Source organism: Brevibacillus nitrificans, assembly GCF_003710965.1.
GTDB classification, from domain to species: domain Bacteria; phylum Bacillota; class Bacilli; order Brevibacillales; family Brevibacillaceae; genus Brevibacillus; species Brevibacillus centrosporus.
Genome location: NZ_RHHU01000003.1, coordinates 922,060 through 979,730, shown reverse-complemented (window position 1 = coordinate 979,730; position 57,671 = coordinate 922,060). Strand labels below are relative to the sequence as shown.

General features: G+C 50.5%; 49 protein-coding genes (2 of these 49 only partly in view). 44 read left to right on the top strand and 5 right to left on the bottom strand.

Annotated elements, in window-relative coordinates; genetic code table 11:
* The 6 genes from EDM59_RS06465 to EDM59_RS06440 all read left to right on the top strand — a co-directional run.
* Positions 1 to 743, top strand: the 3' end of a protein-coding gene (locus EDM59_RS06465; RefSeq protein ID WP_122922845.1) for a sigma-54 interaction domain-containing protein. It extends 1,342 nt beyond the left edge of the window; the window shows 743 of its 2,085 coding nt (coding positions 1,343–2,085); its start codon lies beyond the left edge, outside the window; it ends in the stop codon at positions 741 to 743.
* Between the two features lie 156 nt (positions 744 to 899).
* Positions 900 to 2,006 carry a M20 family metallopeptidase gene (locus EDM59_RS06460; RefSeq protein ID WP_122922844.1) on the top strand — a complete coding sequence of 369 codons (1,107 nt, stop codon included), beginning with the start codon at positions 900 to 902 and terminating at the stop codon, positions 2,004 to 2,006.
* A complete protein-coding gene (locus EDM59_RS06455; RefSeq protein WP_122922843.1) occupies positions 1,990 to 2,751 on the top strand; it encodes an SDR family NAD(P)-dependent oxidoreductase in 762 nt (253 codons plus the stop codon). Before EDM59_RS06460 ends, EDM59_RS06455 begins: the two co-directional genes overlap by 17 nt.
* A gap of 36 nt (positions 2,752 to 2,787) precedes the next feature.
* Positions 2,788 to 4,146 (top strand): glutamine synthetase family protein, encoded by a 1,359-nt coding sequence (locus EDM59_RS06450; RefSeq protein ID WP_122922842.1) that lies wholly within the window; start codon positions 2,788 to 2,790, stop codon positions 4,144 to 4,146.
* A gap of 48 nt (positions 4,147 to 4,194) precedes the next feature.
* Positions 4,195 to 5,649, top strand: coding sequence for an NAD-dependent succinate-semialdehyde dehydrogenase (locus EDM59_RS06445; RefSeq protein ID WP_122922841.1), 1,455 nt, complete (start codon positions 4,195 to 4,197; stop codon positions 5,647 to 5,649).
* A gap of 54 nt (positions 5,650 to 5,703) precedes the next feature.
* On the top strand, positions 5,704 to 7,092 hold the full coding sequence (locus EDM59_RS06440) for an APC family permease (RefSeq protein WP_122922840.1): 1,389 nt from the start codon (positions 5,704 to 5,706) through the stop codon (positions 7,090 to 7,092).
* 84 nt (positions 7,093 to 7,176) lie between these two features.
* Here EDM59_RS06440 and EDM59_RS06435 read toward each other — a convergent pair whose 3' ends face one another.
* Entirely contained in the window at positions 7,177 to 8,502 is a 1,326-nt protein-coding gene (locus EDM59_RS06435) for an MFS transporter (protein WP_122922839.1), read from the bottom strand.
* Between the two features lie 68 nt (positions 8,503 to 8,570).
* Here EDM59_RS06435 and EDM59_RS06430 point away from each other — a divergent pair, with 68 nt between their 5' ends.
* The 25 genes from EDM59_RS06430 (at position 8,571) to accC (ending at position 40,364) form a co-directional block, all read left to right on the top strand.
* Positions 8,571 to 9,491, top strand: a complete 921-nt coding sequence (locus tag EDM59_RS06430) for an MsnO8 family LLM class oxidoreductase (protein WP_342769193.1) — start codon at positions 8,571 to 8,573, stop codon at positions 9,489 to 9,491.
* Between the two features lie 115 nt (positions 9,492 to 9,606).
* Entirely contained in the window at positions 9,607 to 10,518 is a 912-nt protein-coding gene (locus tag EDM59_RS06425; protein ID WP_122922838.1) for a DMT family transporter, read from the top strand.
* A 180-nt stretch (positions 10,519 to 10,698) separates the two neighbouring features.
* Positions 10,699 to 12,486, top strand: coding sequence for a S9 family peptidase (locus tag EDM59_RS06420; protein WP_122922837.1), 1,788 nt, complete (start codon positions 10,699 to 10,701; stop codon positions 12,484 to 12,486).
* A 6-nt stretch (positions 12,487 to 12,492) separates the two neighbouring features.
* A complete protein-coding gene (locus tag EDM59_RS06415; protein ID WP_122922836.1) occupies positions 12,493 to 14,514 on the top strand; it encodes a S9 family peptidase in 2,022 nt (673 codons plus the stop codon).
* Positions 14,515 to 14,751: 237 nt separating this feature from the next.
* On the top strand, positions 14,752 to 15,960 hold the full coding sequence (locus EDM59_RS06410) for a M20 family metallopeptidase (protein ID WP_122922835.1): 1,209 nt from the start codon (positions 14,752 to 14,754) through the stop codon (positions 15,958 to 15,960).
* Positions 15,961 to 15,998: 38 nt separating this feature from the next.
* Positions 15,999 to 17,021, top strand: a complete 1,023-nt coding sequence (locus EDM59_RS06405) for an ABC transporter ATP-binding protein (protein ID WP_122922834.1) — start codon at positions 15,999 to 16,001, stop codon at positions 17,019 to 17,021.
* Entirely contained in the window at positions 17,018 to 18,007 is a 990-nt protein-coding gene (locus EDM59_RS06400) for an ABC transporter ATP-binding protein (RefSeq protein ID WP_122922833.1), read from the top strand. The genes EDM59_RS06405 and EDM59_RS06400 overlap by 4 nt, the downstream gene beginning before the upstream one ends.
* 20 nt (positions 18,008 to 18,027) lie before the next feature.
* The gene (locus EDM59_RS06395) at positions 18,028 to 18,978 is read left to right on the top strand and encodes an ABC transporter permease (protein ID WP_122922832.1); all 951 of its coding nucleotides are present in this window, start codon (positions 18,028 to 18,030) and stop codon (positions 18,976 to 18,978) included.
* A gap of 28 nt (positions 18,979 to 19,006) precedes the next feature.
* On the top strand, positions 19,007 to 19,921 hold the full coding sequence (gene opp4C, locus EDM59_RS06390; RefSeq protein ID WP_122922831.1) for an oligopeptide ABC transporter permease: 915 nt from the start codon (positions 19,007 to 19,009) through the stop codon (positions 19,919 to 19,921).
* Between the two features lie 39 nt (positions 19,922 to 19,960).
* Positions 19,961 to 21,619: an ABC transporter substrate-binding protein gene (locus tag EDM59_RS06385; RefSeq protein ID WP_122922830.1), complete on the top strand. Its 1,659-nt coding sequence runs from the start codon at positions 19,961 to 19,963 to the stop codon at positions 21,617 to 21,619.
* Entirely contained in the window at positions 21,619 to 23,019 is a 1,401-nt protein-coding gene (locus tag EDM59_RS06380; RefSeq protein ID WP_122922829.1) for a M20/M25/M40 family metallo-hydrolase, read from the top strand. The genes EDM59_RS06385 and EDM59_RS06380 overlap by 1 nt, the downstream gene beginning before the upstream one ends.
* A gap of 25 nt (positions 23,020 to 23,044) precedes the next feature.
* Positions 23,045 to 24,259, top strand: coding sequence for a M20 metallopeptidase family protein (locus tag EDM59_RS06375; protein ID WP_122922828.1), 1,215 nt, complete (start codon positions 23,045 to 23,047; stop codon positions 24,257 to 24,259).
* A gap of 177 nt (positions 24,260 to 24,436) precedes the next feature.
* The gene (gene msrA, locus EDM59_RS06370) at positions 24,437 to 25,405 is read left to right on the top strand and encodes a peptide-methionine (S)-S-oxide reductase MsrA (RefSeq protein ID WP_122922827.1); all 969 of its coding nucleotides are present in this window, start codon (positions 24,437 to 24,439) and stop codon (positions 25,403 to 25,405) included.
* Between the two features lie 222 nt (positions 25,406 to 25,627).
* On the top strand, positions 25,628 to 26,557 hold the full coding sequence (locus EDM59_RS06365; RefSeq protein WP_122922826.1) for a bile acid:sodium symporter family protein: 930 nt from the start codon (positions 25,628 to 25,630) through the stop codon (positions 26,555 to 26,557).
* Between the two features lie 202 nt (positions 26,558 to 26,759).
* Entirely contained in the window at positions 26,760 to 27,698 is a 939-nt protein-coding gene (locus EDM59_RS06360) for a M15 family metallopeptidase (RefSeq protein WP_122922825.1), read from the top strand.
* Positions 27,699 to 27,903: 205 nt separating this feature from the next.
* A complete protein-coding gene (locus EDM59_RS06355; RefSeq protein WP_122922824.1) occupies positions 27,904 to 28,575 on the top strand; it encodes an AroM family protein in 672 nt (223 codons plus the stop codon).
* Between the two features lie 253 nt (positions 28,576 to 28,828).
* Positions 28,829 to 29,989, top strand: coding sequence for an MFS transporter (locus EDM59_RS06350; RefSeq protein WP_122922823.1), 1,161 nt, complete (start codon positions 28,829 to 28,831; stop codon positions 29,987 to 29,989).
* A 155-nt stretch (positions 29,990 to 30,144) separates the two neighbouring features.
* Entirely contained in the window at positions 30,145 to 30,792 is a 648-nt protein-coding gene (locus tag EDM59_RS06345; protein WP_183192829.1) for a TetR/AcrR family transcriptional regulator, read from the top strand.
* Between the two features lie 281 nt (positions 30,793 to 31,073).
* Positions 31,074 to 31,592 (top strand): acetyl-CoA carboxylase biotin carboxyl carrier protein, encoded by a 519-nt coding sequence (accB, locus tag EDM59_RS06340; protein WP_122922821.1) that lies wholly within the window; start codon positions 31,074 to 31,076, stop codon positions 31,590 to 31,592.
* Positions 31,593 to 31,629: 37 nt separating this feature from the next.
* On the top strand, positions 31,630 to 33,753 hold the full coding sequence (locus EDM59_RS06335) for a methylmalonyl-CoA mutase family protein (protein WP_122922820.1): 2,124 nt from the start codon (positions 31,630 to 31,632) through the stop codon (positions 33,751 to 33,753).
* The gene (gene scpA, locus EDM59_RS06330) at positions 33,750 to 35,924 is read left to right on the top strand and encodes a methylmalonyl-CoA mutase (RefSeq protein WP_122922819.1); all 2,175 of its coding nucleotides are present in this window, start codon (positions 33,750 to 33,752) and stop codon (positions 35,922 to 35,924) included. The genes EDM59_RS06335 and scpA overlap by 4 nt, the downstream gene beginning before the upstream one ends.
* A complete protein-coding gene (gene meaB, locus EDM59_RS06325; protein WP_122922818.1) occupies positions 35,921 to 36,964 on the top strand; it encodes a methylmalonyl Co-A mutase-associated GTPase MeaB in 1,044 nt (347 codons plus the stop codon). The genes scpA and meaB overlap by 4 nt, the downstream gene beginning before the upstream one ends.
* Before the next feature lie 24 nt (positions 36,965 to 36,988).
* Complete coding sequence (locus EDM59_RS06320; protein WP_122922817.1) at positions 36,989 to 38,539, top strand: acyl-CoA carboxylase subunit beta; 1,551 nt, start codon at positions 36,989 to 36,991, stop codon at positions 38,537 to 38,539.
* A 15-nt stretch (positions 38,540 to 38,554) separates the two neighbouring features.
* A complete protein-coding gene (locus EDM59_RS06315; RefSeq protein ID WP_122922816.1) occupies positions 38,555 to 39,004 on the top strand; it encodes an acetyl-CoA carboxylase biotin carboxyl carrier protein in 450 nt (149 codons plus the stop codon).
* Between the two features lie 13 nt (positions 39,005 to 39,017).
* Positions 39,018 to 40,364, top strand: a complete 1,347-nt coding sequence (gene accC, locus EDM59_RS06310; RefSeq protein WP_092270026.1) for an acetyl-CoA carboxylase biotin carboxylase subunit — start codon at positions 39,018 to 39,020, stop codon at positions 40,362 to 40,364.
* A gap of 75 nt (positions 40,365 to 40,439) precedes the next feature.
* On the opposite strand, the gene EDM59_RS06305 is transcribed toward accC, so the two are convergent.
* Complete coding sequence (locus tag EDM59_RS06305; RefSeq protein ID WP_122922815.1) at positions 40,440 to 40,904, bottom strand: hypothetical protein; 465 nt, start codon at positions 40,902 to 40,904, stop codon at positions 40,440 to 40,442.
* A gap of 152 nt (positions 40,905 to 41,056) precedes the next feature.
* Here EDM59_RS06305 and EDM59_RS06300 point away from each other — a divergent pair, with 152 nt between their 5' ends.
* The 5 genes from EDM59_RS06300 (at position 41,057) to EDM59_RS06280 (ending at position 46,661) form a co-directional block, all read left to right on the top strand.
* Positions 41,057 to 42,010 (top strand): MBL fold metallo-hydrolase, encoded by a 954-nt coding sequence (locus EDM59_RS06300; protein WP_122922814.1) that lies wholly within the window; start codon positions 41,057 to 41,059, stop codon positions 42,008 to 42,010.
* A 186-nt stretch (positions 42,011 to 42,196) separates the two neighbouring features.
* Positions 42,197 to 42,979 carry an enoyl-CoA hydratase/isomerase family protein gene (locus tag EDM59_RS06295; protein WP_122922813.1) on the top strand — a complete coding sequence of 261 codons (783 nt, stop codon included), beginning with the start codon at positions 42,197 to 42,199 and terminating at the stop codon, positions 42,977 to 42,979.
* 27 nt (positions 42,980 to 43,006) lie between these two features.
* Positions 43,007 to 44,164 (top strand): acyl-CoA dehydrogenase family protein, encoded by a 1,158-nt coding sequence (locus EDM59_RS06290; RefSeq protein WP_122922812.1) that lies wholly within the window; start codon positions 43,007 to 43,009, stop codon positions 44,162 to 44,164.
* A gap of 69 nt (positions 44,165 to 44,233) precedes the next feature.
* Positions 44,234 to 45,220 (top strand): NAD(P)H-dependent flavin oxidoreductase, encoded by a 987-nt coding sequence (locus tag EDM59_RS06285; RefSeq protein ID WP_122922811.1) that lies wholly within the window; start codon positions 44,234 to 44,236, stop codon positions 45,218 to 45,220.
* Between the two features lie 124 nt (positions 45,221 to 45,344).
* Positions 45,345 to 46,661 (top strand): acetamidase/formamidase family protein, encoded by a 1,317-nt coding sequence (locus EDM59_RS06280; RefSeq protein WP_122922810.1) that lies wholly within the window; start codon positions 45,345 to 45,347, stop codon positions 46,659 to 46,661.
* 255 nt (positions 46,662 to 46,916) lie between these two features.
* On the opposite strand, the gene EDM59_RS06275 is transcribed toward EDM59_RS06280, so the two are convergent.
* Complete coding sequence (locus EDM59_RS06275) at positions 46,917 to 48,158, bottom strand: cysteine desulfurase-like protein (RefSeq protein WP_122922809.1); 1,242 nt, start codon at positions 48,156 to 48,158, stop codon at positions 46,917 to 46,919.
* Positions 48,159 to 48,367: 209 nt separating this feature from the next.
* Between EDM59_RS06275 and EDM59_RS06270 the strand changes: the two genes are divergently transcribed.
* The gene (locus EDM59_RS06270) at positions 48,368 to 48,979 is read left to right on the top strand and encodes a DedA family protein (protein WP_122922808.1); all 612 of its coding nucleotides are present in this window, start codon (positions 48,368 to 48,370) and stop codon (positions 48,977 to 48,979) included.
* Positions 48,980 to 49,151: 172 nt separating this feature from the next.
* Positions 49,152 to 49,496 carry a potassium channel family protein gene (locus EDM59_RS06265; RefSeq protein WP_122922807.1) on the top strand — a complete coding sequence of 115 codons (345 nt, stop codon included), beginning with the start codon at positions 49,152 to 49,154 and terminating at the stop codon, positions 49,494 to 49,496.
* A gap of 125 nt (positions 49,497 to 49,621) precedes the next feature.
* Here EDM59_RS06265 and EDM59_RS06260 read toward each other — a convergent pair whose 3' ends face one another.
* A complete protein-coding gene (locus tag EDM59_RS06260; RefSeq protein WP_122922806.1) occupies positions 49,622 to 50,065 on the bottom strand; it encodes an RrF2 family transcriptional regulator in 444 nt (147 codons plus the stop codon).
* A gap of 140 nt (positions 50,066 to 50,205) precedes the next feature.
* Between EDM59_RS06260 and EDM59_RS06255 the strand changes: the two genes are divergently transcribed.
* The 6 genes from EDM59_RS06255 to EDM59_RS06230 all read left to right on the top strand — a co-directional run bounded on the left by EDM59_RS06255 (position 50,206) and on the right by EDM59_RS06230 (position 56,573).
* Positions 50,206 to 51,147, top strand: a complete 942-nt coding sequence (locus EDM59_RS06255) for an alpha/beta hydrolase (RefSeq protein WP_122922805.1) — start codon at positions 50,206 to 50,208, stop codon at positions 51,145 to 51,147.
* An 88-nt stretch (positions 51,148 to 51,235) separates the two neighbouring features.
* Positions 51,236 to 52,012 carry an IclR family transcriptional regulator gene (locus EDM59_RS06250; RefSeq protein WP_122922804.1) on the top strand — a complete coding sequence of 259 codons (777 nt, stop codon included), beginning with the start codon at positions 51,236 to 51,238 and terminating at the stop codon, positions 52,010 to 52,012.
* 222 nt (positions 52,013 to 52,234) lie between these two features.
* Positions 52,235 to 53,389: an acyl-CoA dehydrogenase family protein gene (locus tag EDM59_RS06245; protein WP_183192828.1), complete on the top strand. Its 1,155-nt coding sequence runs from the start codon at positions 52,235 to 52,237 to the stop codon at positions 53,387 to 53,389.
* A complete protein-coding gene (locus EDM59_RS06240) occupies positions 53,386 to 54,465 on the top strand; it encodes an acyl-CoA dehydrogenase family protein (RefSeq protein ID WP_122922803.1) in 1,080 nt (359 codons plus the stop codon). Before EDM59_RS06245 ends, EDM59_RS06240 begins: the two co-directional genes overlap by 4 nt.
* A 49-nt stretch (positions 54,466 to 54,514) precedes the next feature.
* Positions 54,515 to 55,330, top strand: a complete 816-nt coding sequence (locus tag EDM59_RS06235; protein WP_122922802.1) for an enoyl-CoA hydratase/isomerase family protein — start codon at positions 54,515 to 54,517, stop codon at positions 55,328 to 55,330.
* A 49-nt stretch (positions 55,331 to 55,379) separates the two neighbouring features.
* Positions 55,380 to 56,573 carry a CaiB/BaiF CoA transferase family protein gene (locus EDM59_RS06230; RefSeq protein WP_183192827.1) on the top strand — a complete coding sequence of 398 codons (1,194 nt, stop codon included), beginning with the start codon at positions 55,380 to 55,382 and terminating at the stop codon, positions 56,571 to 56,573.
* Positions 56,574 to 56,628: 55 nt separating this feature from the next.
* Here EDM59_RS06230 and EDM59_RS06225 read toward each other — a convergent pair whose 3' ends face one another.
* On the bottom strand, positions 56,629 to 57,671 hold the 3' portion of the coding sequence (locus EDM59_RS06225; protein ID WP_122922800.1) for an oxalate decarboxylase family bicupin. Its footprint extends 124 nt past the window's final position; 1,043 of the gene's 1,167 nt are visible here — the last part of the coding sequence; its start codon lies off the right edge, out of view — the gene reads right to left on this strand; it ends in the stop codon at positions 56,629 to 56,631.

Sequence of the window (57,671 nt, the reverse complement as noted above, 5' to 3'; positions counted from 1 at the left end):
ATATGCAAAGCCGGCTTCTGCGTGTCCTGCAGCAAAAGGAAGTATTGAAAGTGGGCGGGACCCGTTTGCTTCCTGTCGATGTTCGAGTGATTGCGGCAACTAACCGCGATTTGGCCAGGATGGTAAACGACGGGGCTTTTCGTGCCGATTTGTACTACCGGTTAAAAGTTCTCCAGCTGCTGATTCCGCCCCTTCGAGAACGCAAAGAGGATATTCCGCTGCTGTCTGCTCATTTTTTGCGCAGACGAGGAGCAGACGAACAGCTAGTAGAGCCGCTGCTGGCCTCTTTGTTCAGACATGACTGGCATGGAAATGTGCGTGAGCTGGAAAATGCGATGGAGTACGTTGCTTTCATGAACGATCCCAACCTGTCTGCCAGTGATATACCCGGATTAGACGAGGGAGACGAAAGGGAGTTAGCAGAGACCTCACCCAATGAGGTACCGCTACAGCTGTATCACTCTGCTCCCAATAACGAGCGATTCATCCTGAACCTGATTTATCAAGCCAAGACAAGCGGAAGGAATGCTGGCAGGCGTTCCTTGGTCGAACAGGCACGTCAAAATGGTGTGGTGATTCATGAAACAAAGGTCAGGAGCATCATCGAAAAGCTGCGGAGCGAGGGATTAATCGAGGTGAGCACAGGGCGCGGAGGCATTACTTTGACGGAGAAGGGGTATCATCTGTGCTGCGGTAATACGGAAAAGGGTAAAACGGGAGTAATGGGAGTAATGGGAGGGTGATCACCCGTTTCTCCCGTTTTCTGTCCATTCAAAATAATCGAAATTGCAACAACGCATATTGGCATGGGACTTGCTTATCTAATGAGTGGCGGCTTACATCGAATAGGAATAAAGAACTAGAGCGAACAGCACAGATCAAAGAAGGATGTGATCGTCATGGAAGATAGGCTTGTTCGATTGACTAGCAGCCTGATTCAAATGGAAAACACGACTCCCGAGAGGATCAACTACTCCGTTGAATTCTGTGCGGAGTGGCTACAGCGCCATGGTGTTCCTGTCCGTCTCTGGGAGAATCAAGGGCTCAAAATGATTACGGCAACGATCGGTCAAGTGAATGCTGGCAGCACGCTCGTTTTGAATGGCCATCTGGATGTGGTGCCCGGACATCCCGAGAATTTCATCCCGCGAGTGGAAGGTGGAAGGCTATACGGCAGAGGCAGCTATGACATGCTCGGATCGGTAGCCGCGATGATGACTCTGGCAGCAGATCTTGTTCACCAGCCGCCAAACTGTCGCATAATTCTGCAACTTGTCCCGGATGAGGAAAAAGGGGGGGAATTGGGTAGCGGTTTTCTAGTTGAACAAGGGAGCATAGGTGATTTTGTCATTTGCGGGGAGCCGACCAACCTGGATATAGCCGTTCAGGCAAAAGGTGTCCTGCAGGTCAGAGTCGAGTTTTCTGGCGTTGCAGCTCACGGAAGCAGACCATGGCTCGGGAAGAATGCGATTGTAGCTGCCATTCAAAAGTACAATGAGCTTGCGACCCTTGATTTCATGCAAGAAAGCAGTCGGTTTTTCCCGGTGCCGTCTTTTAATCTAGCAAAGATTGAGGGCGGTGCAGCCTTGAATCAGGTGCCGGATCGTTGCTCGCTCTACTTGGACATTCGTTATCTCCCTACACAAAACCCGGCGGATATTCTCGAATCCATTCGGCAGGCTGTTCCAGATGCTCATGTGGAAACGCTCCGGCACGGCTCACCTGTCACTACCAGTGAATTCGATCCTTATGTGCAATCGCTCTACCAATCTACCGCTCATGTCTTCGGCAAGAAAACCGCTTTGTTTGGCCAGGACGGTTCGGCCGATACGCGATTTTTTGCTCAATATGGCATTCCCGCCGTCGAGTTTGGTCCAATAGGTGCGAATCATCACGGACCTGACGAGTACGTAGAAATCGAGTCACTTGTTTACTATCAAAAAATTCTAAAACATTTCATCAAACAATTGGAAGGAAAGGTGAGCACAAATGAAATTGAAAAATAAAGTAGCAATCGTAACGGGAGCAGGATCGGGGAATGGACGCGCAATCGCCCTTCGCCTTTTCGAAGAAGGAGCAACAGTGGTTGTCGCGGACCTGAACGAAGCAGGTGCGAATGAAACGATTTCCCTTGCCCCTGAAGGCAGTAAAGCGATGGTAGTAAAGGTAGATGTCACTCAAAAAGATCAAGTGGACAACATGGTCGCGCAAACCATTCAAGAATTCGGCAAAGTGGATATCCTCGTCAACAATGCGGGAATCGTTGCCTTTACACCATTCCTTGAGCTGGACGTAGCGGAATGGGACAAAGTGCATGACGTAAACCTGAAAGCTCCATTCCTCTGCTCGCAAGCAGTCGCAAAGGAAATGATCAAAGCGGGGCAAGGCGGACGCATCATTAACATTACCTCTGTAGAAGCGCATCGCGTTGTTTCCAGCAGCGGGCATTGCCAGCCGCATTACAACTCGTCAAAAGGTGGATTGCACATGCTGACGAAAGCCATTGCGCTGGAGCTTTCCTCACATGGGATTACGTGCAATGCGGTTGCTCCTGGCGTCGTTCAGACTCCGTTCACAGAGAAAGGCTTGGCGATCCCGGAAGTAAAAGAATGGATTTTGGAGCGTCTGCCAGTAGGGCGTATCGGACAGCCCCAGGATGTGGCGAATGCCGTTTTGTTCCTTGCTCAGGATGAAGCTTCTTACGTAACCGGCAGCACGCTCGTGGTAGATGGCGGCTGGACGATTTACTAAGCATCGTCAGATCACACACAAAAAGGAGTGAGCAGCATGGGAAAGCTTGATCTTTCAGCATTAAAGGATCAGTACCAAAATGGAACGATCGACATGATTACCGTTGCAGGCGTAGATATGCAGGGAAAGCTGTTCGGAAAAAAGGTGCCGGTTCGCTATTTTCTCGATGACGCCGTACACGGAATTCATACTTGCGCCATCAATTTTATCTGGGATGTCAGCTTGAAATACGCAGAGAACTACACGTTTTGCAACTTTGATACGGGTTTGCATGACATCAAGGTCATACCCGATATTTCCACTTTGCGCACGTACCCTTGGATTCCGAAAAATGCGGTGGTCATCGGTGATATTCACAATAAAGACGGATCCGAAGTCACGATCGCCCCTCGGAATATCCTGAAAAAGCAGTTGGCAAAAGCAGAGGCGCTGGGCTATCGCGCCTACGCGGCATCCGAAATCGAGTTTCATATTTTCAAAGAGACGATAGACTCTGCTCGGGAAAAGAACTTCTCGAATTTGCAGCCGCTTTTCTCTTATCCAGTTGACTATTCGATCTATCGGCTTAATGTGGATGATTGGTTCCTAGGTCAGCTGGCTCGTTATCTGGAGGAGGCGGGTATCCCTGTAGAAGCCCTGAAAGGGGAATGGGGGAACGGTCAAGTCGAGCTGAATGTACAGTACGCAGAAGCGCTGGAAATGGCAGACCGGACGGCTATTTACAAAAATGGGATCAAAGAGATCGCCGCATTGAACAACCTGATGGTGACATTTATGGCGAAGCACGATACAGAAGCATCAGGCAGCAGTGGACACACGCATATTAGCCTGTGGGACTTGCAGGGAAACAATGTTTTCTACGATGCCAATCATCCCTATAAGCTGTCAGACACGGGACGTTACTTTCTCGGCGGCATGATGGCGCTCGCTCCTGAGTTCATGCTGTTTTATGCGCCGTACATCAATTCGTACAAGCGCCTTGCCAATACGGGGGGAGCGCCGAATACACAGACATGGGGCGAAGACAATCGCACGACCGCTTTCCGCGTAGATGGACAAGGTAAGTCCTGCCGCATCGAAAATCGCATTCCGGGCTCTGACGCCAACCATTATCTCGTTCTCGCTGCTTGCCTGGCTTCGGGACTTTACGGTATCGAGCACAAAATCGACATTGAAGCTCCGACAAAAGGTGATGCTTCCAGTGCTCCTGGTGTGAAACGCTTGCCAGCCAATTTGGCAGAAGCCATCCAAAAGCTTTCGAATAGCAAAATCGCCCGTGAGCTTTTGGGAGATGACGTTGTCGATCACTACCTGACAGCTGCCCATAATGAATTGAATGACTATTTCCTCGAAGTAACCGATTGGGAGCGGAAAAAGTACTTCGAGTTTATCTAACGCAGGCAAAGCGCTTTTTCGTACGCAATGAAAAGGAGGGAACCGACGATGTTCCAGATACAGCATGACGACCTGAACTATGCCTGGATCCATGGGGAAAAAGTCTTTTTGAAAGAATCGATGGATGTCATCAATCCAGCGACAGGAAAACCGATGGCCCGTGTTCCCCGCGGAGGCAAAGCATTGACCGGGCAGGCGATTGATGCTGCAGCAAAAGCATTTCCAACTTGGTCGAAGCTTCCAGCAGATCAGCGGGCCGCCTACCTGCTGGATTGGGCGGAACGAATTCTGGCTGATCAAGAGCGGTTGGCTTGGCTGCTGTCGACCGAACAAGGGAAGCCGTTAGACGAAGCAAGAGGCGAAATTTATGGAACGACGGTCTATATTCGCTGGTATGCGGAAGAAGGAAAGCGTGCCTACGGGGAGATCATTCCAGCTTCCCGACAAGGACAGCGTCTGATGGTCTTTAAAGAGGCTATCGGTGTGGTTGGACTGATTCCACCTGCCAACTTTCCGAGTGCCATCGTAGCGAACAAGGTCGCACCGGCACTTGCGGCAGGCTGCACGTTTGTATTAAAGCCAGCGGAGCAGACCCCCCTTATCGCGATCGCATTGCTCGATCATCTGATGGCGACGGGCATTCCCGCAGGCGTCGCCAATGTCGTGACAGGTGTTGCAGAGGAGATCGGAGCCACGTTGTCTGCTGATCCGCGCGTGCGCAAAATCGGGTTTACAGGGTCAACAGAGGTAGGCAAAATCTTGATGCGCCAAGCGGCTGACAATGTGAAGCGTCTTACGCTGGAGCTGGGTGGAAATGCACCGGTCGTCGTCTTTCCGGATGCCAATCTCGAGAAGGCTGCCGATGCCATCATGGGCAACAAGTTTGAGAACTGCGGGCAGGTCTGCAACGGGATCAATTTGATCTACGCACATGAATCGATACGTGCAGAGCTCGTGGAAAAGCTGGCAGAAAAGGTCGCGAGCTTGAAAGTAGGTGTCGGAACAGAAGAAGGCACACAAGTCGGCCCGATGATCGACCCGAGCTATCGGGATAAAGTCGAGACGCTGGTGCGCGATGCAGTAGATAAAGGGGCCAAGCTCGTCGTCGGAGGCAAACGCGTATCGGATGAAGGCCTGCAGGACGGGTATTTCTACGCACCAACCTTGCTGGATGAAGTGACTGCTGACATGGAGCTGACCAAACGGGAAATTTTTGGTCCGGTAGCACCGGTGCTGTCCTTTACCGATGAAGCTGAAGTTCTGGCGCGATGCAACAACACGCCTTATGGTTTGGCTGCCTATGTATTTACAAAAGACGCTGCCCGGATGTTCCGGATGATTGATGGTCTGGAGGTAGGAAATCTGGCCATTAACGGAACATCCCTCGCCAATCCTCAGTCGCCATTCGGTGGTGTAAAGGAAAGCGGGATCGGCAGAGTGGGTGGTCATCAAGGGCTTGAGGAATATATGGAGCTGAAGTACGTGGCGTTAACGCTCGAGTAACGCCACCTCTTCGGTGGTCTTTGCTTCGAAAAAATCAAAGAATGAGGTGTGCGTATGTCAAATGCCGCTGCTGAAGCGCAATCACCCGAGACGGGCACGAACCTTGGATACAAACAGGAGCTGAAGCGAGCTCTTACTTTCAAGGATCTTGTCATCTACGGTTTGATCACGATGCTTCCGATCGCTCCGATTCAAGTGTATGGAATGATTGCGCATGAAACATTTGGAATGGTTCCCATCGTTTATCTGGTAGGCGTCATCGCAATGGTCTTTACGGCACTCAGCTACAGCAAAATGAGCCAGGAGTTTCCCATCGCAGGTTCGGTTTATTCGTACGTACAGCGCGGTTTGAACCCTCATGTCGGGTTTGTCACCGGTTGGCTGATCGCTGTCGATTATTTAATGGCTCCTGCTTTGCTGACCGCATTTTCTGCGTTGTGGCTAAACAGCATTTTTCCTGCTATTCCTACGCCTCTTATCGTTTTGGTATTTTTAGCCATTAATACATTTGTTACGGCGCGAGGCATTACACTGACAGCCACAACGAACAAGATTTTTCTCTTTTTTGAGATTGCCATCCTTCTTGCATTTATGGTTCTTGCGATCAAATTCGTGTTTATTGACGGCCATGGAGCAGGGGGCTTCTCCCTGGCACCGTTGTTCCAAGCCGACAAGATTGACCTTGGGTTTATCGCGAGTGCAGCTTCGATCGCGGTTCTGGGTTTCCTAGGCTTCGACGTCATTTCTACCCTGTCTGAGGAAGTGAAAAATCCCGGCAGAACGGTTGGACGAGCTACCGTGTCCACCCTTGTGCTGATCGGTGTGATTTTTATGTCGCAAACCTATCTGGCTGCGCTGGCACATCCCGATTACACCAACCTTGACCCAGATATGGCTTACTTCGATATCGCACGTGAAGTTGGGGGAGCGTTCCTGTACTACGCATTCATTCTGATTGCCGTTGCCGCAGTGGGGATTGCAAACGCTTTGGCGATTCAATCTGCCATCTCCCGCATTATCTACTCGATGAGCCGCGACAAGCTGCTTCCGATGTCAGGCTTCTTGGGGAAAATTCACCCGAAATACAAAACACCGTTCAATGCTACCATTTTTGTAGGGACGGCTTCGTTTTTCATTGCGATGTTCATGCCGATTGAAACGATCATTCAGCTGGTCAACTTCGGTGCGCTGACTTCCTTTATGGTTCTGAATCTATCCGTTTTTGCTTACTTCTTCGTGAAGAAAAGAAAGAGAGACATGAAAGGCTTCATCAACTACTGCTTGCTCCCATGGCTCGGTTTCCTTGTCATCGGATTTGTTTGGTGGGGTTTTGACTGGAAGACTTTTGCGGTAGGAACAAGCTGGATGATTGTAGGAGTAATTCTGCTTGCATTCAAAACCAAAGGATTTAGAGAGCTTCCGCCAACGATGCGAGATCTGTAGACACCTGGCACCTGGGTGCAACGAAAAAGACAACGACTGCAGGGTTCCTACCACACCCTGCATGCCGTTGTCTTTTCATTTTGTTTAGGCGTTAAAAGTACGTGCTTGTTGGGTGCTTCGGTAGCGGATGACCATCACGATCGCACCGAGCAGCACGAGAGCGAGTAAGAAGAAAAGGCTTTGGAACGCAAGCTGTACCGGAAGATTCTTTTCCCAGCTTAGAAGCAATCCGCAAAGGGCAACGGCAAAGGAGCCACCGAGAAATTGCGACAGCTGCAAGAGTCCCATCCCCGCGCCTATCATTTCCTTCGGCAGGATTTGTGTAACCTCATTGGAGAGGGTAGAGGTAACCGTGGAAAGAGAAGGCGCAAACAGTATATAAGTGAGTAATATGACAATAGGTGATTGTGGTAGAAGTACCGCAGTTAGTAGAATGGAAAGAAAAAGAAAAAAATGGGCGCCGAGCAAAAAACGAAAATTTCCATGCTTGTCAATCAAGCGTCCAATGAACGGGATGACGATACTGGACAATATCGCCCCAGGAAAAATCATAAGTCCAATGGCTGCAGCGCTTTGATGGTAAACCTGCGCGAGTACCAAAGGCATCAAAAACAGGTTGGACATATTCAAGATGAATGCACAAAAGCCGATGATGACAAGCTTTCGATAGCCTGCATGCGAGAGTAAGGATGGATGAATGAAAGGCTTTTCTTTTTGGCGCAGGTGGCGGATATTCGAGACAATCGCAGCGATCCCTATCAACAAAAAGAGCAAAGACAGCTGAGTCAAGGCGATCAACAAGCTTGCCGTAGCAACGATAGTCAAAAGGGCACCCGCAAAATCGAATTGCAGCCCTGTAGATGTCTCCTTGGGCAGCAGCTGCCACAGAACGGGAATCAAAACGAAGACCAGGCAGATGATTACAAACAGTCCATGAAAGCCCATTACCTGCGTGAGGGCGCCACCTATGACTGGACCTAAGCCGAAAGCCAAAATGCTGCCCGATGCCAGAACCGTGATGGCCCTGCCCCTCCGCTCTGCGGGTATGTAACGGCTGGCCAAAATCATCCCGAGTCCGGGGACAGCCCCAGCGCCACAGGCTTGCAGGAGGCGCGCGAGCAGAATCAGGAAAAAACTGTCCGCCATGTAACCGATAATAGAAGAAACACCAAGGATGGAAAGTCCAGTAGTAAGCAGGCTGCGGATCGGGAGACTGTCGGAGAGTCTGCTGAAAATGATCGTGGAAAGAGCGAAGACGATGGAGTACCCGGAAACGATCCAGGAGCCGAGCCCGGCATCGATATGCAAAGCCGTAATGATACTGGGCAAAGAAACGTTGAACATCGTCGTATTCATTAATACGAGGAATGATCCGATTGCCCAAATGGGGATCGTGATTCTATCGTTCATAGGACACCGCCTTCTTCTCCCTTATTCTAGACTTGCTTCTCACCATGATCGAAAGGAGTGTTACTGACTTGCTGAAAGGAATCAAAGCTAGTGTTCTAGATCTCTCTCCTATCTATCAAGAAGTCGCCCCCCATTCTGCCCTGCAGCAATCGGTAGTGCTCGCGCAAACGGCAGAAGCACTGGGCTATTCGCGATACTGGGTCTCTGAGCATCATGACATGCCACAATTTGCCTCGTCAACTCCAGAAGTGCTGCTCGCGCACATCGGAGCAAAGACAAGTCGTATCCGAATAGGTTCAGGAGCGGTGCTGCTGCCCAATTACCGCCCGTATAAAGTCGGGGAAGCCTTTGCCCTGTTGGCAACGCTGTACCCGGGAAGGGTCGATCTAGGAATAGGACGTGCACCTGGTGGGTCTGCTCATGCCTCCTTGGCCATTAGTGGCAGCTTTCTCGCGCAAGTGGGAAAGATGGAGGAGCTTGTGGGGGACTTGTCCGCTATTCTGGGGAATGAATTTACCGTGGAAGGGCAGCCTGTGATCGCACGGCCCATCCCACCTGCTCCTGCACAGCTATGGATGCTCGGCACCAATCGCAAAAGTGCAGAGCTTGCTGCAAAATTCGGGTCTGGCTACGTATTTGGCCACTTTATGAGTGAGCAGCCTGGGGAAGAGGCCATTTTGCATTACCGCGAACAGTTTCGAGCCACTCGCCATCATGAGAAGCCGCAAGTTATTTTGGCTGTCAGTGTGTATTGTGCGGCAACTGAGGAAGAGGCATCCAGAATGATCCGTGAAAAAAAGGAAGGGAGCCGCTCCAGCAAAATGATCATAGGCACATCGAAACAGCTGGCGCCCATTTTGGATGAGCTCGTCGCGAAATTTCGTGCAGATGAACTCATGATCATCACGGACGTTCCCGATTATCAAAAGCGGCTGGGATCTTACAAGCGGCTGGCGCACTTGGTTTTTTCCTTGGGAAGTATTGTGTAAATCAGAACATCTTTACCAGAAAAATATGGTTGAAAATCTCATGGACTTTTGCGCAACTCTCGGTTACTATAGCGTAGCAAAGAGTTGAATGTAACGGGCGAAAGAAGGATAGACCATGATTCGATCATACTTGCTGTTGCTGTTTTGTGTTACGCTGTGGGGGAGCAATTTTGTATTCGGCAGCATGCTGGTCAAAGAATTTCCTCCCCTGTTTTTGGCAGATGTTCGACTGATGTTTACGTCACTGTTTTTACTCTGTTATGCGTGGATCACAAAGAAATTCGTGAAAATCAAGCCGAGAGAGTGGGGACTATTGGTTTTGCTTGGTCTGATTGGGACGTTGGCGAATCAGACTGCCTATTTCAATGGCTTGCTTACCACGGATGCAACAACGGCTTCCCTGATCTTATCGATGGCACCCATTGTCACAGCCATATTGGCCTCCCTGTTTTTGAAAGAACAGTTTACCAATCGCATGAAGATTGGCTCTGCTCTGGCTCTTCTGGGAACGTTTTGTGTAGTGGGCATCGGTGCAGGACTTACGATCTCCAAAGGTGTCATGCTGATTCTGATTGCGATGGTGACCTTTTCCTCATCGATGATCATCATCCGCAAGCTGACAGAGACGATGCATCCGTTTATCTCGACCGTGTATTCCACGACAGTAGGTACTATCTTTCTCACCCCAGCTGCCTTCCTCACACTTGATCGGACATCCGTGATCAGCCATGAGTTTTGGGCGTGGGCCATGCTCATTTTGACAGCGATTTTTATGCAGGGGATTTGCGGGCTGGTATGGAACCAGCAGCTCCAGGTAGTAGGCACGGGAAAAGCTGCCATTTTCCTCAATTTGCAGCCGTTTGTAGCCATGCTGGTTGGTTTTCTTCTGCTTGGCTCCCAAGTAACCGCTATTCAAGTAGGAGGATCGCTCTTGATCGTGACCGGGGTTATCGTCGCGACCGTTCGTTCTCGAAAAGCATCGACGAGACAGACAGAGCTGGTGGCAGAACGAACAAAATCCATGTAAGTAGGTAATAGCGCAAGCTCGCAGGAAGTTTACATCCTGTACGGGTTTGCGCTTTCTTGATGGAAGCACACCGGAACAATTTGCGAAAAATACAGACAATTGAAAAGAAGTTGAAGGATAAATTCGATTTTCGTGGAACTGGTTGATTGGAGGGAAACAACGAGAGGGGGATGACAGCGTATGATCTTGGATTATTTGCAAGTGCAGTCCGCTTATCAGATGAAAGTAGTGCCTGGACAGAAGAAATGGACGTTCCTCAGCAAAATTTCGGGCTCTGCACAGCTGTGGAGCTGGGAAGAGTCAGGTCCGGTGCAAATCACCTCTCTGCCTGATCGAGTCGTAGAGTATGACCATTCTCCTTGCGGTACAAAAACGATTGTAGGAATGGACTGCAAAGGGGATGAACGCCAGCAGCTATACCTGCTGAACGGCCAGGGAGAGGTGATCGCATCACTCACGAACTCTCCGGAGCATTTTCATTATTTCGGTGGCTGGTCTCCAAATGGGGAAAAGATTGTTTGGTCCAGTAACCGGCGTCATCCACGCTGCTTTGATTTGTTTGTGCAGGATGTGGCAAGCGGCGTGATCGAGGAAGTCTTTGCCTATGACGGCCGATGCGTCCCGATTGGCTGGCTGCCAGATGGCAAGCAGATCGTTTTTAGCGTGCAGGAAACGAATATCGACAACGCACTGTACCTCTTGGACGTCCAAACGAAAACAGCATCGAGATTGCCGATTTGCAGTGTCCCTGCGCGATTCCAGTCATTGAAAATGACTGCGGACGGAAACGGGGGGTATCTTGTCACAGATCGCGGCGAAGATACGATGGGCTTGTACCGGTTTACCTTTGATAGCCCCGAGTTAGAGCGCATTGTCCACATTCCCGGCTGGGACATAGAAGAAATCGTCCTGTCAAAGGATGAGCAGCAGATTGCATTCACGACAAACGAAGGCGGCATCTCATCCTTATCGTTATATTCCGTACCAGAACGTACATACGAGAAGGTCGAAGGGACTCCCTTTGGCGTAATCCAGTCACTTTCCTGGCTGTCGGATGAGCAACTGACATTTACGTTGAAAAGCCCTACGATGCCAGGAGACATCTGGACCTATACGCTTGCAGCAAAAGCATACGAGCAGATTACAACGATTGGCAGGTCCGAGGCGATTGAGCAGACGCTCGTGACACCGGAACTGAAAACCTTCCGCTCCTTTGACGGCTTGGAAGTACCTTACTTCTTCTATTCCAAAGGACAGGCACGGAATAAACCGGTTGTCATTCACGTGCACGGTGGGCCGGAGAGTCAGATACGCGCCGAATATCATCCCGTTTTTCAATATTTGGCGAATCAAGGCTTCATCGTCGTCGCACCAAACGTGCGTGGCAGCATGGGGTATGGCCGTACCTACGTGCAGCTGGATGACAAGCGGAAGCGGATGGACTCCGTAGCGGATCTTGCCTGGCTGGCAAAGGACCTGTCCAACCAAGAAGAAGTGAATGGGCACGCAATCGGTATCATGGGACGCAGCTATGGCGGCTTCATGGTACTGGCGGCATTAACCCATTATCCGGATCTATGGGCAGCTGGCGTCGATATTGTAGGGATCTCACACTTCCGGACCTTCCTCGAAAACACGGGGGAGTGGAGACGCAAATTACGGGAAGCAGAGTACGGTTCGCTCGCTGAAGACAGCGAGTTTTTTGAAGAAATCGCTCCGCTCAATCATTCCGCTCGAATAAACGTCCCCTTGCTCGTATTTCATGGCCGCAACGATACGCGCGTCCCTGTCAGTGAAGCAGAGCAGCTAGTAGCGGACATGAAAGAGAGGGGACAGCTGGTCGATCTTCACATTTTTGAAGATGAAGGACACATGACTGAGAAACTGGAAAATCATATCACCATGAATCACAAAATATCCGAGTTTTTTCTGCATCACCTGGCGAATTCCCATTCAGAAGAGGAGTGAAGGACGATGGTACAGGACAAACGAGGCATTACGGCGGAAGATTTTTATCGAATTCGGTATGCGAGTGATCCGCAGCTTTCTCCCGATGGAAGGAAAGTCGTGTACGTGCAGTCGATGGTGGATGAAAATCGCGCTTACCAAACGCATCTGTTTCTTCAATCTTTACAAGACCAAACGGTTACAGCGCTCACAACGGGTGAGGTACGTGACTCCTATCCTCGCTGGTCGCCCGATGGCTCCACGATCTGCTTTGTTTCCAAACGTTCGGGAAAATCGCAAATCTGGCTGATCGATGTGAACGGGGGAGAACCAAGGCAGCTGACAAGATGCAGAACAGGAGCGGGTAATCCGGTGTGGTCCCCCGACGGGAAGCGAATCGCTTTTTCATCGACACTTTCGCCGGATGATTCGTTTGCTGACCTGGAAACCGACGAGAAGAAGGAATTGCCCAGAAAAGCAATCGTGGTTAACCGGATGATGTACAAGTCGGATGACGCTGGCTTTGTCTATGATACCAACAAACAGATTGCTGTGGTAGAAGTGGAGACCGGAGAAATCACACCACTGACGGAAGGGAAGTATCAGCACACCGTAGGGACATGGTCCCCAGACGGCGAGTGGCTGGCGATAACGGCGAATCGTGTGGACAATACGGATCTGCATCTTGCTATGGACGTTTATCTTGTACCTGTAGCAGGTGGAGAATGGAAAAAGCTGACCAATAGTGCAGGAACCTTTTCAAACCCTACCTGGTCAGTTGATGGCAAGAAGCTGGCGTATATCGGAAACGAATCTCCCACGCGGATGATCGCCACTCAAAAGAGCCTCTGGGTGACGGATCTGGAAAAGGGAACACAGACTTGCATCACGGCGAACTGGGATGCTCATGTAGGTGATTGCACGATTGGAGACGTACGCTCTCCCGGCCACCCGAACCCAGGCGGAGTTTGGACAGAAGACGGTCAAGGCCTGTATTTCATCGCGAGTGAACGAGGGGATTCGGGTGTGTATCATACGACATTGGACGGCAAGATTACCCAAGTCGTAGGCGGCGCTCGAAACATTTACGGATTTAGTCTCAATGAACAGAGCCAAACCGTCGTACTGGCTGTCAGCGATACGCGTACGCCCGGAGATTTGTTTGCATCGAATCTATCGACAGGTGAGGAAGTTCGTCTGACGGACGTCAATCACGATCTGATGGAAGAGCTAGCGTTGCCTGAGCCGATCGAGCTGGAATATCAGGGGGAAGATGGCTGGAAGCTTCACGGCTGGCTGTTGAAGCCAGTGGGCTTTCAACCTGGTGAAAAATACCCGATGGTCCTGCAAATCCACGGGGGTCCACACTCCATGTATGGAAATACGTTCTTCCATGAGTTCCAGCTGCTCGCGGCAAAAGGCTATGCAGTCTTGTATACCAATCCGCGGGGGAGCTTGGGCTACGGTGACCAATTTGTCCAAGCGTGCTGCGGAGATTACGGTGGAAACGACTACCTCGATTTGATGAGTGCGGTCAAATTCGCATGCCAAACGTTTGATTTTATTGATACGGAGCGGCTAGGTGTTGCAGGCGGCAGCTACGGGGGATTCATGACCAACTGGATCATCGGCCAAACGAATCTGTTCAAAGCAGCGGTTACGGATCGCAGCATTTGCAACTGGCTTAGCTTTTACGGGGTGAGCGATATCGGGTACTATTTCACAGAGGAAGAGATTCAAGGCAATCCTTTTACCAATCCAGAGAAGCTTTGGCAGCACTCCCCGATTCGTCATGTCGCCAAGATGGAAACGCCTCTCCTGATCATGCATGGTGAACAGGACCATCGCTGCCCGATCGAACAGGCAGAGCAGCTGTACATCGCTTTGCAGCATCAGGGAAAGGCACCGGTCAGCTTCATTCGTTTCCCAGGGGCGAGCCACGAGCTATCCCGCAGCGGAGATCCGGAACAGCGGGTTTTGCGCCTGCAATACACAGGAGAATGGTTCGATACGTACCTGCACCAGACGGAAAAAGTAGTGATGGAATAGGGGCTTTGTTTGCTCTAATCAAAAAAAGGAACGTGTATTGCGTTCCTTTTTTAATCATTTAATACCAAGTTTTCCGATATGTTGACAGCGATTACAATCTTGCAAGATCATGGATGAAAGCGTTTTCATAATAGAATTTTTATTCTGAATAAACTGAAAAATATAATTGAATCTATATCTGAATATTCGTATACTCAAAATATGGATTTTTACCAACATATTGAGAGGGGAATCCGAATGCTGAATCATTGGTTTACTCAGATAGAATCGATGTATGAGCAAATGGTCGAATGGAGAAGACATCTGCATCAATATCCAGAACTATCTTTTCAGGAAGTAGAGACACCAAAAATGATTGCAGGCATTCTGGAGAGCTACGGGATTGAGGTGAAGACGCAGGTCGGTGGTAGAGGCGTCGTCGGAACCATTCGTGGAGCGAAGCCTGGAAAGACGATTGCCTTGCGCGCAGACTTTGATGCCCTCCCGATTCCGGATGAAAAAGAGGTTCCGTATAAGTCAAAAGTGCCAGGTGTGATGCACGCATGCGGACATGATGGACATACGGCAACTTTGCTCGCTGTAGCAAAAGTGTTGAGTGAGAACCGCGACAAGCTGGCAGGTAATGTGGTCCTTTTGCATCAGCACGCGGAAGAACTGAATCCCGGCGGAGCGATCGGAATGATAGAAGACGGTTGCTTAGATGGAGTAGATGTCGTGTTCGGCACCCATCTCACTTCCCAGGCACCCACCGGCACCTATTTGTACGCAAAAGGCTACGCGATGGCTGCAGCAGATGCGTTTGAGATCGTGGTGCAGGGCAAAGGCGGACATGGTGCTTCACCTCACGAGACAGTCGATGCCGTAGCGATTGGAGCACAGCTTGTGGGTCAGCTCCAATATATCGTGAGCAGGCAGATTAACCCACAAAAGGCCGCTGTTTTGTCGGTAGGCTCCTTCCATGCAGGAAACGCGGGCAACGTCATCGCAGATTCAGCGGTACTCAAAGGAACCGTCCGCTCGTTCGACGAGAATGTCAGAGAGCATATGCAGCGGGAAGTAACCAACATCGTGAACGGAATCAGCCAGGGGCTGCATGCCGATTGCCAGTTGAAATACGAATCAGGCTATCCTGCTGTTTTCAATCACGCAGAGGAGACCGACGCGTTCCTCGAAGCGCTCAAGACATTCACCGATGAGAATCAGCTCATAGAAATGACGCCCATCATGGGAAGTGAAGATTTCTCCTACTATTTGCGAGAAAGACCAGGCATGTTCTTTTTTACAGGTGCACGAAATGAAGACACAGGCGCTCATTACCCGCATCATCATCCAAGATTTGATTTTGATGAGCAAGCGATGGTACACGCAGCGAAAGCACTGACCGCACTGGTCTATCATTACGCCGTAGAAAAGGAAACAAAGCCTGTTCCCGAACCGGCAGTCTAATACTGAATAACGATCACTAAGACGGGGGTGTGTGAGGCTTGGAAAAAAACTTTCTCGAAGTAGATAAGCTCCAGACTGCGTTTCAAACCGATAAAGGCGAGGTCATCTCCGTAGAGGAAGTGAGCTTTCAGCTTCGGCCAGGAGAAACGATCGGAATCGTAGGTGAATCTGGCTGCGGGAAGAGCGTGACCTCCCTATCTCTCATGAGACTCTTGGGCCATTCCGGCGTGATTAAAAAGGGGTCTATCACTTTTAACGGGAGAGACCTGACAAAAGCCACAGAAGCAGAAATGCGCAGCATTCGAGGGAACGAGATTTCGATGATTTTCCAGGAGCCTATGACTTCTCTGAATCCTGTCTTTACAGTAGGCAACCAGATGCTAGAGTTGATCAATCTTCACATGAAGCTGCCAGCAAAAGAGGCGAGAGCTTACGCGATCGAGATGCTGACCAGAGTCGGGATCCCACGTGCATCGGAGATCATCGACGAGTATCCGCACAAGCTATCTGGCGGGATGCGGCAGCGGGTCATGATCGCGATGGCGCTTTCCTGTAAGCCAAAGCTGTTGATTGCAGACGAACCGACGACGGCATTGGACGTGACGATTCAGGCACAAATCCTGGAGCTGATGAAAAAGCTCCGAGACGAATCGAATACGGCGATCATGATCATTTCCCATGATTTGGGAGTGATCGCGGAAATGGCGGACAAAGTCATTGTCATGTACGCCGGACAAGTAGTGGAAGAAGCAGACGTATTTACTTTGTTTGATGACCCCAAGCACCCATACACAAAAGGTTTAATGGATTCCATTCCCCACCTAGAGCACGACAGCGATCAGAGACTTTTCTCGATTCCAGGTACGGTACCGACGATCCACAACATGCCAAAAGGCTGCCGTTTCCACACGAGATGCCAGTACGCTACCGAAAAATGCGCACACGAAAAGCCGCCTTTACTTCCGATTCAGCCTGAGAGCGACCACCGGGTTCGCTGCTGGTTACAACAAGATGATCCGCACAGAGCCCAGATCCAACCGAGGACAGAGGTGATCGCATGAGTCTGATAAAATCCGACGAACGAACCCCTTTACTGGAAGTACAAAACCTGAAAAAGTATTTTCCTATCAAAAAGGGGATTATTTCTCGCACAGTCGGTCAGGTAAAAGCCGTAGACGGTCTGAACCTGACGATTTATGAGGGAGAAACGATCTCTCTTGTGGGAGAATCCGGGTGCGGAAAATCGACCACAGGACGAGCAATCGTTCAGCTGGATCCCCAAACAGAGGGGAAAGTCATTTTCAAAGGCAAGGAGCTTAGTTCTTTGTCGTCCCTGGAGCTGCGAAAAATTCGCACAGACCTCCAAATCATTTTCCAGGACCCTTACTCCTCTTTGAATCCGAGAAAGCGAATTGGGGATTTGCTAGCAGAACCGCTGCTCGCCCACAAGCTGGCCGATAAAAGCGAGGTTTCGAGAAAGGTCGATGACATTCTGGAAATCGTAGGTCTCTCGAAATATCACAAAAGCCGCTATCCTCACGAGTTTTCCGGTGGCCAAAGACAGCGGATCGGGATTGCGAGAGCACTGATTTTGCAGCCGAAGCTGATCGTTTGTGATGAACCGGTATCTGCCTTGGACGTTTCGATTCAGGCGCAAGTGCTCAACCTGCTGAAAGATTTGCAGAAGGAATTTCAGCTGACGTACTTGTTCATCGCACACGGTCTTGGTGTCGTCAAGTACATAAGTGACCGCATCGCCGTCATGTACCTTGGCAAAATTGTAGAGCTGGCAAAGACGGAGGATATCTTTAAAAATCCCCGTCATCCTTACACGCAGGCACTTCTTCATGCGTACCCCATTCCAAATCCGCATCTGCGAAACAGGGAGCGGATCGTCATGGAGGGGGACGTGCCAAGTCCGGCAAATCCGCCAAAAGGCTGCAGCTTTCATGCACGCTGCCCGTTGGCACAAGACATTTGCCGTTCACAGGCTCCAGCACTGCAAGGCGACGAGCATACCGTAGCCTGCCATTTTCCACTAGGCTGACAGAAAGGAGAGGGGATACCTTGTTTCAATACATCGTACGAAGACTATTAATCGCGATACCTGTCCTCTTTGGGGTTACCGTCTTTAGCTTTTTCATCGTAAACCTGGCGCCTGGAAACCCGGTTGAAATGTTTGTAAACCCGGATACGACCCAAGCTGATATTGAACTGAAAAAAGAAGCATTGGGATTGAATGATCCGATCTATGTTCAATACTTCCGCTGGCTCGGCAATTTGGTTCAAGGAGATTTCGGCTATTCCTTCTCGACATACGAGCCGGTACTCAACATGGTGTCTTCCCGGATTGGTCCGACGCTGCTCCTGATGGGAACCGCTTTGATCGTCGCCTATCTCATTGCCATTCCGATTGGTGTTTTGAGCGCGACGAAGCAGTATTCCTGGTTGGATTATCTGTCGACATCGGTCTCTTTTCTAGGCATTTCCATTCCTCACTTTTTTCTTGGGCTCGGTTTTATTTACATCTTCGCCGTCCAGATGCATTCGCTGCCAACAGGAGGTATGAATACGCTCGGCAGTGAAGGAGGATTCAGCGATACCTTCAAGCATCTGATCATGCCGGCGTTGGTGCTCGCTGCAGGGATAGCAGGAAGGATGGTACGTTACGTTCGCTCGAGTATGCTGGACATTCTCGGTCAGGATTATTTGCGTACAGCTCGATCCAAAGGGCTGCGGGAATTCTTTGTGATTAACAAGCACGGATTCCGTAACGCCTTGATTCCGATCATTACGGTAATCGGTATCGACGTGTCTGTCCTGATTGGTGGTGCAGTTGTTACCGAACAGATCTTCCAATGGCCTGGACTCGGACAGCTGACGATTCAATCGATTGGCTCTCGCGACTATCCGACGCTTATGGCGATCAACTTCCTGGCAGCAATTGCCGTACTTTCTTCCAACTTGTTGGCGGATATCTTCTACTCAGTAGCAGATCCACGAATTAAGTACGATTGATGACGAATGTTGGAGGGGAGGGACAGCTATGTCGATGGCAAATGTAAACACGGAGAAGGACATTCCGTTGTCAAATGTTCAAGCCCAACTGGGGGCAGAGGAAAGCTACATGCGCATGATCACCAAGCGCTTCCTCAAGCATAAACTCGCTGTGCTTGGCTTGATTGTTTTTTGTTTGATTATTCTGTCAGCCGTTTTCGCCCCGTTGATCTCCCCGAGTGATCCATATGAGATTTCTGGGGAATTTGCGGCAGCGCCATCAGGCGAACATATGCTGGGAACCGATCAGGTGGGACGTGATCTTTTGAGCCGTCTGATCTATGCGTCTCGAGTGTCACTCTCTGTTGGGGTTGGGGCCGTTGCGATTTACGTCGTGATCGGAACCGTCTTGGGAGCGATAGCCGGCTACTTTGGAAAATGGGTAGACATGGTGATCATGCGCGTTACAGACGTTTTCATGTCTTTCCCTTATCTGATGGTCATTCTGGTCCTTGTCAGCATCATGGGTCCAGACCTTTATAACATCATTATCGTGTTAGGTTTACTCGGATGGCCAGCTATTTGTCGGATTGTCCGAGGGAGCGTCCTTTCTATTAAAGAAATGGACTACGTCAAGGCGGGTGTTGCACTTGGCTACTCCACACCGAAAATTGTCTTTCAGCACATTTTGCCGAACTGCTTGGCTCCCATTCTGGTCAATGCGACCTTTGGGATTGCGCAGGCCATTATCATGGAGGCTTCCCTCAGCTTTTTGGGGATGGGCGTTCAGCCGCCTACAGCGAGCTGGGGCAATATGCTGACAGAAGCGCAATCGTTAACAGTGTTGTCATCTCAACCTTGGCTGTGGGTTCCGCCGGGCATGATGATCTTGCTCGCTGTACTCTCCATCAACTTCATGGGAGACGGCTTGCGGGATGCGATGGACCCGAAAAGCTTGAAGTAAAAAGGGTTGGGTGAAATAAAAAAATAGGGGGGTCTATGAATGAAACGAATCAATCGAAGCATCAGTATTGCAGCAGTTGCCTCACTCTTGCTGCTCGCAGGCTGCGGAGGCGGCAATACAGCGACGAGTGGTACCGGTAGCACTGCCGCACCGACAAACAGTGGTGGCTCAACTACCAGCGCGGCTGGGAAAACGATGTTCCTCGGCCTGGTCAATCCGCCCATTCTCTTTAACCCGATCAACAGCGCGGACGTAGCCTCTCAGTTTGTAGAAAAATTCATGTTCGACTCCTTCCTCGAGATGGAAGCGCCGCTGAAGTTTGTTCCGAAGCTGGCTGATTCTTTTGAAACAACTGACAACCAAACCTTTACCATCAAAATTAACAAGGATGCCAAATGGTCGGATGGCAAACCGGTAACGGCAGAGGATGTAGCCTTCACGTTCAATTTGATCGCGAATCCAAAGGTAGAGATTTCTGTAGGCAGCTATCTGTCGATGTTTGAAGGCACGAAGGACACAGGGAAGCTGGAGGATGGGAAAACTGAGCTGCCTGGTGTCAAAGTCATTGACGAGAAAACGATTGAGTTCAAGACCAAAGCTCCTGTCGATCCGAATATGATCAAAGAGCAGCTGGGTACCAAGCTGATGATCTTGCCGAAGCACGCGCTTGAGAAAATTGATCCAGCCGCCTTGTCGCAAGATCCATTCATGCAAAAGCCAACGGTAACGAACGGCCCATTCAAGTTTGTTCAGTACAAAAAGGACCAGTACGTCGAGTTTGAAAAGAACCCAGACTACTACCTGGGAGCACCGCAGCTTGATAAAATGTTCATCAAAATTATGCCTGCACCAAACCTCGTAGCGCAGCTGCAAACAGGCGAGCTGCAAATGAACATTGGTAACGGAATCGGGAAAATTCCACCGCAAGATTACGAGACAGTGAAAAAGTTTGAGAACGTAACGACGAAGAGCGAAGCGCAATACGGCTTCCAAACGATGATGTTTAACACCGAAAAAATCACAGATCCTCGGGTACGCCAAGCGATCACGTATGCGCTCGACCGTCAGCAAATTGTAGACAAACTGCTGCGTGGCTACGGTGAAATCGTGGATGGACCGTACACTTCTGTAAGCCCGTATCTCGACAAAAACCTGGAGAAGTACAGCTACAACGTAGAGAAAGCGAAGCAGCTGCTGCAAGAAGCGGGTTGGGACTTCAACCATGAGCTCAACTTTGTCGTTCCACTCGGCAACAAAGTTCGCGAGCAATCCGCAGACATTTTGACGCAAAACCTGAAAGCGATCGGATTGAAAGTCAAAGTATCTACGTTTGACTTCCCGACCATCATGCAAAAAGCAAAGGCTGGAGACTACGAGCTGCTGTTAATGGGACTCACCTTTACACTCGACCCGGAAATATCCTCCCTGTACAGCTCGATTGGATCCTTTAACTTCATGAAATACAACAATCCAAAAGTGGATGAGCTGCTCCTGAAAGGGAAAGCAGAAGCGAATCCAGACAAACGCAAAGAAATCTACAACGAGCTGCAAGCGATTTGGAATCAAGATGTACCTTTGATTTCCTTGTACTCGGATAGTGACTTCTTCGCCTACTCCAAACAGGTTGCCACTGGGGAACCGAAAATTTTCGGATTCCACAATCACCTTGAAAAATGGTCCATGGGAGGCGCTCAATAATGGAAAAAGAACAGCTGGTCAGCATCGTCAAGGAAAGTGTGCCAGGTGCGATCGAAACGCTCAAGGAGTATTTGCGATTTCCGACCATATCGGCGCAGCACAAAGCGATTCCAGAAACGGTTGAGTTCGTTGCCAAAATGATCACGTCTGCTGGCGGCGAAGTACAGATTCTCGATGAGTTAGGTGGAAACCCTGTCATCTACGCGTTTTTTGCGGCGGGTAGTGAAGGCGATGCTTCGAAAACCTTGCTGTTCTACAATCACTACGATGTTCAACCTCCAGAGCCATTTGCAGAATGGAACTCGGAGCCATTTGATCCGGTCATCGAAGACGGGAAATTGTTTGCACGGGGGGTCGCCGATAATAAAGGCGACCTGGTTGCCCGGCTGACTGCCATTCAGATTTTAAATCGTGAGCTTGGCGGATTGCCATGCAACATCAAGTTCATGATCGAAGGCGAAGAGGAGATCGGAAGTCCGAATCTGGAGCCGTATTTAAAAGAATATCAAGAGCTGTTTGCGGCTGACGCATGCATCTGGGAGTTCGGCTCCAAGGACGAGGAAGACCGCATCAGCATGGTAGCAGGGATCAAGGGCATGGCATACATGGAGTTGACTTGCGTTGGTGCCGATATCGACATGCATTCCTCCGTGGGAGCCTATGTGGATAATGCGGCATGGCGCCTGGTGCAGGCATTAGCCTCCATGAAAAACAAGCAGAACGAGATTTTGGTCGAAGGCTTCTTTGACGGCATTGAAGAGCCTACGGATGGAGAGAAACAGGTCGTAGCGGAGCTTCCTTTTGACGAAGAAGCCGTGAGCAAGCTGTATGGTCTCAAACGACCTCTTATCACGGCCGAGAAGGGAACCGATCCACGTGAAGCGATGGTTTTCCATCCCACGATGACGATTTGCGGATTGGAAAGCGGCTACACGGGAGAAGGGGCCAAAACGGTTCTACCGAAGAGCGCGAAGGCAAAAGTAGATTGCCGCTTGGTACCAGGGCAGGACCCACAGCATATTCTCGCTTGCATTCAAAAGCACTTGCTGGCCAATGGCTTTGACGATGTGAAGGCGACGATGATCAATGGTCAGAAGGCGTATCGTTCCGACTTCCATCATCCGTTTGTCGCTCATGTGCTCGACACTGCCAAAGTCATCTATGAAAAGGGCCCGGTTCTCGCTCCGAATTCAGCGGGTACAGGACCGATGTTCGCCTTTGGAGAAACGCTGAAGCTGCCGATCGTCAGTACCGGTGTGGGCTGGGTAGGCTCGAAAGCGCATGCTCCCAACGAATCCATTCGACTGCAGGACTTTGAGCAAGGGATTGCCCATATGGTCCTGCTGCTCTCGGGATTTGCGGCAGCACTGACAGGAGAAGAAAGAAACGTAGAAGCGTAAGTAGATAAGAAGGGGGAATAGGCGGATGTTGTCTGATTTGTTCGCAAGATTGGAACAGCTTTACCCCGAATTGGTGAATATTCGACGCGATCTCCACATGCATCCGGAGCTTTCCTATCAGGAAGTGAATACCCCGCAAAAAGTAGCCGATTATTTGCGAGCACTTGGACTTACGGTCAGGACGGAAGTCGGTGGACGAGGAGTCGTTGGACTTTTACGTGGCGGCAAGCCAGGAAAGACGATCGCTCTGCGTGCAGACTTTGACGCACTGCCCATTCAGGACGAGAAACAGGTCGAGTACAAATCTCGCGTCCCTGGAGTCATGCATGCTTGCGGACATGACATACACACGTCGGCCTTGCTTGGTGTCGCACACGTTTTGAGCGAAGTGCGAGAGCAAGTGCCTGGGAACGTCGTATTTCTTCATCAATTTGCAGAGGAGATGCCTCCCGGTGGCGCAAAAGCCATGATTGAGGACGGCTGCCTCGACGGAGTAGATGAAGTTTACGGTGCGCATGTGTGGTCTACAGAGCCGTATGGAACGATTGGAGTGACAGACGGCTATACGATGGCTGCTGGCGATGGCTTTGAGATTGACATCTCAGGAAAAGGCGGTCATGGCGGACAGCCGCATTTGACGATCGATCCTCTCGTGGTAGGATGTCAGCTGGTGGTGAATTTGCAGCAGATCGTGAGCAGGCGAGTAGATCCGATTGAACCTGTCGTCCTGTCCGTTGGATCAATCCACAGCGGGCTTGCAGCAAATGTCATTCCCGACACCTGCCACATCAACGGGAATGTCCGTACCTTCAATCAGGAGGTCAGAGGCTTCGTGGAGCAGCAGATTCGCCAGATCACGGAAGCTACCTGCGAAGCGGCGGGTGCTGTCGGAACGGTTCGCTATCGTTCTGGCTATGACGCTGTTTGGAATCATCCCGAGCAGACACAAGTCGTTCGCAGGCTGTTTCAACATCTGATAGGCGAGGAAAACGTAAAAAACCTGGATCCAAGCATGGCGAGTGAGGATTTTACCTATTACCTGCAGAAAGTCCCGGGTACCTTCTTCTTTGTAGGTGGACGTAATCCGGAGATCGGGGCCACGTATCCGCATCACCATCCCATGTTTGATGCAGATGAACGAGCCATACTGTTGACTGGCAAAGCGTTTCTTTCCATCGTTTTTGGGGGCGACGCATCGTCCTTTCCAAGTCCTATCGAGTCTGCAACTGCGCAAGGCTAAACGGAAATGTTAGGCTAGGCTGGACACATGAAAACAGAGACCTCGCTAGCTGGCGGGGTCTTTGCCTTTCACAGAGTGCACGTATGTATAACAGTTGCGAGGTGGACTTTCTTTTTCAAAAACAGGTACAATCGAAGGGAGGAAAGCATGTAAGGGAAATGTAAGGAGGCGAAGGGCATGAGTAGCGACACAAATGGTTACAAACTGGCTACCTTTGCGGGTGGATGCTTTTGGTGCATGGTCAGCCCGTTTGATAAAATGCCAGGCATTCAGAAAGTGATCTCTGGCTATACAGGCGGGACAGTGGAGAACCCGACGTACGAGCAGGTTTGTTCCGGTACGACGGGTCACTATGAAGCAGTCCAGATTACATATGATCCGGCAAAATTCTCTTATGAAGATTTGCTGCAGCTATTTTGGCGGCAAATCGACCCGACTGATGCTGGTGGACAGTTCGGGGATCGAGGACAATCCTATGCACCAGCCATTTTTTATCACGATGAAGAACAGCGTCGCCTAGCTGAGGAATCGAAGAAGCAGCTGGACGAGAGCGGACGTTTCCAAAAGCCGATCGCCGTATTGATCCTGCCTGCCATGACGTTCTATCCTGCAGAAGAGTACCATCAGGATTACTACCAAAAAAATCCTGTACGCTACCAGTACTATCGGGAAGGTTCCGGCCGTGCGAAATTTACGAAGGAAGCTTGGCGTGATCGCGAAAAGCAGGCAGAGCTGAAGCAACGACTGACACCCTTGCAGTATGAAGTGACTCAGAATAGTGGAACGGAGCGTCCCTTCACCAATGAGTACTGGAATCACATAGAAGAAGGAATTTACGTCGATATCGTTTCGAACGTGCCGCTCTTTAGCTCGCTGGACAAGTTTGATTCCAATTGTGGCTGGCCATCTTTTACACAGCCGATCGATCAAGTAGTAGTCACCGAGCACATGGACCTGACGCATAATATGATACGTACCGAGGTACGGAGTAAAGACGCGGATTCCCATTTGGGGCACGTGTTTGAGGATGGTCCCGGTGAGAATGGACTTCGTTATTGCATCAACTCGGCTGCGCTTCGATTTATTCCAAAAGATCGCTTGGAAGAGGAAGGCTTTGGCGAGTACAAACGTTTGTTTGAAAAATGATCAAAAGACCGTTGGCTTCCCAAAGGGGGAGATTGGCGGTCTTTTTTATTCAAGAGAAGGTGCTTCCATGAAACTGACCGAACGCGCGCTCTGATATGAAAACTATAGTTATATAGGTAATAAGTATAGACGGAATTGTGAGAGTGTATAGAATAATGAAAAGTCGTAAAGTATAATGAAAAAAATACAATAGAGATAAAAAAGAGAGTGGAGAGAGATGCAGTGAATACCGTTGAAAAAATCAGTAAATTTGTAGGAGGCACTTTTTCGATCTGGGTAATCTTGTTTGCGATCTTCGGATTTTTTGCCCCTGAAGCATTTGTGGGAGGAAAAGGATACATCTCCCTCCTGCTCGGTGTCATTATGTTCGGGATGGGATTGACCTTGTCCTCGGAAGACTTCCGGGAAGTGTTTCGTCGCCCGGTGGATGTGTTGATCGGGGTGGTTGGCCATTATTTGATCATGCCATCGCTCGCTTTTATCCTGGCCGTAGTTCTACAGCTTCCGCCTGACATTGCCGTTGGTGTTATCTTGGTTGGCTGCTGTCCGAGTGGTACGGCCTCAAACGTCATGACGTATTTGTCCAAAGGAGACGTGGCTTTGGGTGTATCCATCGCTGCTGTATCGACCCTGATCGCACCGCTGGCAACGCCTGCTCTGATTTCCTTGCTTGCCGGTCAATGGATGAATATTAATACCCAATCGCTGTTTATGGATATCGTGACGGTCGTGATTGTGCCGATCGTTCTCGGAGTTATCGTCAAGGCGTTGTTTCAAAAGCAAGCTGCTGCGAGTGCAAAAGCGCTGCCATTGGTTTCAACGATCGCCATCGTCCTGATCGTAGCGATCGTGGTAGCTATTAATAAAGGAAAAATCGTAGAAACGGGACTTATGATTTTTGCCGTCGTCATCCTGCACAATGTACTTGGCTATTTGCTGGGATATGGCTTTGCCAAGCTGTTTGGATTGAATCTTGCCAAAAGAAAAGCGGTTACCTTGGAAACTGGCATGCAAAACTCTGGTTTGGGAGCTGCTTTGGCAGCTGCCCACTTCAACCCGCTTGCAGCTGTGCCAAGTGCCATCTTTAGCGTGTGGCATAATATTTCTGGTTCTGTCCTCGCTACCTGGTTCGCCAAAAAGGAAGAGAAATAGCGGGAAACATGTCAACAAAGCAGCCTTCGCCCTCGCCAGTCATGCCTGGAGGGAGCGAAGGTTTTTTGTGACCATAAACTGCGGAAACCTGTAACGAAAACGGGTGGATGTATGTCATAATGATTACGTACGATAAAGGTAACAGGTACGAACACCCAGACCGGACTTACGTGAATTCGCCGGGATTGAAAGGAACGACAAGATGAAAAAAGTAAGGAATCCTGTGAAAAGTCACTTTCTCCTGATTTCAACCGCACTCCTACTCGTGACAGGCTGCAGTAGTGCTGCTGCTCCTCCACAATCGGAGGCGCCTACTCAATCCGATGCCCCTGCTTCGACTGAAAAAAACGAACCGGGACAAAAGTCGGAGCCGAGCAATTCCACTGAAACGGCACCGAAGCCTACAGAAGGTCAAGCGCCGGTGAAGACACCACCGAAATCAACTACGGAACCGCAAAAGCCAGCTGCTTCCAATAAACCGGTAGAGCAGAAGCCATCCGGCAAGCCTTCTGATTCGGTGCAGATTCCAGACCTCGATCTCGAGGTAGTAGCGGAGCCGCAGAGTATAACCGTTCTCGTCAACAAACAGCGGCAACTGCCGGATAATTATCAGCCGACGGATCTCGTTTTCCCGAATGTGCCCTATCTGCTCCCCGCCAAGAGTGAAAAGCGCCAAATGCGAAAGGAAGCAGCGGAAGCGCTGGAAAAGCTGTTTGCGGCTGCCAAAACCGATGGAGTAGCCCTCGCCGGTGTATCTGCCTATCGTCCACATGCCTATCAGAAGGCATTATTTAACCGTTATGTGCAGCAGGACGGGCTGGAGAAGGCGCGTACATACAGTGCAGTCCCAGGAACGAGTGAGCATGAGACCGGACTTGCGATCGACGTGTCAGGCGCGGACGGAAAATGCGCAGCAACCAGTTGCTTTGCTGGAACGAAGGAAGCGAAATGGCTTGCAGACCATGCGCATGAATACGGCTTTATTATCCGTTACCCAGAGGGCAAGGACGCCATCACGGGGTATATGTACGAGCCGTGGCATTTGCGTTATGTTGGAAATGAAGTGGCACAAGCGATTGAAGAGAAGCAAACGACCATGGAAGAGTACTTTGGGGTCGCACCGGTTTCGTCAGAACAGTAGTGGATGATATGAACAAGAGAAAGCCCGTTCCTTTGGAGAGGACGGCTTTCTCTTTTTGGTTTGAGCCGATTGTAAGCGCACACAAAAAAGCGGGCTTTCTTTTGGACGGCGTACCATAGGGAAAGTAGACGGAACACTGATAAACTAATAAGGGAAAGTTAAGAAAGGTAATAATTATTCGACAAAAGAAAGGGAGGCCGCCACGATGAAAAAGGTAGGGATGATTACGATCGGACAAGCGCCAAGAATGGACATTGGGCCCATCATTGAAACCTATTTGGATGGTAGAGCTGAGCTGGTTCAAGCTGGAGTGCTCGATGGAATGGCGCAGAAAGACATACAAGACAAACTGTCTCCAGGACCAGGCGAATATGTTTTGACATCGCGATTGCTGGATGGAAGTTCAGTCATTATGTCGCGCGAGAGCATTCAGCCTATTTTACAAGAGAAGATCAGGGACATGGAGAGTCGTGGGATTTCCACTACGCTTCTGCTATGCACAGGTGTCTTCCCTGGGCTTCATACAGAGCGGACCGTTCTTGTGGAGCCTGATCAAATGCTTCCTCCCGTCATAGCAGGAATAACGAAAGGGCGCAGGCTGGGTGTTTTGGTGCCGCTTGCAGAGCAAGTAGAAAGTCTTCGTGAAAAGTATACGCCACACGGGCTAAATCCTACGTTTGCTGTGGCTTCCCCGTTCAAGCTGGACGCAGGCACATACCGGAAGGCGGTAGCCCCACTGCAGGATCACGTCGATATCCTCCTTCTGGATTGCATGGGATACACAGAAGAAGCGCGTCAGCTGGTAAGTGATCTGACGGGTCTGCCAGTCATCCTGTCGTCTGCCCTCATGGCGAAAATTTTATCTGAAATGATTTAACGAGCAGCGAGCACTCTGATACGGGGTGCTTTTTGTTTGTCCTCTCATAACCGCAAGTTATCTCCGTTCATGTAAAACCGCTATTTCACATTGCCGCAAAAGCATCTTACATTGGTACATAACAACCTCTTGAACAGCCTTCCATCACATTCGCTTTTTAAATGACTGTGATAAATTTTCGGAATATCTGTTTCTATCAAAATTTTACTACAATGAATAGGTGAAACGAGAGAGAAGAGTCGGGGGAACAGGAATGATTTTACGTAATGTACTGATGATTACCTTTGGATTCCAGATCATGATTTTTGCCACGAGACCGATCATGACGTTGTATGCGTCCCATTTGGGGGCAGATACGTTTCTTATCGGGATATTGGCTGCGACTTTTGCTTTTTTTCCGTTGCTGTTTGCCATCCATGCGGGGAAAATTGCGGATTACTTTGGGGACCGCACTCCGCTTTTCCTGTCCAATATCGGCTGTGCGATTGGGCTGACACTTCCTTTTCTGTTTCCGACATTGCCTTCACTATTTGTCTCCCAGGCCATTGTAGGGATATCCCATGTTTTCATCAACGTCTGTATGCAAAATGTCTTAGGGAAAGCAGCGACAAAAGAAAATCGCGACCACTACTTCAGCATTTTTAGCACAGTCGTGGCACTCGCGAGCTTTATTGGTCCAGTCGTCGGTGGATACTTGTCGGAGCATGTATCGTATGCGTCCGTATTTATCGTGGCGGTGATCATCAGCGTAGTGCCGATTGGTTTTTCCTTGCTGATACCAAAAGTGGTGGGGCAGAAGAAGCAGATGGCTGCAGAGGAATCAGGCAGCTCCTTTACTTTATTGCGGATTCCTCTGCTGCGCAAAGCACTTGCGACCAGTGCGCTCGTCCTGTATTCTCGTGATATTTATGTGGCGTACTTCCCTTTGTATGCGAGTCATTTGGGGATCTCAGACTCGAATATCGGGTGGATTGTTGCCATACAAGGACTCGCGATGGTTCCAGTCCGATTCTTTTTAGCCAAGCTTGCGGAAAAGGCAGGCAGGGAAAAGGTACTGCTGTTTTCCATCTTAACGGCGGGGATCTCGTTCATTTTCATTCCGTTTGTCAGCAATGAGTGGTGGCTGCTGGTGTTGAGCGCCATCATGGGGGTAGGATTGGGATGTGGGCAACCTTTATCCTTGACCACGACATACAACGCTTCGCCGAAAACGCGCACAGGTGAAGTGTTGGGGCTGCGGCTTGCTTCCAATCGACTCTCGCAGCTCATTGCACCACTGTTTTTTGGCGTCATTGGAAGCTGGGGTGGACTTGTTGCGGTCTTTTATATCAGCGGGGCCTTCTTGCTCGGTGGCGCCTTCCTGACAAAAGAAAAGCAATCGGCAGCCGAGCAAGGCTCGTCAGTTAGCAGGTAATCGGATTGTGAACGTGTAAACGCCAAACAAAGGCTTTACAGTAGTAGGGCCCTATTTATTATCTGCGCATCGTTTTTCTCATTTCATCGCGAACTTGCACGGCAACGGACGTGACGATACCAGATCTTGTGCTATAATGACTACGGGTGAAGATAATGAGCGAAAAATCAATCAGAGAACGAATTATTGAAACGTCCATGCGCTTGTTCGAAGCAAATGGCTATCATCGGGTGACGGTGGACCAAATCGTCAAAGAAAGCGGCACGTCCAAAGGTGGTTTTTATCACAACTTTAAATCGAAGGATGAGCTTCTCTACATCATCCATGATCAGTTTATTTCTTACGTACTGGAAAAGGCGGAGGAAGCTTACGAGCAGTGGGAAACACCGACAGAGCGGCTGCAGGCGATCGTGAAGTCCTTCGTCATGATGATCGATCTGTATCGATCACAAGTGACCATCTTCTATCAGGAAAGCTTGTTCTTGGCCCCCGAATATTTCAGAGACATCGAGATCAAGCGGGATCGTTACAAAAAAATCATGTTCACGGTGGTACAAGACGGTATCGACTCTGGGGAATTTCGTCCCGAGCTGCCTGTTCCCATCGTATCGATGGCTATTTTCGGGATGGTGAACTGGATTTATAAATGGTACCAAAAGTCGGGTACTTACTCGATTGAGCAAATTGCCGATATTTATGCAGATATGGTCCTGCACTCCGTACTGAAACAGGATGCGATGGCAAACCCTGATTTTAATCGATTCTTTTTGACATCGGCGGAGATGCCGTTTAAGCCTTTTTAGGAACAGCTATAGGAGAAAAAAGCGACTGTGTCAAAAATCGCGCTGCGAGAAGATAGCGGGATGGGGCTTTGGTCGCTCCAAACCCTCTCTCGTTGTACGAAGCATTGCAACGAGATGAAAAATAGTTCCGTCAGACCAACCAGTTGGTCTGTACTATTATTCAGAAACTTGTTATACTGGAACAAAGACCAACTGGTCGGTCTTGCTCAGAGCCATCAAACCAACTGGTCGGTTTGAGGTTCGCGAGCCGACTCGTTGACGGAGAAACAGGAGGAATGGTTGTGCTGACGATCTATGAAGTGAGAGAACTCGTGAAATTATTGGAGCAAACGGATGTAGAATCCATCGAGATCAAAGAAGAGGATGCACGCTTGTCCATTAAAAGACGCTCGAATGGAGTGGTTGTGCAGACACAGCCCGCGACGAAGGTAGTGCTCGCACCTGTCAAAGCTGCTGCGCCACCCCAAGCTGAAGCTGCAAAGCCGGTTATCGAAACGGTACGTCCGACAGCAGAGGTTCAAAAGGCTCCAGCGTTCGCAGAGGATCGCACAGAAAACTTGCATAAAGTGACTTCGCCGATGGTAGGTACTTTTTATGCCGCCCCAGCAGTTGATGCGGCCCCTTATGTATCAGTTGGCAGTCAGGTGGAGAAATCTACTATCGTATGTATTGTAGAAGCGATGAAGCTCTTCAATGAAATCGAAGCAGAGGTCAATGGGGAAATTGTGCAGGTCCTGGTGGAAAACGGACAGCTGGTTGATCTCGGGCAGCCCCTGTTCCTCGTCAAGACGGCAAAATAAACGGTGAGGCTTTCACCGATCGGGGAGGTCAAAATACGTGAATAAAGAGACGTTGTTTAAAGAATTTTCCGTCCCGACGTACGAGCAATGGCGGGAGGCGGCTGAAAAGACGCTGAAAGGCGCTTCTTTTGACGCCAAGCTATTGACCAAAACCTACGAGGGAATTACTCTTCAGCCGATCTATCGACAGGAAGATGTCGAAAAACTCAAGCATATTCACGCCCAACCGGGTGTTGCGCCATACCTGCGAGGTACGAAGGCGGCAGGAGCCTTTGCAGCGCGTGCATGGGAAGTGTCGCAAGAGATCCTGGCCGCTACCGCAGAAGAGTTCAATCAGATTGCCCGTCACGATCTTGCACGCGGTCAGACGATGCTGAATCTGGCATTGGATGAAGCTACGAAGGCTGGACTTGATCCAGAAGATAGCGTGCATAGTAAAGTCGGAAAGCAAGGGCTTTCCCTTTTTAGTCGCGAGGATCTGGACCAGGCATTTGCAGAAATCGATCTGGAAAAGGTCCCGCTTTACGTGAACGCAGGCGCTTTTGGATTGCCACTGCTCAGCTTGCTGATGGCTCATATGGAGGCAAAAGGTCAAGATCCGAACAAGCTTCATGCCTGTGTGGGTGCGGATCCAATGGCAACGCTCGCAAGCGAAGGAATTCTATCCGTCCCCCTGACCACCCTGTATGACGGAATGGCTCACGCGACTCGCTGGGCGATCAAGCGTGCTCCTCAAGTAAAAACCATTCTCGTGCAGACGCACCCCTACCACAATGCTGGAGGAAATGCAGTCCAGGAGCTGGGATACGCATTCGCTACCGGAGTGGAGTACGTGCAAGCTTTGCTGGATAGAGGACTCTCGATTGAAGAAATAGCACCACGCATCCAGTTCGCTTTTTCCATCGGCTCGAATGTCTTTATGGAGATCGCCAAAATCAGAGCGGCTCGTATGCTCTGGGCCTCTATCATCGATTCGTACGGCGGTTCGGAAGCCGCGCAAAAAATGAACATTCACGCGCGAACCTCTGCCTGGACGAAAACCGTACTTGATCCCCATGTAAACCTTTTGCGCGCGACAACGGAAGCGTTTTCAGCAGTAGTTGGCGGTGTAGACAGTCTTCATGTGTCTGCTTACGATGAAGCTATCCGTCCTGCTACCGAGTTTTCACGGCGCATTGCCAGAAATACGCAGATCATTTTGGAGCAGGAAGCCCATTTGGCAAAGGTGGCCGATCCCGCAGGCGGCTCTTGGTATATCGAGTGGCTGACTGATGAGCTTGCTGCAAAAGCATGGGAGCTTTTCCTGCAGGTAGAAGAGCAGGGGGGCATGGAGAAAGCACTCGCAGCAGGTATACCTCAGGAGCAAATCGCAGGAGTCGCAAGCAAAAAGGCTGAGAATGCTGCTTCACGCAAATTGCGTATCGTAGGGACGAATATGTACGCAAATGCACAAGAGAGTCCGGAACAACCTGAAAAACTCCAGTGTGATCCGGCAAAAAGGATAGCGGAGCGTCAGGCTTATCTTCAAAAGCAGAACCGTTCTGCGATGGATGCGATACTCCAGGCGCTTTCCTTTGACCGGCAAGATCTGCTGGATGCATCGATAAAAGCTGTGCAGGCCGGGGCAACCTTGGGCGAACTGACGAAAGCGCTGCTTCCATCCGGTACAGGACCGATTTCGGTAAAAGCTCTGCCGCAACAGCGCATAGCTGAATCTTTTGAGCAGCTGCGCTTCCAGACAGAACAGTATGCTGCAAAGACAGGCGGCAAGCCAAAAGTCTTTCTCGCCAATATGGGACCGGTGTCGAAACATAAAGCTCGTGCCGATTTCGCTGCGGAATTTTTCACGGTAGGCGGCTTTGATGTCCTACGCCAGCAGCAGTTTACTTCTGTTGAAGAAGCAGCGGAAGCCGCAAATGCTTCTGGTGCAGCGATCACGGTCATTTGCTCGGATGATGAGAGCTATCCCGAGATCGTTCCGACAATCGTGAAAGAGATCAAAGCGGGTCAGCCGGAGATGACTGTGCTTTTAGCGGGTCTTCCCGCAGCAGAACAGCTGGCTGTCTATAAGGATGCGGGGTTGGATGATTGCATCCACGTACGTACGAATTGCTACCAAGTACTTCGCGATCTTCTGCAGCGCATAGGGGTGATGGCATGAAGAAGAGACCTGATTTTTCCAAAGTTTCGTTTCGGACAAATAAAAGTGTAGGCGCGAATTCATCGATGCCGGATACGCAGCAATCGATGGATGAGCTCCTCTGGCAGACACTTGAGCAAATCCCTGTGAAGCCACTCTACTCCAAAGAAGATCTGGAGGGCATGGAGCATCTGGGGTATATGCCAGGGTTGCCCCCGTTTTTCCGTGGTCCTTATCCGACGATGTACGTGACGCAGCCTTGGACAGTGCGTCAGTACGCAGGCTTTTCTACGGCAGAGGAGAGCAACGCGTTTTATCGCCGCAATCTCGCCGCGGGTCAAAAAGGTCTTTCCATCGCGTTTGACCTGGCGACTCACCGCGGCTATGACTCCGATCATCCGCGAGTTGTCGGGGATGTAGGAAAAGCCGGGGTAGCGGTCGATTCCATTTTAGACATGAAGATTTTGTTTGACGGCATTCCGCTGGATAAGATGTCGGTATCCATGACGATGAACGGCGCGGTATTGCCGATTATGGCGTTTTATATCGTAGCTGCAGAGGAGCAGGGGGTATCGCAAGCTCAGCTGACAGGAACGATCCAGAACGACATTTTAAAAGAGTACATGGTGCGCAATACGTACATCTATCCGCCGGAAGCATCCATGAAAATCATTTCCGACATTTTTGCTTATACCTCCAAGCACATGCCGAAATTTAATAGCATCAGTATTTCCGGTTACCATATGCAGGAAGCAGGTGCGACGGCAGATATCGAGCTGGCCTACACGCTGGCAGACGGACTGGAGTACGTCCGTACCGGCTTGAAAGCAGGGATTGACATCGATGCGTTTGCACCGCGGCTGTCTTTCTTTTGGGCGATTGGCATGAACTACTTCATGGAAATTGCCAAAATGCGAGCGGGACGTCTGATCTGGGCAAACCTCATCAAGCAGTTTAACCCGAAATCGGAAAAGTCGATGGCGCTGCGCACACACTCCCAGACTTCAGGCTGGAGCTTGACGGAGCAAGATCCGTTCAACAATGTCGTTCGTACGTGCATAGAAGCGATGGCTGCGGCTCTTGGGCATACACAGTCTTTGCACACCAATGCGCTGGATGAAGCGATCGCGCTGCCGACGGATTTCTCTGCGCGGATCGCACGCAATACCCAGCTGTTTTTACAAGACGAGACGGAAATCTGCAAAGTCGTGGACCCATGGGCAGGCTCCTACTATGTCGAAGCATTGACCGCGCAGCTGGTGGAAAAAGCTTGGGCGCATATTGAAGAGGTCGAGGCTCTTGGCGGCATGGCAAAAGCGATTGAGACCGGTCTGCCGAAAATGAAGATCGAAGAGGCAGCTGCACGTCGTCAGGCGCATATCGATTCTGGCAAAGAGGCTATTATCGGCGTGAATAAATATCGGTTGGACAAAGAAGATCCATTGGAAATTCTCGAAGTGGATAATACCGCTGTACGCGAAGCGCAGATCAAGCGCCTGCGTGAACTGCGGGAAAATCGCGATGAGCAAAGAGTGCAAGCAGCTTTGCAGGCAATTACGACGTGCGCAGAGACAGGAGAAGGCAATCTCCTGGAGCTGGCGATTGAAGCGGCTCGGGCACGTGCATCTCTCGGGGAAATCTCCGATGCGTACGAAAAAGTCGTGGGTCGTCATAAAGCAGTTATTCGTTCCATTAGCGGTGTCTACAGCTCGGAATATGCCGATGCAGAGGAAGTGGCAGCGGTACGAAAAATGGCAGATGAATTTGAGCAATGGGAGGGCCGCCGTCCACGCATCATGATCGCGAAAATGGGTCAGGATGGTCACGACCGGGGGGCGAAAGTCATTGCAACCGCTTTTGCCGATCTAGGCTTTGACGTCGATATCGGACCGCTTTTCCAGACACCCGAGGAAACAGCGAAGCAGGCTGTAGAAAACGATGTACACGTCATCGGATTCAGCTCGCTTGCTGCCGGACATAAAACGTTGCTGCCACAGCTGGCAGAAGAGCTGAAAAAGCTGGGTCGCGAAGATATTGTCGTAGTGATCGGCGGGGTTATTCCCGCACAAGACTATGCGTTTCTAAGGGAAAACGGTGCAGCTGCTATCTTTGGGCCAGGGACCGTCATTCCAGTAGCTGCCCAAAATGTTCTGCAAGAAATCGTTCGTCGCCTGGAGGCTTCGAGCCTATGAGTGAGGCTAGGAACGACAGGACTTCCTTGCAATTTTCATCGTCTGTCCGTCTCCCTCGCTTAACGGTTGAACAGTACGTACAGGGCGTGCGGGAAAACAACCGCACGATTCTTGCACAGGCTATCACACTTGCAGAGAGCAATTCTGCCCTCCATATGAACATGGCTCAGGAAGTCATCAAGCAGCTTTTGCCGCATACGGGACAATCCATTCGGATCGGAATTACGGGTGTGCCGGGAGCAGGAAAAAGCACATTTATCGAGGCCTTTGGCACGATGCTTTGCGAGAGAGGGCATCGAGTGGCAGTTCTAGCAGTAGACCCGAGCAGCACGGTTACACGTGGAAGCATTCTCGGTGACAAGACGAGGATGGAGCTGCTGTCGCGAAATCCGAATGCATTCATTCGCCCTTCTGCTACGGGGGGCACGCTCGGCGGGGTCAACCGAAAAACGCGAGAAACGATGCTGATCTGTGAAGCGGCAGGGTACGATGTAATCTTAATAGAGACAGTTGGCGTAGGGCAAAGTGAGACGACGGTTCGGTCCATGGTCGATTTCTTTTTGCTGCTCATGCTGACAGGAGCTGGAGATGAGCTGCAAGGGATCAAAAAGGGCGTCATCGAAATCGCAGATGCTCTTTTGATCAACAAAGCAGACGGAGAGAACAAAACAAGGGCGCTCGTCGCACGCGGCGAGTACAATCGGGTCTTGCATTATCTACAGCCGGCGACAACCGGTTGGGAAACAAAAGCATACATGTGCTCTGCGCTGACAGGCGAAGGGATCGAAGAAATATGGAACGTCATCGGTCAGTTTCGTGATCAGACGACTCGAACGGGAGGCTTCGATGCCCGCCGGAGGGCGCAATCCCTGGATTGGATGCACAGTATGACGCAGGATTATTTGCGCTCCACCTTTTACAGCAATCCGGAAGTAGCCAACATGCTGCCGCAGATCGAAAATGCCGTGGCCAGCGGACAGCTGTCTGCGACGAGTGCGGTGCAACAATTGGTGGCCATATTTGAAAAAACGAGACAGTGATGGAACAGAAAGAGAGGTCGGACCATGAGCAGCATGCATGAAAAAATTGACGAGCTAATGGAGCGAAAATTTAAAGTCCAACTAGGCGGCGGTGATGCCCGGATCGATGCGCAGCACAACCGCGGCAAGCTGACGGCCAGAGAGCGGATCGATCTGTTGCTCGATCCCGATACGTTCATGGAGCTGAATCCGTTCGTAGAGCATCGGGCGTCTCACTTTGGCTTGGATAAAATGGAGGCGCCTGGTGAGGGTGTCGTTACCGGTTATGGAAAAATAAACGGGCGTCCTGTCTATTTGTTTGCACAGGATTTCACGGTATTTGGCGGGGCACTCGGTGAGATGCACGCCATGAAGATCGCCAAGGTGATGGATTTGGCCGCGAAGAACGGCGCTCCGTTCATTGGCTTGAATGATTCGGGTGGTGCTCGCATTCAGGAAGGCGTCAGCTCTCTCGATGGCTATGGAACCATTTTTTACCGCAACTCGATCTATTCCGGCGTCATCCCGCAAATCTCTGTCATCCTCGGACCATGTGCAGGCGGGGCCGTTTATTCTCCCGCGATCACGGACTTCGTTTTCATGGTGGAAAAGACCAGTCAAATGTTCATCACGGGTCCAAAGGTAATTGAGACCGTGACAGGGGAGAAAATTTCCTCCGAGGATCTCGGCGGGGCAAAAGTGCACTCGACGGTGAGCGGAAACGCCCATTTTACAGCGGAATCGGAGCAAGAAGTACTGGAGCAGGTACGCCGCCTGCTGAGCTTCCTGCCGCAAAGCAACAGGGACAAAGCGCCCGTACACGATGCGGAGGAAGGGAAAAACTGGCAGGAGGAACTGCTGGAGCTCGTTCCTGCCGAAAGCACAAAAGTATACGACGTGCGCAAAGTGATCGAGCAAATCGTTGACTTTGGCGACTTCATGGAAGTGCAGCCGAACTTCGCACGCAACATCGTGATTGGCCTTGCACGCATCGATGGTCACAGCGTAGGGATCATCGCGAACCAGCCGAAAGTCATGGCGGGAGGGCTCGATATCCACTCCTCCGACAAGCTGGCTCGTTTTATCCGTTTCTGCGATTGCTTCAACATTCCGCTGCTCACTTTTGAGGATGTATCGGGCTTCTTTCCAGGGATTAACCAAGAGCATGGAGGCATTATTCGTCACGGTGCGAAGATTCTTTATGCCTACTCGGAAGCGACCGTACCTAAAATTACAGTTATCCTGCGAAAGGCGTATGGCGGTGCCTATGTGGCGCTGAACTCCAAGTCCATCGGGGCAGATGTCGTCTATGCCTGGCCGAATGCGGAGATCGCCGTGATGGGTCCTGAAGGTGCGGCCAACATCATCTTTGCCAAAGAGATCGAGCAAAGCGAAGACCCGGCTGCGACGCGGGCAGAAAAAATCGCGGAGTACCGTGAGAAATTTGCCAATCCGTACGTGGCTGCGAGTCTGGGAATGGTTGACGATGTCATCGATCCACGCGAAACGCGAATGAAAGTAGCGCAAGCGCTGGAAATGCTGCGGGATAAAAAGGAAGAGCGTCCTTATAAAAAGCATGGGAACATCCCATTGTAGAAGGGATCGATAGAGATGAAACTGCACGACATTCGCGAGTTAATCAAATTGGTGAATCAATCGTCCATCGAAGAGCTGGAGTGGGAAAAGGGCTCGACCTCCATCGTGATCAAAAAAGCAGCACCCGTTGTCGTGGCAGCAGAGATGGAGCCAGTTGTTCAGGTAGCCGAAGTCGAAACCGGCTATCAGGAAGCAGCGGTGACAGCTGAAGCTGCGGAACAAGCACCAGTGGTACAGGAAACGATCCATACGATCACTTCTACAGCGGTAGGTATTTTCAGTACTTCAGTTGCAGCAGGTCAGAAGGTCCAGTCTGGAGACGTGGTAGGGCGTTGCTCGGTAGACGCCCTGCAGCTTTCCCAGGATATTGTCTCTCCTTTCGATGGAGAAGTCGTAGAACTGCTCGCAGAGGATGGTCAGCTCATCGATTACGGAAAAGCATTGCTGACTGTCAAACAAGGCTAGGAGGAGAGCGTATATGTTTACGAAAGTCTTAGTAGCCAATCGCGGTGAGATCGCTGTCAGAATCATTCGCGCTTGCCGAGAATTGGGAATTGCCACTGTCGCTGTGTATTCGGAGGCAGATCGCGAAGCCTTGCACGTGCAGCTCGCTGACGAAGCGTACTGCATCGGACCGACTGCCTCCAAGGACAGCTACCTGAACATGCCGCGCATCATGAGCATTGCGCTTTTGACGAAAGCAGACGCGATCCACCCCGGTTACGGCTTCCTGGCAGAGAATGCGTCGTTCGCGCAGCTGTGCCAGGACTGCTCCATTACGTTTATCGGACCGGATCCAGAGTCCATTACGAAAATGGGGGACAAGTCCGAAGCGAAGGCGACGATGAGTCTGGCGAACGTACCACTCGTTCCAGGAACGGAAGGACTGATCGATGACATCGAAGAGGCGCTCTCTGTTGCAGCTACTATCGGTTATCCTGTCATCGTGAAAGCGACAGCAGGAGGAGGCGGTCGTGGCATGCGGCTCGCCTATGACGAGCAGGAGCTTAGCAAAGCGATCCACCAAGCACAGAAAGAAGCGGAGTCTGCTTTTGGCAACGCGGGTGTCTATCTCGAGAAATATGTGGAAGAGCCACGCCATGTCGAGATTCAAATCATGGGTGACAAGCATGGGAATGCCGTCTATTTGGGCGAACGTGATTGCTCAATTCAGCGTCGTCATCAAAAGCTGGTAGAGGAAGCGCCATCCCCAGCACTCGATCAAGAGCTGCGCGAGAAAATGGGGCAAGCTGCTGTGGCAGCGGCAAAAGCAGTGAACTATCACGGGGCAGGGACCGTAGAATTTTTGCTCGACAAGCATGGTCAATTCTATTTCATGGAAATGAACACGCGCATTCAGGTCGAGCATCCCGTGACGGAAATGATTACGGGGATCGACCTGATCAAGGAGCAAATTTCGGTTGCAGCAGGCAATCCGCTGTCGTTTACCCAGGAAGATGTCAAAATCAATGGGTGGGCGATCGAGTGCCGCATCAATGCGGAGAATCCTGCGAAAAATTTCATGCCCTCGCCTGGAAAAGTGGTTAACTACCTGCCACCAGGAGGCTATGGCGTACGGGTAGATAGTGCTGTTTACCCCGGCTATGAAATCTCGCCGTTTTATGATTCCATGGTGGCGAAGCTGATTGTCTGGGGAACAGACCGCAACGAGGCGATTTCCCGCATGCGTCGCGCCCTGGATGAGTTTGTGATCGAAGGTGTGCATACTACAGTGCCATTCCATGAGAAGCTGCTGGAGCACCCTGATTTTGTTGCCGGTCATTTTGCAACGAATTTTCTGGAGAAAAACAAGCTGGATCTATAAGAAGAACATAGATTTCCAAACAAGAAAAGGAGCCCCGAGATCTTGGGGCTCTTTTATGTGCAAAAAAGAAGAGATTTATGGCTGCTTGCGGGGGGAGTAAAGCTGTCTCACAAAGAGTAGATGGCCCACAAGAATGACAAGCAGAAACGGGTATACAAGGGCAGAATACCAGAGCTTCCAACCGTTGTAGTAAAAAAAACCAAATGGCTGTATGCTGAGCCATTCATAGAAAAGACAGAAGAGCCAATGGAGCAGAAGGTAGACGGCCTTTGCATCGAGTCCTTTCGTAAAAGGAAAAAGGTTTAAGTAAATGAAGCTATACGCCGGATAGAGACCGAACAAAACGAGAAGCACTTCATAATCCGGACCAACGTGAAAGTACCCGTACAGATCATGTTTGAGGTCCAGGTAGGTATCCGTGATGAGAGCAAGAGCAACAGCAAAAAGGGAGGTTACATAGATTTCATGCCTGGTTAGTTTTTTCGGAATCAAAAAGGCAAAGCCATTGAGCACGAGAATAGAAAGGAGTAAGAATAACATTGGACCTCCAAATGAACGGCTAGATATCCAAATCTTAACCAGAAACACGCAGGATTAACCTGTTCGGTTGGCGCGTTGGTACCTGGCTCACCATGATCCGTAGAAAAATATGGTAAGATAAAAAAACAATAAAGAGAGAGAAGGAGAAAACGATGCTGGTACAGGTTGCAGAAGGAATTCATCTGCTGTCGATACAGTTTCCCTTTGGCATGCGGCAAGTAAACAGTTATGTGATCGAGGGCAAGAACGGTGTGACCATTGTAGATACGGGCAGCTATGCAGAGCAGGCGATCGGGATCTGGAAGGAGGCACTGCCAGAAGGGACTAAGGTAGAAAAAATCCTTCTGACGCATTCGCACACCGATCATATCGGATTGGCAAAATGGCTGCGGGAGACGTATCATGCACCATTGGTGATAGCGAGACAAGGCTATGAGGAAATGCAGAAGCTTCGTGCCCGCCGAAAAGCACATGAAGGGGATGCAACGAGCACGTATCCCTTTTTCGCAAAGCATGGTGGCCCATCGGTCAGTGAGAAGGCCATGCTGGAGCAGTTGGACGCCGATTATTTTGAACCGGACGAGCTTTTAGAGGATCAGCAGGAAATCCAACTGGGGGATCAAGCATTTGAAGCGATTTGGACGCCTGGGCATTCGCCTGATCACTTTTGCTTTTTGAATAAATCCAGCGGCGTCATGCTGATTGGCGATCATGTGTTAAACGAGATTTCACCGCTTATTCCGATCTGGACGGAGCAAGATGGCAACCCTTTGGCGGTTTATTTTGAGTCTCTGGAGAAGATAGCCAAGCTGCCGGTGAGCATTGGATTGCCAGGGCACGGGAGTATGATTCGGAATGTACCGGCGCGTATTCACGAGCTGCGTGCCGGCCATGAACAAAGAATGCAGCAGATTTTAGCTGCGATACCAGACGCGGGAAGTACGGCAGGCGAGCTTGCCCAAGCGGTATACGGATTTGAAAAAATGTCGATGCGCCATAGCGCAGAGTTTTTAATGACACTCACCCGTATTCTCTACATGGAGTCAGTAGGCAAAGTGCAGGCGCGGGAACGAGAGGGAGTCATTTTCTACCATACGGCAGAGTAGCAAAAAAGCGACAGAGCGTCTTCTGAAGAAGGAAGGCGCTATTTACCGTTCTCTTTGGCTTTGCTGACAGCTATCCTAGCGATTTGCGAGCAGCAGGAAAGCAGGAGAAATAATCTGTATTGTGTTAAAATATAGACAATTAAGGTTTGCCGCATGTTGACAGGTAGGTGAACAAGGGGGAAGGACATGTCTTTTGTTGAGAGTAGACGCATAGGTTCTGAGGGAAGCATCGCTGTCGTAGAGCTGAATCGACCACAATCTCGAAATGCCTTTCACACGCAAATGGCACAAGACCTGCTGCAAGTATTTCAGCAAATTGCTCAATCCGATGCGCGCGTGGTCATCCTGCAGTCATCAAGTGAACAGGCATTTTGCTCAGGGGCTGATCTGAAGGAGCGCAATGGTATGTCAGAAGCAGCATGGCGAGAGCAGCATCGCTTGTTCGAGCAGATGTTCTACGCGATTGCCGATACACCGCAGCCGGTTCTTGCAGCTGTGGATGGATATGCACTGGCAGGCGGGTTTGAGCTTGTTCTAAACTGCGATTTTCTCGTGGCAACGACTCGTGCAGTATTCGGGCTCCCAGAGGTGACGCGTGGAATTATGCCGGGAGGTGGAGCGACTCGGCTCTTGGCAAAACGAATCGGCTTACATAAAGCAAAGGAATGGATATGCACGGGACGTATGATCCAGGCGGAGGAAGCTGATCGTGCCGGGCTGATCAACCGACTGACAGCACCGGAAGATTTGAGAGAGGCCACGCTGGATTTGGCAGAGTGTCTGGCCCGTAATGCGCCCCTGTCTGTCCAGTACTGCAAGCAAGCCGTGGACAACTTGTTTGGCATGGAGGACGATCTCGCCAGGGAAAAGGAACTGGAGTACTACAACCGATGTGTGAATACAGAAGATCGGTTGGAAGGTGTCTTGGCTTTCGTGGAAAAGCGCGCACCCCGTTTTGTCGGAAAATAATGTGCTGTAGATGGGAGGGTTGAAGCTATGATCGATACTGCCTTTCATCAAGAATTGCGACAGAGCGTTCGCTCAATTTGCAAAAAGTACCCCGATGCCTATTGGCGTGAGCTGGATGAGAGAAGAGCGTATCCGGAAGACTTCGTGAACGAGCTGTCGCAGACGGGATTCCTGGGCGCCTTAATTCCAGAAGAGTACGGTGGATCGGGGCTGTCCGTGACGGAAGCTTCCATCATCATGGAGGAGATCAATCGCTCCGGGGGAAATGCGGGTGCTTGTCATGCACAGATGTATACCATGGGAACTCTGTTGCGGCATGGCTCAGAGGAGCAAAAGCGCAAGTACCTGCCGAAAATCGCAGATGGCTCACTGCGCCTGCAAGCGTTCGGCGTAACAGAACCGAACACGGGGTCCGATACGACACAGCTGAAGACGATGGCGGTCAGAGAAGGAGACAAGTATATCGTAAACGGTCAAAAGGTGTTTATTTCCCGGACGGAATATTCGGACCTGATGATCCTGCTTGTGCGCACGACGCCACTCGACCAGGTGAAAAAGCGAACAGAGGGCTTGTCTGTCCTTTTGGTCGATCTGCGGGAGGCTGTCGGGAACGGCATCACGATCCGCCCCATTCGCACCATGATGAATCACGCAACGACAGAGCTGTTTATCGAAAACCTGGAAGTACCGGTGGAAAATTTGATCGGCGAAGAAGGAAAAGGGTTTTCCTACATTCTGGATGGAATGAATGTGGAGCGAATCCTGATCGCATCCGAATGTCTCGGCGACGGCTACTGGTTTGTCGATCGTGCTACTCAGTACGCGAACCAGCGAGTGGTGTTCAAGCGGCCAATCGGTCAGAATCAGGGGATTCAATTTCCGATCGCCCAATCCTATATCCACCTCGAGGCGGCTAATCTGATGCGTTTTCGAGCAGCCGAGCTGTTTGATGCAGGTCTTCCATGCGGGAAAGAAGCGAACATGGCCAAGCTTCTCGCAGCAGATGCATCCTGGGAGGCAGCCAATGCGACCATTCAGACGCATGGGGGCTTTGGCTTTGCTGAAGAATACGACATCGAACGCAAATTCCGGGAAACGCGGCTGTACCAAGTCGCTCCGATCTCGACAAATTTGATCCTCTCCTATGTAGCCGAGCATGTCCTTGGCCTTCCCAGATCGTATTGAGGAAATGAGACTGGGCTGCAAATGAAACAGCCAAATTCAGTTTTCGTATGAGAAAGGAGCGAACACACTATGAAAAATCGTTTGCCTGAATGGATTTCCGAGCATCTCGTGCTGCCTGTCATTACAGCTCCCATGTTTTTGGTTTCGAATCCGCAGCTAGTGATCTCTGCGTGCAAATCTGGGGTGATCGGCTCGTTCCCGTCATTAAATGCCCGGACGGTGGATGACCTGCAAGTCTGGATGTCTACCATTACAGAAGAGCTGGTGCGCAGCCGAGCAGCCGAGCCGGACCGCAAGATTGCTCCCTGGGCCATCAATATTGTCATACGCCATTTGAACGAACGGTTGGAAGAAGAGCTCGAGCTCATCAAAAAGTATCAGCCTCCGTTTGTCTTTACAGCCCTGGGAGATCCCGCGCCAGTCGTAGAGATCGTGCACGCGTATGGGGGAATCGTCTTCTCCGATGTCACCAACATCTATCATGCAAAGAAAGCAGTGAAATCAGGCGTGGACGGATTGATCCTCGTGTGCGGTGGAGCAGGCGGGCATGCTGGAACACTGAACAGCTTTGCTTTCTTAAGTGCAATCCGTGAGTTTTGGGACGGGATAACCGTCTTGGCAGGAGGGATCGCAAGCGGACAGGAAATTTTGGCTGCCCGCACGATCGATGCGGATCTCGTGTTTATGGGAACGCGATTTATCGCATCCGTGGAGAGCAGCGCGGGGGACGATTACAAACAGATGTTAATTGACGCAAGCATTGAAGACATCATCTACACGCCTACTTTCAGCGGCATTCCGGCAAATTATTTAAAGCCGAGCATTGTGAGCGAAGGACTGGATCCAGAACATTTGGGGTCATACGCCGAATTTGCAAAGACCGGCAGGAAAGCATGGAAAAACATCTGGTCGGCAGGTCATGGAGTCGGCCGTACAAAATCCATTCAAACCGTAGCAGAGATTGTAAACGAGCTTCAAACAGAATACGACCAAACGCTTGCGGCCTTCAAACAGCTGCCAGCCTCGCGTTCCCCTTTGAACCGCTCGCTGAATTAAGAGCAGAAAGAGTCCGTTTTGTTTGCTAGCTTCTTCTGGCACGAAGCGGACCTTTTCTGCCTTCTTGCCATTGTTCGAGTGTGAATCATCTTGTGGACATTTTATGGAGCGAGGAGAGATCGTAATGGAAAAGGCCAAAGCGCAACAGACCGTGTATGTGAATTCTTTTGTGAATGGCATCCTAGATCCTGAAAAAGCTATGCTCGGACCTGTTCGTGATGGGGGATTTATCGTAGCCAATACGACCCCGGGCTGCTGGGGACCTATGATTACGCCTGCACTTCGAGGCGGACATGAGGTGACACAGCCTGTTTATGTAGAAGGAGCAAATGTCGGCGACGCGATCGCGATCCGCATCAAATCCATTCAAGTGACCTCCATGGTGACTGCATCCGGTAATGAGCGGACGATGGAGGGGCGATTTTTGGGAGACCCGTTTGTTGCCGCAAAATGTCCCGGCTGCGGTACACTGTATCCGGAGACAAAAATTGAAGGTATCGGACCAGAGGCCATCCGCTGCGTAAACTGCGGTGCGGAAACTACTCCCTTTACGTTTACCCATGGCTACACGATTGGATTTAATGAAACCAAAGAGCTTGGAGTTACTCTGCCGCAGAAGGCAGCCGAAAAAATTGCTCAAGACGGTCGTTACTATATGAATACACCTGAGCAATCTCAGCAAAACCCGATTGTCACCTTTGCTCCGCATGATCTTGTCGGTGTTGTTGCCCGTGTACGTCCATTTCTCGGCCAGCTGGGGACAACTCCTTCCCATGCGATTCCCGACTCGCATAATGCGGGAGACTTTGGAGCTTTTCTCGTTGGTGCGCCGCATGAATATGCCTTGACCCAAGAGCAGCTCGATCAGCACAAGACGGATGGACATATGGATATCAACCGTGTGTGCGAGAATGCCATCCTGATTTGCCCTGTAAAAGTACCTGGCGGCGGAGTTTATCTCGGGGACATGCATGCGATGCAGGGGGATGGGGAAATTGCCGGTCACACGACGGATGTTTCCGGCATTGTTACCTTGCAAGTCCATGTCATACCCGGGCTTTCCATAGACGGTCCTGTATTGTTGCCAGTAGAAGAAGATCTCCCCTATTTGGCAAAGCCGTTTACAGCGGAGGAAAAGGCAAAAGCGCTGCATTACGCCAAAACATGGGAGCTGGACAAACTGGAAGAGTCTCTGCCCCTATCGGTCATCGGTACGGGTGCCAATCTGAACGTAGCGACGGAGAACGGGCTGCAGCGTGCAGCGGATTTGCTGGAAATGACCGTTCCTGAGGTATTGAATCGGGCTACCATTACAGGAGCAATCCAGATTGGCCGTCACCCGGGTGTTGTTACGGTCACTTTCCTAGCTCCCGTAGAACGGCTGGAAAAAATCGGATTGCTGGAGCTGGCAAAAGAACAGTACTCCCGCTACATAGAATAAGAAAGACAGAGAGACAAGCGATAGGCACTCCTACGAATAGACAGGGGAAAAGCTCGAGGGACTCTCGACGGGGTGCACTTTTATCGACTGGCGAGGCGCCCCTCAGTCCGAGGGATACTGCTGGCGGATTCTTACACTCTGAATCATTCGTACGCAAAAGTAGACACATAGAAAATCCCCTCGAAGGTTGCCACACCATACAACCACGAGGGGATATTTCTACTTGTCACTTTTGGGCAATGCTATGTCAGTTGATCAGCTTTGGGTCAGTTCTTTGATGCCTTGAATGAAACGGTCCACTTCCTCCAAGGTATTATACGGTGCCAGCCCTGCACGAATCCAGCCGCCACTTTCATTTATCCCCAGCTTGTCGGCGAGTGTCATTGCGTAGAAATCTCCGTCTGCGATGAAGATCCCGTAATCCTCGCACATTCTCTCGCAGAAGGCTTGCGGGGACCAGCCCTCTACACGGAAGGCGAGTGTTGGCGTCTTGGGGACATCAGGGGCAGCCTGGAACAAGGTGACAGAAGGAATCAGGGACAGCGCATTTCTCAGCTTTTCTGCCAGCTCGTTTTCATAGACTTCGATTCGTTCATAGCCGGAGCGGATTTGCGCAGCCAGGCTATCTCCGTTCCCCAATCCCGCAATAAATTCGATAGCGGGCCTGATTCCCGCGATCCCCTCGTGATTTTGCGTGCCTGTTTCCAGTTTATCCGGTATGTAGGTGGGAGCGGGTTGGAGTTTGTATGGCTGCAGCTGTTCAAACAGCTCTTGGCGAATGACGGCAATCCCGACGTGCGGGCCAAAAAACTTATAGGCGGAGCAGAGAAGAATATCAGCACCCAAAGCGTCTCGGTCGATGGCAAGATGCGGGACGGCGTGGACAGCATCGACGGCGACGGGAATACCGAGAGCATGGGCTTTTTCGGAAATCGCAGCAACGGGATTGATCGTACCGACAGCATTGGAAGCAAGACCAACGGCTACCAGACGTGTTCGCGGATTCAACAAAGAATCCAGCTCATCTACACGCAAGGTAAGGGTGTCTGGATCCACAGGGAGCCAGCGCACGGTCATCCCGCGGTCTGCGGCGATCGTCAGCCACGGATCAACGTTCGCACGATGATCCAGCTCGGATACGATCATTTCATCGCCCTCTTGCCAGTGCTTGCCCAGCGCGCGTGCGATCGCAAAGGTCAGTGTCGTCATGTTCGCTCCAAATGCGACTTCCTCCGCTTTCGCTCCAAAGAGGGCAGCTACGGCTTCCTTTGCACTCGCTATGGTTTGTTCGGTTTCACGGCTGCTCGGGAAGGAACCATGCAGGTTGGCCCCGCCGTTTTGCATATAGGCATAAATGGCATCCATCGAGCTTTTTACGACTTGCGAACCTCCAGGGCCGTCAAAATAAACGGCTTGTTTACCATTGTAAGTCCGCTGCAAGGCGGGAAACTGTTCTCGAACTGCCGCAATAGGAAAGAGTTCCGTCGTTTTGGTCATCGTCCACGTCTCCTTTTGGCTACCAGATAGAATCCTACAACCTTCATATTATCACAATAATCAGCCAATTATAGAGAGAATCTCCTTTCTTGGTTTCGAATTGTACAAATGGCTCGAGGGTATCTATACTGAAAGGAGATACGTAATACTTGATAGGGTGCTCTGACTGTCACTCACCACCAGATCAATCTAGGGATGAGAGGGATACCATGCAAACGTGGATTACTGCTTTTTTAGAGCAGTTCAGCTATATTGGCATTTTTTTACTGATGGCTTTGGAAAATGTGTTTCCGCCGATTCCTTCTGAAGTGATTCTTACCTTCAGTGGATTCATGACGACGTACACGACGTTATCGATTCCGGGCGTCATTATTTCAGCGACGATGGGATCTGTGATGGGGGCTATCGTACTTTACGGGATCGGCTATTATTTAGAGTTGGAAAAAATAGAAGTGCTTGTCGATCGTTGGGGTCATATCCTGCGCTTGAAGCGAGAGGATATCGCGCGGGCGAATGCGTGGTTTGATAAATATGGATACTGGACGATATTCCTGTGCAGAATGGTGCCGTTGGTCAGAAGCCTGATTTCCGTTCCAGCGGGGATGACGAAAATGAACGTGTGGCTATTTTTGCTGTTCACGACCTTGGGAACCTTGATATGGAATGTCGCACTCGTGATGCTCGGGGCGTTTCTGGGGCAATCCTGGGAAGAGATTTTGACTTTCATGGATATGTATTCGACGGTGGCATATGCGGTCATCGGCGGAGGAATCGTCATGTTTCTGATTCTATTTCTGCGAAAAAGAGGAGTTAAATCGTAACAGAGGTGCGAGCAGCGCCTCTTTTTTTGACGGTTGGGTGCACGCTACGCGCCCATCGTTTCCTGATTAATCCAAAAAGAGAAGGGAAAGCTAAAGAAATCAAAAAAAGAGCGTGATCGCTTTCTTTGTGGCGATAAGGCGCGGCGAAATTACATAGGAAAGGGGAATGTCGATGATTTCGTTCCTCATAACGCTGAAGCATCTTATTTCGTCGTTTTTCCACTCGATGAAAGACAAGGAATTCCAGGGCCTTCTCGTTTTGACCCTGACTACTTTGTTGTCCGGAACGATCTTTTACGCAACTGTCGAAGGATTTCGTTGGGTGGATGCCATTTATTTCAGCGTGACGACTTTGACGACTGTCGGTTACGGGGACCTGGCACCTAAAACGGATCTGGGCAAAATATTTACCATCCTGTATTTGTTTACAGGCCTGGGGATCATTCTGGGGCTGATTCGAAAGCTAACGGTCACGAGAACAACCAAGAGGGGATCAGAGGATAGAAGCGAGGAATAGGTGGGGTGGGGATGGTTCCGCCGGGCAACGACAAGTTCCGCTGAATGTGCCTGTGGTGATGAGCCTACTTTTCTTCTTTGCGAAAAAGGAGAAAGCAGGCTTTTTTACTAAGGCATGAGGGACCGTTATTTTCCAGGTTTATCCAGATGGCGGGGCTCCGTTTTATGGAGCAGAATATCTGCTATCGTATAATCAGCCAAGGTCGATTGAAATCTTTCCTCCGCCTTTGAAATGATCAAGGAAATAAATAGCTCGGAGCCCGTAGATGGAACCGACCAATGGGGGATCATATCGGAAGAGCTAAGCGCCTGATAGACATGCAGGACCGTGATGGAGTGAGGATCCTTTTCCAGTACATACCCGCCGTATCTTCCGCCAAATGTCTTCACCAGTTCTTCCTTTGCCAGCTTCGCCAGTATTTTTCGGACAAACGTCGGATCTTCGCCAATTGCCTCCGCGAGCTGATTGCTTTTTACCATGCTCTTTTGCTCCGCCATCAAAACGAGAGCTCTCAAGGCGACATGAAACCATTTTGGACCAAGGTCGCCAGATTGAATCAACAGCTGCATGAAAATATCCTCCTGCGTCAACGAAGAAAAATAGTCTGAATATTTTGTTGACTATTATACCATAGCTTAGTATATTTTAATTGTGATGATTCGATCACAATTAAAATGAATGCGTTTCCAATCGTGGAGGAGGAATAGCTATGGAAGAGAGAGTGCATCCAGAGCTGCGTACGATGCTGTCAGTAATGCCGGAATTGAACTTCGATCGGGAGAATCTCGAACCCATGAGAAAAGCGATGGATGAAATGTTCGTAGGTGCACCGCAGAACCCAGCCCTTTCCATAGAGGATAGGTTCATACCTGCAGCAGATGGAGAATACCAGCTCCGTGTCAGGGTTTACTCTCCGCGCACCAAGACGGAGACGCTTCCTGGAATCCTCTACATTCATGGAGGCGGATACATTGTCGGAAGTGTTGAAACGTTCGATGATACTTGCCAGGAACTAGCCCATGACCTCTCCAGCGTGGTAGTCTCTGTCGATTACCGTCTGGCACCGGAGCATCCCTATCCGATTCCTCTGGAGGACTGCTACTCGGCATTGCTTTGGTTCGCAGCGAACGCAGTGGAAATGGGAGTCGATCCAGCTCGCATAGCTGTGGTAGGAGCCAGTGCAGGAGGAGGCTTGACTGCAGCTGTCTCCTTGTTGGCGAGAGATCGAAACGGCCCAGCTATCGCTTTTCAGATGCCGCTGTATCCCATGATCGACGACCGTCATATCACCGTTTCTAGTAATGAGATCACGGATCATCGCGTATGGAATGCGAAGTTTAACCGACAAGGCTGGGAAATGTATCTGGGAGAGCTGGCTGGCGGAGAAGTATCTCCTTATGCGGCTCCGGCTCGTGCAACCGATTTTTCACGGCTTCCCCCTACGTATACATGCATAGGAGATTTGGATCCGTTTCGTGACGAGACGATTGAATACGTGTTAAAGCTGACTCAGGCCAAGGTGCCTGTCGAGTTTCATCTCTATCCGGGATGCTTCCACGGCTTCGAGCACTCGGTACCGAATGCGTCGGTCAGCAAACGAGCAAAACAGGAGTACAATCAAGCTTTGAAGCGCGCCTTGCACAAAGAGTAAGCGCATTCTGAATGTTTGGAAGACGGGTTTATCATTTCCTTGAAAAATGATACCATGGACTCACTATTGAGTATGGGAAGTGATAGCGGTGAGCGCAGATCAATCTATGCAGACGATAAGTCGTACCATCCATATCCTGCGATGCTTTTCCAAGGAGGAGAAGGAAATTTCCTTGGCGGAGTTTCACCATAAGCTTGGCTTATCCAAATCCAGTCTGCAAAGGATTTTACATACATTGGTGAACTTTGGATTTTTGGAAAAAGACGAGAAGCGAAAAACATACCGCCTCGGAAATGAGCTTTATTATTTGGGCAAGCTGGTGGAGGAGCATTCGCATCTGCTTACCGTGACCAAACCCTATCTCAAGGCGGTCCGGGATCGTTTTGGTGAGAGTGTCTATCTGAATATCATTGAAAATAACGAACGAAAATGCATCGCTTTTGAAGAGGGGAAGCACGATCTGATGACGATATCGTACATTGGACAAACTTCACCGCTCTATGCGGGCGCATCTGCCAAGCTATTGCTTGCCTATTTGCCGCCTGAAAAGCTAGCGATGTATTTGCAGCAAACGACTTTGCAGCCGATAACAAGCTCTACGGTGATCGATAAGGAAAGACTTGCAGATGAGCTGGCAGAGGTTCGGCAAAGAGGCTATGCCAGCAGCAACGGCGAACGTGTAGTGGGTGTCTGCTCAGTCAGTGCCCCCATCTTTAATCGAGGGGGGGAGACGATCGCAGGTATCTCAATATCGGCGCCGATGATTCGAGTCACGGATGAGCGATGCCAAGAGTTCGTTCAGGCCATCACGCAAACGGCCAGACAGATCTCAGAAGAGTTCAAGTTTTCCCATACCAAAGATTAACGAGTACCTTTGCAAGCTATGTAGCTCACTTCATTGCAGCCAATGAGTGGGGAACATAGCTTTTTTATATAAGGAATGAAAAAAACTAAATTTTTAATCAATTCAGCTTATTTGGTTGAATTGCGCTTTTTTCTCGTGTATCATTTCAATTATAGGTATTGCGTACCGATTAACGGTACGTTGAAGTTTCCCATCTATGCGGCTTGGCCGAGGAGGTTAGCTATGAACAGTCTGCAATTGCCGATTGGAGAAATCTCGGAACAGACAAAACACCTTCGGACACAGATACGGGATTTTCTTCAGTACGAGAAAGAGCACGGAACTTTTGTCCCTAGGTGCGATACGTGGTTGAGCGGATTCTCTGCGGATTTCAGTCGTAAATTGGGGGAGCGGGGTTGGATCGGAATGACTTGGCCGCTAAAATACGGTGGTCATGAGCGTTCAGCCACTGAGCGGTATGTGGTCATTGAGGAGCTTTTGGCAGCTGGTGCTCCCGTAGCGGGCCATTGGATTGCCGATCGGCAGACGGGACCGCTTTTGCTCCGTTACGGTACAGATGAACAATGCAGGGAATTCCTGCCGCGAATTGCACGCGGGGAATGCTATTTTGCCATTGGATTAAGTGAGCCAAACGCCGGGTCCGATCTGGCAGCCGTACATACGAGAGCGGAAAAAGTAGATGGCGGATGGATCTTGAACGGGAGTAAGACGTGGACGAGTGGTGCGCATCATGCCCATTACATGATCACCCTGTGCCGCACGTCCCCTTACCATCCCGAAAAGCGTCACGAGGGGATGAGCCAGCTCTTGGTTGACTTGACCTCGCCTGGTGTAACCATTCGGCCGATCCTGCTCATGACAGGCGAGCATCATTTTAACGAAGTGTTTTTTGAAGATGTCTTCATTCCCGAGAACAGGCTGATCGGTGTGGAGGGCAACGGATGGAAGCAGGGAATGACGGAGCTGGCATACGAACGCAGTGGTCCTGAGCGATTTCTAAGCACCTATCCGCTGCTGGAAGAGCTGATAAACCAATTGCGTAAGAAAGGTGACAAGCATTTGATGGCTCAGGGAAGCAAGCTTGTTTCGCGTTTGTGTACGCTGCGGCAGATGTCGATCGGTATCGCACACCTTTTGGAAAAGGGAGAGAGTCCAGATATTGCTGCTGCCCTCGTCAAGGACATGGGGACCAAATTCGAGCAGCAGGTGGCTGAAATCGCAAGGCTGCTCATCCCGACAGCACCCTCGACGAATGCTGCAAACCGATTGGATCAGCTGATGGCTCAGGCAGTCTTGCATGCACCCGGGTTCACACTGCGTGGAGGGACGACCGAAATTCTGCGTGGAATCGTGGCGAAAGGGGTGATCGCAAAGTGAACGACGTCACGAAGATCTTGATTCAATCCACGACGAAAATCATGAAAGATGTGTGTACGAAGGAGCTCGTTAATGAAGCAGAAAACGGACGCTGGGCAGCTGAGCTGTGGGGGATTTTGGCTGAGTCAGGCATGACGACTGTTGCTGTTCCCGAGTCACTCGATGGAACAGGGGGCAGTTTTACAGATGCGTACCACATTCTGCGGCTGGCCGGCAAATACGCTGCGCCTATTCCGCTAGCGGAAACGTATATGGGCAATTGGCTGCTGGCTGATTTGGAAATGCCCGTCTCTACGGAGCCGCTCACCATTTTGTGTAACGAGGTGGAACCGATCCAATTCATCCGCACGCAGGATGGCTGGCAGATAACGGGTACAGCCTTGAATGTGCCGTGGGCTAGGTACACGAAGCAGATGCTGGTTATGGGGGAGGAGAATTCCTGCGGCTTTCTCGCCATCGTAAGCTCCTATGATGCGTTGATAATCAACGGACACAATATGGCGGGAGAAGCGAGAGACACTGTGATTTTGAACCACGCAGCCGTTGCCGAGAGTCGGGTATTTTCCGTAGAGGCCAAACAGGTAAAGGAGTGGCTGCTATACACAGGCGCACTTTGCCGTTCAGTCATGATGGCAGGAGCTTTGGAGCGCATTCTGGAGCTGACCGCTGCCTATACATCGGAGCGCACCCAATTTGGCAAGCCGCTGCATCGCTTTCAAGCCATTCAGCAGCATCTGGCGACTATGGCAGGGGAGGTAACGGCTGCCGACATAGCTGCCCAAAGCGCAATAGAGGCGAATGAGCATACTCCGGCTTCGAAGGCCGTCGCCATGGCAAAGATCCGTATCAACGAAGCTGCAGGTACCGTTGCGCCCATCGCGCATCAGGTGCACGGGGCTATCGGATTCACCCATGAGCACATTTTGCATCAAAGCACACGACGTGTCCTTTCCTGGCGGGAAGAATGGGGGAACGAGACCCTATGGGCAGAAAAGCTGGCGGAACAGCTCATGCAGCTCGCAGATAACGAGCTATGGCCGTTTCTAACCGAACCAGTAGTCGGTCGGCAAGGATAGTTGTTACCCAACAAATTGATTTTCCGCATATGGGGAAGGGGACGGGAAGATGACCGATCTGCTCTATACAGTAAACGAGGGAATTGCTACCATCACGCTGAATCGACCGGAAGCTCTAAATGCATTCAGTACGGAAATGATCGATCTATGGATCAAAGCACTGGAGTCCGTTCGTGACGATGATTCTGTCAGGGTGGTTGTCCTGACAGGAAATGGGAGAGCCTTTTGCAGTGGAGGAGATATCAAATCCATGGTCCGCGGGGATGGATTTTTGCACAACAATACCGAGGCAGAAGATTTGTCCTCAACCGGGCTCGCGCGTAAAAAGAGCCTCTGGAAGCGTGTGCAACGAATTCCACTCTTGCTGCAGGAAATTGATAAGCCAGTGATCGCCAAATTGAACGGTGTCGCCACGGGAGCCGGCTTGGATATGGCTCTGATGTGCGACATTCGGATCGCTGCACAGCGTGTAAGGGTAGCAGAGGGTTACATCAAAGCAGGTATCGTTCCGGGAGATGGAGGCGCCTATTTTTTACCTCGGTTGGTGGGAGTCGATCGAGCGCTGGAAATTCTTTGGACCGGTGATACCTATACGGCGGAGGAAGCAAAGCAGATAGGGTTGATCACGCATGTCGTACCGGATGAGGAGCTTGATGGATTCGTCGAGGCGTATGTACAGCGTTTGGCGAGAGGTCCACAAGAAACAATGCGTTTTATGAAGCGAGCCGTCTACCAAGGCATGTCGACGGATCTGCGTACATCGCTAGATATGATCTCATCCGCGATGGGCCTGGTAACCGAGCTTGAGGATTATCAGGAGGGAGTCCGAGCGATCGCCGAAAAACGACCTCCAAAATTCAGCTAGTAAAAACGGCGCTGCAGCGACTATCGAATGTTTGAAGGGAGTGGCCCCTTTGCAGGCGTTAGATCATATCCGTGTACTAGATTTGTCGAGAACATTGGCGGGACCGTTTTGCACGATGCTGCTTGGTGACATGGGAGCAGACATTATCAAAGTCGAGCAGCCTGACGTAGGAGATGAGACGCGTCGGTTTACTCCCCCTACCTGGGATGGCATCAGCAGCTATTACCTTGCGTCCAATCGAAACAAAAGGAGCATAACCGTGGATCTCAAAGCGGAGGAAGGAAGAGAGATCATCTATGAGCTAGCCAAAACGGCAGATGTACTGGTAGAGAATTTTCGCACCGGTGCGCTGGATCAGATGGGGCTGGGTTATGAACAAATAAGGCAGATCAATCCCAGGCTGATATATTGCTCCGTATCTGGATTTGGTCGTACTGGCCCCGAGAAAAATCGAGCAGGCTACGACTTGCTGCTCCAGGGGTACGGGGGTCTGATGAGTATAACTGGAGAGGAAGGCCGTGCACCTGTCAAGGTAGGGACCTCTCTTGTCGATATGAATGCAGGGATGTTTGCCGTCTATGGGATTCTATCTGCACTCATAGCCCGCGAAAGAACCGGCAAAGGGCAGTTCATCGATGTCAGTCTCTTAGATGGTCAGGTCGTTCTCCTCAATTACCTAGCGACGAGCTACTTCGCCACAGGTCGTGCTTCTGGCCGATTAGGTTCTGCCCATCCTTCCATCGTTCCGTACCAGGCTTTCAAAGCAAGAGATGGGGATATCATCCTCGCGATCGCAAACAACAGCCTGTGGGAGCGAGCCTGCCGTGCTTTGGGGTGGGAAGATTTGCGAGAAGATCCACGGTTTCATACCAATGACGACCGAGTCGCCCATCGTGACTTGCTGGTAGCCATTATTTCTGCACGCATCGCTGAAATGGACAGACAGGAAATCATTCACAAGCTGGATCAAGCAGGTGTTCCCGCAGGTCCGATTCATACCGTAGATCAAGTTTTGAATCACCCTCAGGTGCTGGCACGCGAGATGGTGCTCGAAGTCGAGCATCCGATCGTAAAAGATTTGAAAATGCCCGGCTTTCCCGTGAAGCTTTCCGATACACCTGCACAGGTTCACAGGCATCCACCGCTGTTGGGCGAGCATACAGAGGAAATATTGCTAGAAATGGGCTTTTTGCCAGAGCAGATTGAAGCATGGAGAGCAACGAAAGTGGTGGGAAATGGGTAAACGAAAAAAGAGCGCGCTTTTATGGCGTGCTCTTTCTGTTGACAGCTGTGAACATTTAATAGCCAGGGTATTTCACGACGGGCCATTTTTCCTTTCGCAAAGCATCTATCAATTCAGGGCCGACATTCAAATTGGCACGAACGAGGTCATGCGGGGTAAGTGCCATCCATTGATTCAACGAGACGTCGACAAACCGATCGCTTTTGAACATCTCCAGAAACCAGAGTGTTGTACTCCCCGTGTTTTGTATGTAATGACCCGTTGCAAAAGGGACATAGCCGACGTCGCCTGCACGGTAGTCAAAGGTACGGGCTGTACCTTCTCCCGTAAATACCGTCATGCGTCCTTGCCCAGTCAAGTAATATTGCCATTCATCATTATTGGGATGCCAATGCAGCTCCCGCATGGCACCTGGCTTGATTTCGACCAGTGCTGCCGCAATCGTCTTGGAGATGGGAAAGTTGCGCGAATCAACAATCCGCACACTACCTCCCGGGGTCACGATTGGTTTTTGGGCGAGCAGGCGATGGGTAAAGCTCAAAGGAACGGTTCCATAGGGGGATTTCACTTCCTCTTCTCGGATCGAGCCGGGGACCTCTCCCTGAAAAATGTACACCTGCTTGGGCGGGATATGAGCAAAAGCACTCTCAGGTACACCGAAATTGTCCGAGAGCACGTCGCGAGGGGTATGAGCGAACCAATCCGAGATTGATAACGTATTTAAATCAGAAAAATTTCCGTCGTCGAAAACGAGTAAAAATTCACAGCCTTCCTCAAGACCTTGGATGGAATGGGGGATGCCCGGTGGAAAATACCACAGATCTCCCGGTCCGATGTCCGCGATAAAATTGCGCCCATCCTGATCAACGGACGTTATCCGCGCACGTCCCAATAGCATGTACGACCATTCTGCCTGTTGATGCCAGTGAAGCTCACGGACTCCTCCTGGGGTCAGGCTCATATTGACACCAGCCAACGTGGTTGCAATGGGGAGCTCTCGAACGGTCACTTCACGGGACCATCCGCCATGATTCAATGTCATGACAGCGTCAGAAAAGGAAAACTTCAAATTGGGGAGCAAGCCGTTGTCCGTAATGG

Excerpts from the sequence above, each read along its gene's own strand:
- EDM59_RS06460 (WP_122922844.1), top strand. The coding sequence starts at position 900 with ATGGAAGATAGGCTTGTTCGATTGACTAGCAGCCTGATTCAAATGGAA.
- EDM59_RS06455 (WP_122922843.1), top strand. The coding sequence starts at position 1,990 with ATGAAATTGAAAAATAAAGTAGCAATCGTAACGGGAGCAGGATCGGGG.
- EDM59_RS06450 (WP_122922842.1), top strand. The coding sequence starts at position 2,788 with ATGGGAAAGCTTGATCTTTCAGCATTAAAGGATCAGTACCAAAATGGA.
- EDM59_RS06445 (WP_122922841.1), top strand. The coding sequence starts at position 4,195 with ATGTTCCAGATACAGCATGACGACCTGAACTATGCCTGGATCCATGGG.
- EDM59_RS06440 (WP_122922840.1), top strand. The coding sequence starts at position 5,704 with ATGTCAAATGCCGCTGCTGAAGCGCAATCACCCGAGACGGGCACGAAC.
- EDM59_RS06435 (WP_122922839.1), bottom strand. The coding sequence starts at position 8,502 with ATGAACGATAGAATCACGATCCCCATTTGGGCAATCGGATCATTCCTC.
- EDM59_RS06425 (WP_122922838.1), top strand. The coding sequence starts at position 9,607 with ATGATTCGATCATACTTGCTGTTGCTGTTTTGTGTTACGCTGTGGGGG.
- EDM59_RS06420 (WP_122922837.1), top strand. The coding sequence starts at position 10,699 with ATGATCTTGGATTATTTGCAAGTGCAGTCCGCTTATCAGATGAAAGTA.
- EDM59_RS06415 (WP_122922836.1), top strand. The coding sequence starts at position 12,493 with ATGGTACAGGACAAACGAGGCATTACGGCGGAAGATTTTTATCGAATT.
- EDM59_RS06410 (WP_122922835.1), top strand. The coding sequence starts at position 14,752 with ATGCTGAATCATTGGTTTACTCAGATAGAATCGATGTATGAGCAAATG.
- EDM59_RS06400 (WP_122922833.1), top strand. The coding sequence starts at position 17,018 with ATGAGTCTGATAAAATCCGACGAACGAACCCCTTTACTGGAAGTACAA.
- opp4C (WP_122922831.1), top strand. The coding sequence starts at position 19,007 with ATGTCGATGGCAAATGTAAACACGGAGAAGGACATTCCGTTGTCAAAT.
- EDM59_RS06385 (WP_122922830.1), top strand. The coding sequence starts at position 19,961 with ATGAAACGAATCAATCGAAGCATCAGTATTGCAGCAGTTGCCTCACTC.
- EDM59_RS06380 (WP_122922829.1), top strand. The coding sequence starts at position 21,619 with ATGGAAAAAGAACAGCTGGTCAGCATCGTCAAGGAAAGTGTGCCAGGT.
- EDM59_RS06375 (WP_122922828.1), top strand. The coding sequence starts at position 23,045 with ATGTTGTCTGATTTGTTCGCAAGATTGGAACAGCTTTACCCCGAATTG.
- msrA (WP_122922827.1), top strand. The coding sequence starts at position 24,437 with ATGAGTAGCGACACAAATGGTTACAAACTGGCTACCTTTGCGGGTGGA.
- EDM59_RS06360 (WP_122922825.1), top strand. The coding sequence starts at position 26,760 with ATGAAAAAAGTAAGGAATCCTGTGAAAAGTCACTTTCTCCTGATTTCA.
- EDM59_RS06355 (WP_122922824.1), top strand. The coding sequence starts at position 27,904 with ATGAAAAAGGTAGGGATGATTACGATCGGACAAGCGCCAAGAATGGAC.
- EDM59_RS06350 (WP_122922823.1), top strand. The coding sequence starts at position 28,829 with ATGATTTTACGTAATGTACTGATGATTACCTTTGGATTCCAGATCATG.
- EDM59_RS06345 (WP_183192829.1), top strand. The coding sequence starts at position 30,145 with ATGAGCGAAAAATCAATCAGAGAACGAATTATTGAAACGTCCATGCGC.
- scpA (WP_122922819.1), top strand. The coding sequence starts at position 33,750 with ATGAAGAAGAGACCTGATTTTTCCAAAGTTTCGTTTCGGACAAATAAA.
- meaB (WP_122922818.1), top strand. The coding sequence starts at position 35,921 with ATGAGTGAGGCTAGGAACGACAGGACTTCCTTGCAATTTTCATCGTCT.
- EDM59_RS06320 (WP_122922817.1), top strand. The coding sequence starts at position 36,989 with ATGAGCAGCATGCATGAAAAAATTGACGAGCTAATGGAGCGAAAATTT.
- EDM59_RS06315 (WP_122922816.1), top strand. The coding sequence starts at position 38,555 with ATGAAACTGCACGACATTCGCGAGTTAATCAAATTGGTGAATCAATCG.
- accC (WP_092270026.1), top strand. The coding sequence starts at position 39,018 with ATGTTTACGAAAGTCTTAGTAGCCAATCGCGGTGAGATCGCTGTCAGA.
- EDM59_RS06305 (WP_122922815.1), bottom strand. The coding sequence starts at position 40,904 with ATGTTATTCTTACTCCTTTCTATTCTCGTGCTCAATGGCTTTGCCTTT.
- EDM59_RS06300 (WP_122922814.1), top strand. The coding sequence starts at position 41,057 with ATGCTGGTACAGGTTGCAGAAGGAATTCATCTGCTGTCGATACAGTTT.
- EDM59_RS06295 (WP_122922813.1), top strand. The coding sequence starts at position 42,197 with ATGTCTTTTGTTGAGAGTAGACGCATAGGTTCTGAGGGAAGCATCGCT.
- EDM59_RS06290 (WP_122922812.1), top strand. The coding sequence starts at position 43,007 with ATGATCGATACTGCCTTTCATCAAGAATTGCGACAGAGCGTTCGCTCA.
- EDM59_RS06285 (WP_122922811.1), top strand. The coding sequence starts at position 44,234 with ATGAAAAATCGTTTGCCTGAATGGATTTCCGAGCATCTCGTGCTGCCT.
- EDM59_RS06280 (WP_122922810.1), top strand. The coding sequence starts at position 45,345 with ATGGAAAAGGCCAAAGCGCAACAGACCGTGTATGTGAATTCTTTTGTG.
- EDM59_RS06275 (WP_122922809.1), bottom strand. The coding sequence starts at position 48,158 with ATGACCAAAACGACGGAACTCTTTCCTATTGCGGCAGTTCGAGAACAG.
- EDM59_RS06270 (WP_122922808.1), top strand. The coding sequence starts at position 48,368 with ATGCAAACGTGGATTACTGCTTTTTTAGAGCAGTTCAGCTATATTGGC.
- EDM59_RS06265 (WP_122922807.1), top strand. The coding sequence starts at position 49,152 with ATGATTTCGTTCCTCATAACGCTGAAGCATCTTATTTCGTCGTTTTTC.
- EDM59_RS06260 (WP_122922806.1), bottom strand. The coding sequence starts at position 50,065 with ATGCAGCTGTTGATTCAATCTGGCGACCTTGGTCCAAAATGGTTTCAT.
- EDM59_RS06255 (WP_122922805.1), top strand. The coding sequence starts at position 50,206 with ATGGAAGAGAGAGTGCATCCAGAGCTGCGTACGATGCTGTCAGTAATG.
- EDM59_RS06245 (WP_183192828.1), top strand. The coding sequence starts at position 52,235 with ATGAACAGTCTGCAATTGCCGATTGGAGAAATCTCGGAACAGACAAAA.
- EDM59_RS06235 (WP_122922802.1), top strand. The coding sequence starts at position 54,515 with ATGACCGATCTGCTCTATACAGTAAACGAGGGAATTGCTACCATCACG.